A 57,671-nucleotide genomic window follows, 5' to 3' on the forward strand; every position below is an offset into this window, starting at 1 on the left:
CTGAACAAGTGTGACCAGTTGCTGGAAGATGAGCAGCAGGCCGTACTGGATGACGTGGTCGAGCGCCTGGAGTGGGAAGGTCCGGTCTTCGTCATCTCTGCTTCTGAGCGTCAGGGTACGGCTGAGCTTGCCAAGGCGGTAATGAATTGGCTGGACGAGCGTCAGCGTCTGATTGAGGATGATGAGGAGTACGCTGCCGAGGTGGCTGCGCTGGATCAGCAGATTGAAGATGAGGCGCGAGCGCATATTCAAGCGCTGGATGATCGTCGCGCGCTGCGCAAGCAGGGCATTGCTGTTGATGGCGATGAGGGCGACGATGATGAAGAAGACGATGAAGATGGTCCGGAGATTTTCTACGTCCACTGATTCGGTTGAGTGGTAATGCGGTAAGCCCGGTGCGCGCTGCGCTGGGTCAGGCATGAACTTGGGCAATCTGTTGATGGAATCAGCATGCGCGAAAAGGTAAGCGGAGCCCGCCGTTGGGTGGTCAAGATTGGTAGCGCCCTGTTGACGGGTGATGGGCGTGGGTTGGATCGCGCGGCGATGGCGGTGTGGGTCGAGCAATTGGCTGCGCTGCGTGCCAGTGGTGCCGAGCTGGTGCTGGTGTCATCGGGTGCTGTTGCTGCCGGCATGAGTCGTCTGGGCTGGACTGAGCGCCCGAAAACCACCCATGACATGCAAGCCGCCGCCGCTATTGGTCAGATGGGGTTGGTGCAGGCCTGGGAGTCGAGCTTCCAGCAGCATGGCCTGTCTACCGCCCAGGTGTTACTCACCCATGACGACCTTTCTGACCGCAAGCGCTATCTGAACGCGCGCAGTACATTGCGAGCGTTGTTGGATCTCAATGTGATCCCGGTGATCAATGAAAACGACACTGTGGTGACTGATGAAATTCGCTTTGGTGATAACGATACCTTGGGAGCTCTGGTAACCAATCTGGTTGAGGCTGATTTGTTGGTGATTCTCACTGACAAGGATGGCCTCTATACCGCTGATCCCCGCCACAATCCGCAGGCCGAGCTGATCTCCGACGCTATGGCCGATGATCCCAAGCTGGACGCTATGGCTGGCGGCAGTGCGGGTGCTCTCGGGCGCGGCGGTATGCAGACCAAGTTGCGTGCGGCGCGACTGGCAGCGCGCTCCGGTGCGGCTACGGTAATCGTGGGTGGGCGCATAGAGCGTGTGGTCGCTCGCCTGCATCAGGGTGAGGCGTTGGGTACTTTGCTGTTGCCTGAGCGCGGGATGTTGGCGGCGCGTAAACAGTGGCTGGCCGGTCATCTGCAAACGCGCGGGCGCTTGTTGCTCGATGAGGGGGCGGTAAAGGCGCTTACCACGGGTAAACACAGTTTGTTGCCGGTCGGTGTTTCGGCAATAGAGGGCGGTTTCCGGCGCGGCGAAATGGTGGTGTGCGTGGCGCCGGACGGGCGAGAGGTTGCGCGCGGCCTGGTTAATTACGGTGCGCAGGATGCCGCGCGTATTCTGGGTAAGTCCACCGAGTCGATTGCGCGTATTCTCGGTTACATCGACGACCCTGAGTTGATACACAAAGATAATTTGGTGTTGATCTGAAGCGTGTGAGACGGCGCTTAGTGGTCTTTGTGGGTTGAGATGGTGCGCGACCTTCCTGTTGATGCGCAGGCAGCTTTATTTGCAGGGGAGGCTGGTCCGTCTCGTCCAGCGGCGTTGCGTTTGCTGCACATGGTCGAGATGGTGCTCCATCTTCCCGGGTAAACAACCAAATCAGGTGTTCCCTGGAGAGCTGTTAGGGTTTGGCTCGGCGAATGAGCTTGAGACTATATTCAAGGCAATAAAAAACCGGCTCAAGGCCGGTTTTTTATTGCAGCAAGAATCGCAGATCAGGCGGCTTCAGCCATGGCCTTGATGTGTGCGTTCAGGCGGCTCTTGTGGCGAGCGGCCTTGTTCTTGGCAATGATGCCCTTGTCAGCCATGCGGTCAATGACCGGGACAGCTGCAGTGTAGGCGGTCTTGGCCTGCTCGAGGTCTTTGGCGTCGATAGCCTTGACTACGTTCTTGATGTAGGTGCGGACCATGGAGCGCAGGCTTGCATTGTGATTGCGGCGCTTCTCGGCCTGCTTGGCGCGTTTCTTGGCTTGAGGTGAGTTGGCCACCGTCGTGCTCCTCAGAAAATCTGGATGAATTAGGTACAAATAAGGCCGCGTACTATGCAGCCGAGACAGGTTAATGTCAAGAGGGCTGAGGAAATCCGATGGGCGGCGCTGTTGCTTTGATGTGCTGCGCTGCCTGCGGTTTGTCGCGGTGCGCGGAGTATACAGAGAAAGCTGGTTGCACGCCTCTATTTAGTTGTGCTCTAACGGTACAGCGCACCTGACAAGGCGACGCGCAGGGCGCTATGATGGCCGCTTTTGCCGGCGCTCAAATACATGTCTCAGACTCCGTCCTCCGATAGCACGCCACCCAAGGCGCCCAGTTTGCTCCGTTCGGGGATGGTGGTCAGTGTCATGACCCTGCTGTCGCGTGTGCTGGGTATGGTGCGCGATGTGGTGGTGGCGGCGTATTTCGGCTCGCAGTCCGAGGCCGATGCTTTTTTCATCGCCTTCAAGATTCCCAACTTTTTGCGCCGGCTATTCGCCGAAGGCGCCTTCGCCCAGGCCTTCGTGCCGGTACTTTCCGAGTATCGCGCCAAGCGGGCGTTGGCTGATGTAAAGCAACTGGTCGATCGGGTAACGGGCACGCTGGGCCTGACGCTGGCAGCTATTACCGCCCTGGGTGTGGCCGGTGCGCCAGTGTTGATCATGCTGTTTGCGCCAGGCTTTCATGATGACGAGGCCAAGCTTGGCCTTGCTACCGACATGCTGCGCATTACCTTCCCTTATCTGTTTCTTATCTCGCTGACCGCGCTTTGTGGCTCAATTCTGAACAGTTACGGGCGCTTTGCGGTGCCGGCGTTCACGCCAGTGCTGTTGAATGTCAGCATGATCGGCGCAACGGTGTGTCTCACGCCGTATTTTGCGCAGCCCATCATGGCGTTGGCGTGGGGGGTTTTTATCGCTGGTGTTGCCCAGCTGCTGTTTCAGCTTCCCTTTCTGGCGCAGATAAAGTTGCTGCCGGTGCCCAGGCCTGATCGCAAGGATCCGGGCGTCAAGCGCATCATGACGCTGATGATCCCTGCCCTGTTTGGGGTGTCGGTGAGCCAGATCAATCTGCTGCTGGACACCGTGCTGGCGTCTTTCCTGCAAACCGGTAGTATTTCCTGGCTGTACTACGCCGACCGTTTGTCCGAGCTGCCGCTGGGTGCCTTTGGCATTGCCATCGGTACTGTGATTTTGCCAGCACTGTCGCGTCAGCACTCGGCGGAAGATCCGCGTGCCTTCGCCCGCACGCTGGATTGGGCTGTCCGCATGGTGCTGCTGGTGGGCGTGCCGGCGGCCATTGCCTTGCTGCTATTGGCTGAGCCGATGATCGCGGCGCTGTTCCACTATGGAGCAATGAATGATCAGGATGTGGTGCAGGCGGCTGCAGCGCTGCGCGCCTATTCCGTCGGGGTGATGACCTTTATGCTGATCAAGGTATTGGCGCCTGGTTACTTTGCCCGTCAGGACACCAAGACTCCGGTCAAGGTCGCCATTATTTGCATGATCGCCAACATGGGTATGAACCTGATCTTGATCTGGCCGTTGGCGCACGTGGGGCTGGCACTGGCCACCTCCTTGTCAGCGTTGCTCAATGCCGGTCTGCTTTGGTGGGGGTTGCGCAAGGCGGGCGTATTTCAGGCGCAGCCCGGCTGGTTGTTGTTCGCTCTGCGTCTGCTGGCTGCCTGCGTGGCCATGTCGTTGGTGCTATTTTGGCTGGCGGCGCCGACCCAGGCGTGGCTGGACTGGGGATGGCAGCGCAAGGCGTGGGAAATGTCGTTACTGGTCGCTGCCGGGATGGGGGCGTACTTGGTGGTGCTGCTGGCGGGCGGTTTACGCCTGCGTGATCTGCGCCACACCTAGTGGGCGAGCGACGGCGGGCATGACGCTGGTAGCAGCAAACCTGTATACTCCAGCGTTTCGACTGATCCACCACTAACGAGCATTATGGAACTGGTCCGCGGTCTACATAACCTGCGGCCCCGGCACCGGGGCTGTGTCGCAACAATTGGCAACTTCGACGGCGTGCATGCCGGCCACCAGGCGATTCTGGCCAGGCTGCGTGCGCATTCCGAGCGTCTTGGCCTGCCGGGTTGCGTGGTGATCTTCGAGCCACAGCCGCGTGAGTACTTTGCCCCCGACGCGGCGCCGCCGAGGCTGACCCGCCTGCGCGAAAAGCTCGCGTTGTTGCAGGCTCAGGGCGTTGACCGGGTGCTGTGTCTGGCCTTCAATCGTCGTTTACGCGAGCTTAGCGCCGAGCAGTTCGTACAGCAGGTGTTGATCGACGGCCTGGGTGTTAAGCACTTGGAGGTAGGCGACGACTTTCGTTTTGGTTGTGACCGTTCGGGTGATTTTGCCTTTCTGCAGAAAAGCGGCACGCGTCATGGCTTTACCGTCGAGGCAGCCAATACGGTAGCCGACAGCGGCGAGCGCATCAGCAGTACGCGCCTGCGTCAGGTACTGGCTGAGGGTGATTTTGCCCTGGCTGAGCGCTTGCTGGGTCGCCCGTTCAGTATCAGCGGCCGGGTGTTGCACGGCCAGCAACTGGGTCGCACCATCGGCGCGCCGACCGCCAATGTGCAGCTCAAGCGCGTCAATCCGCCCTTGCATGGCGTGTATCGAGTCAGCGTGATGCTCGGTGGTCAGCAGCGCAAGGGGGTTGCCAATATCGGCAAGCGACCGACGGTCGCGGGTGATGGCAAGGCCCACCTTGAGGTCCACTTGTTTGATTTTGCCGGTGACCTTTACGGTCGTCGGCTGGATGTGGTGTTTCATGAAAAACTGCGGGACGAACAACGCTTCGACTCGCTGGATGCATTGCAGGCGGCAATCAAGGCTGATTTTGCCGCGGCCAGGGCCCAATGGGGCCTGTGAACTTAAAAGAGCCTGAACCGAAATGACCGATTACAAAGCGACACTGAACCTGCCTGCCACGGACTTTCCGATGAAAGCCGGGCTGCCGAACCGCGAGCCGGAAACCCTCAAGCGTCTTGACGGGTTGTACCAGCGCATTCGCGAGGTCAGCCAGGGCCGCCCGCAGTTTATCCTGCACGATGGCCCGCCCTACGCCAACGGCGTCATTCATATCGGTCATGCATTGAACAAGATCATCAAGGATATGATCACCCGCTCCAAAACCCTATCGGGCTTTGATGCGCCCTATGTTCCGGGCTGGGATTGTCACGGTCTGCCGATCGAGCACAAGGTTGAAACCACCCACGGCAAGCATCTGCCGGCCGACAAGGTGCGTGAGCTTAGCCGCGCCTACGCCACCGAACAGGTTGCCCTGCAAAAAGCTGATTTTATCCGCCTGGGCGTGCTGGGAGATTGGGACAACCCTTATCTGACGATGAATTTTGCCAACGAAGCCGGTGAGATCCGCGCGCTTGGCAAGATGGTTGAGCAGGGTGTGGTGTTCAAGGGGCTCAAACCAGTCAACTGGTGTTTTGATTGCGGCTCGGCGCTGGCCGAGGCTGAAGTCGAGTATCAGGACAAGAAGTCCGATGCCATTGATGTTGCTTTTGCTATCGAGGACGCTGACAAACTGGCAGCGGCCTTTGGTCTGGGCGCGCTGCCCAAGCCAGCCGCCATCGTGATCTGGACAACCACTCCCTGGACCATTCCTGCCAACCAGGCGCTGAACGTACATCCTGAATTCAACTATGCGCTGGTCGATACCGGCGAGCGCTTGTTGGTGTTGGCCGAAGATCTGGTTGCTGACTGTTTAGCGCGTTACGGCCTGGAAGGAGAGGTGATTGCCACTGCACCCGGTGCCACGCTGGAGCTGATCAACTTCCGCCATCCGCTGTATGAGCGACTGTCGCCGGTCTACCTGGCGGAGTACGTCGAGCTGGACGCCGGTACCGGCGTTGTGCACTCCGCGCCCGCTTATGGTGAGGATGACTTCCGTACCTGCAAGCAATACGGCATGACCAACGACGATATTTTCAGTCCGGTGCAGAGCAACGGCGTTTATATCAATGATCTGCCGTTCTTTGGTGGTCAGTTTATCTGGAAGGCCAACCCAGCCATTGTGACCAAGCTGGAAGAAGTGGGCGCGTTGCTCAAGCATCACAGCATTCAACACAGTTACATGCATTGCTGGCGCCACAAGACACCGCTGATCTACCGCGCCACCGCGCAGTGGTTTGTTGGTATGGACCTACCGGTCAAAGGCGGGGATACCCTGCGTGAGCGCGCGCTCAATGCCATTGAGCAGACTGAATTCGTGCCCGCCTGGGGCAAGCAGCGCCTGCATAACATGATCGCCGGTCGGCCAGACTGGTGTATCTCGCGGCAGCGCAACTGGGGTGTGCCGATTCCCTTCTTCCTGCACAAGGAAAGTGGCGAGCTGCATCCGCGCACACCGGAGTTGATCGAGCAGGTCGCCCAGCGCGTTGAGCAGGGCGGTATTGATGCCTGGTTTGATATGGACGCCAGCGAATTGCTGGGCGACGAAGCCGCGTTGTACGACAAGATCACCGATACCCTGGATGTCTGGTTTGACTCTGGTACCACGCACTGGCACGTCATGCGCGGCTCGCACCCCATGGGGCATGCAGAGGGTCCGTTGGCGGATCTCTATCTGGAGGGCTCGGATCAGCACCGTGGCTGGTTCCACTCCTCGCTGCTGACCGGTAGCGCTATTGATGGTCACGCGCCGTATCGTGGTCTGCTGACGCACGGCTTCACTGTCGATGAGAACGGTCGCAAGATGTCCAAGTCGCTGGGTAACACCATCGCGCCGCAGAAGGTTAACGATACGCTGGGTGCCGACATTTTGCGCCTCTGGGTATCGTCTACCGATTATTCCGGTGAAATGGCGGTTTCTGATCAGATTCTGCAGCGCAGCGCCGATGCCTACCGTCGTATTCGTAACACCGCACGCTTCCTGCTGTCCAACCTGAACGGCTTTGATCCCAAGGTCGACGCCTTGCCGGCGGAACAGATGCTGGATCTGGATCGCTGGGCAGTGGATCGTGCGCGCTTGCTGCAGGCAGAAATTGTCGAGGCCTACGATACCTACAAGTTCTGGAACGTTTACCAGAAAGTGCACAACTTCTGCGTACAGGAGCTGGGTGGCTTCTACCTGGATATCATCAAGGATCGCCAGTACACCACTCAGGCCAACAGCGTAGCGCGTCGCTCCTGTCAGACCGCGCTCTACCATATTGCTGAGGCGCTGGTGCGCTGGATTGCGCCGGTATTGTCCTTCACCTCGGAAGAGTTGTGGCAGTACTTGCCGGGCGACCGCAATGAATCGGTCATGCTCAACACCTGGTACGAAGGGCTTGCCGAGTTGCCGGCTGATCAGGCACTAGGCCGGGCTTTCTGGGATACCGTTATGGGTGTCAAGGAAGCCGTTAACAAGGAGCTGGAGAACCTGCGTAACGCGAAAGCGATCCGCGGAAACCTCGAAGCTGAAGTAACGCTCTTTGTGGAGCCGGGTCTAAACGACGCGCTCGGCAAGTTGGGCGATGAGCTGCGGTTCGTGCTTATCACCTCGCAGGCAGCGTTGGCACCATTGGCTGAAGCGCCCGAGGAGGCTGTTGCAACCGAAGTGCCTGGCCTCAAGCTGCGCATTCTAAAGTCGGCAGAAACCAAGTGTGCTCGTTGCTGGCATTTCCGTGCCGACGTGGGCAGTCACGCCGGGCACCCCGACATCTGTGGCCGTTGCGTAGACAACATCGAAGGCGCTGGTGAGGTGCGTCATCATGCCTGAGGCCAAGGGGAGTCTGGCCTGGGTATGGCTTTCGGTACTGGTGATCGCGCTGGATCAACTGAGCAAGTGGATCGCGGTCTCCAGCCTCGAGATGTACCACCAGGTGCCGGTTATCGAAGGGCTGTTCAGTTTTACTTTGGCGTACAACACCGGAGCAGCGTTCAGCTTTCTGGCGGATGCCGCTGGCTGGCAGCGTTGGCTGTTTGCTGCGATCGCGGTGGTGGTCAGCGTAGTGCTCTGCGTCTGGCTGTCGCGGCTGGACCGCAGCAAGCGCATGGAGGCCATCGCGCTGGCACTGATTCTCGGCGGCGCGCTGGGCAACCTGTATGACCGCGTTGTGCTGGGCCATGTGGTTGATTTCATCCTGGTGCACTGGCAGCAGCGCTGGTTCTTTCCGGCGTTCAATATTGCCGACAGCGCCATTACCGTGGGCGCCGGTTTGCTTATTCTGGATATGTTTGTTGGCAAAAAGCAGACCGCGAGCTAAAAGCCGCAAGCAAGGCATCGCGTGGCAGCCTCTGTTCAGTTTGTCTGGGTAAGCAGGTCCTCTGGGAGGCTTGGTTCCCTTGCCATCAATGGTCATGGCGACGCTCTTGACCACGGTCGCCCAGCGACCTGGTTCTGAAGTGGTCGATTGTTTTAATTTCTTGCCAGTCTGCATAATCCTAGCGTCAAGCGATAACCCATTTGAGAGTCCGAAATGACTGATCTGCGTATAAACCATAACACTCAGGTAACCCTGCACTTTACGCTCAAGCTGCCCAGTGGCGAGGTGGTGGATACCACGCTGGACAAGCAGCCGGCGACCTTCAAGGTGGGTGACGGCAGTTTATTGCCGGGTTTTGAGCAGGCGTTGTTCGGTTTGCAGGGCGGAGACCGGCGTAGCTTCCAGATTGAGCCGGAGCGTGGCTTTGGGCCGGGCAATCCGCAGAACGTGCAAAGCATAGCGCGCGATCAGTTCGACGAGATGGAGTTGGAAGAAGGCCTGCTGGTGATTTTTCAGGACGCCGCCGGTGGCGAGCTGCCGGGCGTGGTCAAACGTATCCACGAGAAGGTGGTAGAGGTTGACTTCAATCACCCCTTGGCGGGTAAGGTCATCACCTTTGACGTAGAAATCGTAGCGGTTGAAGCAGCCTGACCGGCTTGTCGGGCGGCCATCGCAATCACCGCGGCGATGCTGGATAATTCGCCCATCAACAGACCAACTGCCCCCGAGGTAATCATGCAGATCAAACTGGCTAATCCGCGCGGCTTCTGTGCAGGCGTCGACCGCGCCATCGAGATCGTGAATCGGGCACTTGAAGTCTTTGGTCCGCCCATTTATGTGCGTCACGAAGTGGTGCACAACAAGTTCGTGGTAGAGGATCTGCGCAGTCGCGGTGCGGTCTTTGTTGAAGAAATTGACCAAGTGCCGGATGACGTCATTGTTATCTTCAGTGCCCATGGAGTTTCGCAGGCCGTGCGGCAGCAAGCTGCCGATCGAGGGCTCAAGGTGTTTGATGCTACCTGCCCGCTGGTGACCAAGGTGCACATGGAAGTTACCCGTTACAGTCGCGATGGCCGCGAATGTGTACTGATAGGCCACGCCGGCCACCCGGAGGTGGAAGGTACCATGGGGCAGTACGATGCCAGCCAGGGCGGCGCTATCTATCTGGTAGAGGATGAGGCCGATGTTGCGCAATTGCAGGTCCGCGACCCTGAGCGCTTGGCTTTTGTTACCCAGACCACGCTGTCGATGGATGATACCGCACGGGTGATCGACGCCCTGCGCGCGCGTTTCCCGGCGATTGACGGTCCGCGCAAGGACGATATCTGCTACGCCACTCAGAATCGCCAGGATGCGGTCAAACAACTGGCCAGTGAGTGTGATCTGGTTCTGGTAGTCGGCAGCCCGAACAGCTCCAATTCCAACCGCTTGCGCGAGTTGTCCGAGCGCATGGGTACGCCCGCTTATCTGATCGATGGCGCAGACGAGATCAAACCTGAATGGCTGGCGTCGGTCGGCAATATCGGTGTGACGGCGGGGGCTTCAGCGCCGGATGTACTCGTACGCCAAGTTATCGCGCATCTGCATGCGCAAGGCGCAACAGGGGCAGAGGAACTCGCCGGGCAGGAAGAGAATATCGTCTTCAGTATGCCCAAGGAATTGCGTGTGGTTGAAGTTCAGTAGGGCTTTACTCGTCGAGGGCTCAGTTGTCGCTTGGCCAGAAAGCACTTATGCCCGCGATACCCTGTGCACCAATGTTGAATGCCTGCGCGCATTGCGCTTGCTGTAGCCCGCCTAATAGATAGACAGGTAAATTGGCCTCAGTGATCAGCCGCTCGGTTTGCTCCCAACCCAAGGGTTCAGCGCCGGGGTGGCTGCGAGTAGCTTGCACGGGTGATAGCGTCACAAAGTCGGCACCCAGTGCCGCCGCCATTCCAAGCTCTTCTTCGCTATGGCAGGAAGCTGCCAGAAAGCCGTTGAACGGCTTTTGCAGAGAACATCCCTGGGTTGATGACTGTACCTGCCAAAATCGGCGTAGCTGCGCGCTGGTGAGGTGCCAGCCGCAGTTGGACAGCGCTGGTGGCGTGTCGCCTTTCAGTAGCCATTTAAAGTCACTGCCGTAGTGCTGGGTTAGGCGTTGCGCGAGCGCGTCATATTCCTGGGGATCGAGGTTGGTCTGGCGCAGCTGAACCAGTGTGATTCCTTTGGCTCTTGCCTGATCCAGGCCGCGCACCATTGTCTGTTCGTCGCAATCCGGGGTGATCAGATAGTGCTCAGGCAGCTGCGCTGCGGCCACGATGGGCTGATTGGCGGCAGGAAATTCGAACTGCTCGAGCTCGGCGCTCCGCACCCAGCGTGTAGGCTGACCCTCCGCACCGTGTGCGTTACCGCTGAATTCCTCTACTAGCCAGACATCGAGACGGACCGACTTGTCGGTATAGTCATGTCGGATATCGATAAGCGGCCGGGCTTTGAGTGTCTCAATGCCGAGCTCTTCCTGCAGCTCTCGGCGCAACGCTGCAAAGCGAGATTCACCTGACTCGAGTTTGCCGCCCGGAAATTCCCACAGGCCACCCTGGTGGGCGTTGTCGGGTCGTTTGGCGATCAGGATCTGCCCTTGTGGGTTTTTGATGACCGCCGCCATCACATGGATACGGCGCATCAGTGTGGCAGGTGTTGTGCGGCGCTGAGATTCATTGCTGCGGCAGGTCCTCGGAAAATACGTCTTGCTCGTGTTCGTTCCCGGGAATCACGTGCTCCTCTGAAGCCCAGGCACCCAGGTCGATGAGGCGGCAGCGGTGCGAGCAGAAAGGGCGATCTGGAAAGCTGGCATCCCAGGTGACCGGGGCCTTGCAGGTGGGACATTCGACGTTGATTGTCATATTTCTTTCTCCTGCAGCATAGCTAGATACTGTTGATGCAGAGCATCTACCTGTTGATGGAGGTGAGCCAGGTCGCGATCGTTGACAATCACATCGTGGGCCTGCCGCAGGCGGGCATCGCGCTGCGCCTGTACTTGCATAATGGCCCTAACCTGCTGCTCTGAAACTTGGTCACGTGTTGCGGTGCGCGTCAGTTGCAGTTCTTCAGGCACGTCTACCACAATGACACGACTGGTCAGCTTGTGTTGGCCGGACTCAACCAGTAGCGGTGAGACGAGAAGCGCATAGGGCGACGTGGCGCTATGCAAATCGCTGACGATCTCTTCTCGTATCAGGGGGTGCAGTAGCTGTTCAAGCCATACTCGCTGTTGCGGATCGCTGAATACTTGTGCACGCAAAGCTGCACGATCCAGGTTGCCGTCCTGCAGCAGGATGTCAGCACCGAAGCGATCAACTATATGTTGCAGTGCAGGCTTGCCGGGTTCAACCACTACGCGGGACTTGAGGTCTGCGTCCACCACGTGAATACCGTGAGCCGAGGCAAAATAATTAGCGGCGGCGGTCTTGCCGCTGCCAATGCCGCCGGTCAAACCTATGATCATACTCATAACAGGTAACACTGACTGTCCTGGGGGGATTAGCTAAAACGCCGCAGCGCGGCGCGCCGGTTCAGAAACCGGCGAACTTGAGATAACTGCCCGTGATTGTCTCACCCCAGATCAGGGCAATCCAGCCTGCGATAGCCAGGTAAGGGCCAAAGGGCAGGGGAGTGGCGTTGTCCTGGCCGCGGGACTTCAGGATGATGATGCCAAAAATAGCGCCGACCAGCGATGACAGCAGGATGGTCAATGGCAGTATTTGCCAGCCACCCCAGGCGCCGAGCATTGCCAGCAGCTTGAAGTCGCCGTAGCCCATGCCTTCCTTGCCGGTGACCAGCTTGAATAGCCAATAAAGCGACCACAGACTGAGATATCCAGCGACAGCGCCCCACAGTGCCTCATGCAGGGACGTATAAATACCAAAACTGTTGGCAATGAGGCCCAGCCATAACAGCGGCAGTACGAGAATGTCGGGCAGCAGTTGAGTGTCGGCATCTATCATGCTGAGGCTGATCAGCCCCCAGGTCAGCACCAGCATCCCGGCTGCGGGCCAGCCAAAGTCGTATTGCCAGGCGACCACCATCGAAAGCAGGGCAGTCAGCAACTCGACCAAAGGGTAACGCGCGCTGATGATCTTCTTGCACTGGCCGCAGCGGCCGCGCAGCAGCAGATAGCTCAAGATCGGCAGGTTCTGCCAAGCCTTGATTTCCGTGCTGCAATGAGGGCAGTGAGAGTGCGGCAGAATGAGGTTGTAAGTTGGCTGCTCAGCCTGCTCCTCACCGGGGTGCAGCATTTCACGGCTTTGCTGCAGCCACTGCATCTCCATCATCTTGGGCAGGCGATGAATTACCACGTTTAGAAAGCTGCCAATGATCAAGCCTAGCAGGCCTGCGAGCAAAATAAAGGCCAGCGCGTGGCTGGCCAGGTAATGTAATAGCTCCATGTGTTAGCCGACGACGTTCCCGAGCTGGAAGATCGGAAGGTACATGGCTACGATCAAGCCGCCGACCAGTACACCCAGCACGCACATAATCATAGGTTCGAGTAGTGTGGTCAGGTTGTCGACCTTGTTGTCTACTTCAGACTCGTAGTAATCCGCTACCTTCTCAAGCATTCCATCCAAGTTGCCCGATTCCTCACCAATGCCAGCCATTTGGGTTGCCAAAGAAGGGAATATTCCTGTTGAACGCATAGAAAAATTTAATTGCGAACCAGCAGATACATCCTCTTTGATTTTCATCACCGCGTCATAAAAAACCACATTGCCTGAAGCGCCGGCAACAGAATCCAGAGCTTCAACTAAAGGAACACCAGCAGCAAAAGTGGTAGAAAGAGTACGGGCGAACCGAGCCACTGCCGCCTCGTACACTATTTTGCCAATAACTGGCGCCTTGAGCAGCGCTCGATCTTCTGCATCACGCAGCCGCTTGGATTTCACGTGTGCTTTCCCGTAGGCATAACCTATTACTATGATGCCAATCAGGCCGAGAAACCACCATGCTTGCAGCCACTCAGACATGCCGATAACCATTAGAGTAAAGGCCGGCAGCTCCGCCCCAAAACCTTCAAACACTGATTGGAATTGCGGTACCACTTTTAACAGCATGATGGCTGTTACTATAATAGCCACTACCACAACCGAAATCGGATAAGTAAGCGCTTTTTTGATTTTTGCTTTGAGCGCTTCAGTTTTTTCCTTGTAGGTCGCTATGCGGTCCAACAATGACTCAAGACGGCCGGACTGTTCCCCGGAGTCTACTAGATTGCAGAAAAGGTCGTCGAAGTGCTCTGGATGCTTTGCCAAGGAGGAGGCCAAGGTGTTGCCCGCGGCTACATCTGTTTTGATCTCGTTGACCAATTGTGCCATTTTCGGGTTTTCAGCGCCTTCAGCAATAATGTCAAAGGCCTGAATGATAGGTACGCCCGACTCCATCATGGTGGCCAGCTGTCTGGTGAAGAAGGCGATGTCGAGCGGCTTTATTTTTTTTGCGCGTGCTCCAAACAGCTGAGACTGCTTGTTGATTTTGGTAACCAAGATGCCTTGTTTGCGTAGCTGATTCTTCGCGAGCGCAGAATTGGCTCCTCGAACTTCTCCTGTGACCTTGGTTCCACGTCTATCCTTGCCCTCATATTTGAAAGGGTAAAGTTTCTCTTCCTTGGCCTTTTTCTTGGCAGCTGCAGAGTTCTTTTTTAATGCTGCTTGTTGCGCCATGACTTAATCCTTGGTCACTCGGTTAACTTCCGCCAAGCTGGTAACCCCCTCTTCTGCCTTCATGAGGGCTGATTGGCGCAAGCTTCTAAAGCCCTCGCTCTGGGCTACTTCAGAAATCTGAATGGAATTGCCGTCTTCCATGATAATGCGCTGCATCGCAGGCGTGATTTTGACGACTTCATAAATACCAACACGTCCTTTATAACCATCTTTACAATTTTCGCAACCCACAGGCCCAAAAATTGTAAGCCCTGCGTCGATCCGTTCTGCCAGAAAGCCCTCCTCAATTAGCGTTTCACGCGGAATGTCCATAGGCTTCTTGCAGCTTTTACAGAGCCGGCGCGCCAAGCGCTGAGCGATGATCAGATTAACAGATGTGGCGATGTTGAATGAGGGAACCCCCATGTTGCGCAAGCGAGTCAAGGTTTCAGCTGCACTGTTTGTGTGGAGTGTGGACATCACCATGTGGCCTGTCTGTGCGGCCTTGATCGCTATCTCTGCCGTTTCTAGATCGCGGATCTCGCCGACCATAATGATATCAGGGTCCTGACGCAAAAAAGCGCGTAGCGCCTTGGCGAAATCTAGCCCTTGTTTGGGATTTACGTTGACCTGGTTGATGCCTTCCAGGTTAATCTCTACCGGGTCTTCTGCCGTGGAGATATTACGTTCCATGGTGTTGAGAATATTCAGCCCTGTATAGAGCGAAACCGTTTTGCCTGAGCCGGTCGGGCCGGTTACCAGAATCATGCCTTGCGGGCGTTCAAGGGCAGCCATGAACATCTTTTTCTGGTCGTCCTCATAGCCTAGGGCATCAATACCCATCTTGGCGCTTTCGGAGTCAAGAATACGCAGCACTACTTTTTCGCCCCAGAGGGTTGGAAGGGTGTTTACGCGAAAGTCGATGGCTTTGTTCTTGGATATCTTCATCTTGATACGGCCATCCTGCGGCTTGCGCCGCTCGGCCATATCCATGGAGGACATCACCTTCAGGCGCGCCGCTATGCGCACACCTAGTTGCTGCGGTGGCTTTGCCACTTCATGCAGGATGCCGTCGGTGCGAAAGCGCACGCGATAAGTCTTTTCATAGGGTTCGAAATGGAGGTCCGAAGACCCCATACGAACTGCATCTAGCAGCATTTTGTTTACGAAGCGAACGATGGGCGCATCGTCTGCGTCTGAACCTGCTTCCTTTTGATCGTCGTCTCCAACCGCTTGGACATCTAGGTCGTCCAGGTCGGCGTCTGCCATGTCACCCAAGCCGCCGGTAGGGGTGTCGAGATACTTCTCTATGGCTGCATGAAGCTTGTCGTCCTCCACCATCACAGCGTCGGTCATCAAACCGGTGTTGAACTGAATGTCACTGAGCGCTTGTTGGTTGGTGGGATCAGAAATCGCTAGGTATAGACGAGAACCCCGCTTGAATAGCGGCATCACGTTGTGCTGACGTATGAGCTTTTCAGTTACCAGATCTGCAGGCTGTGCTTCCTTCTCCAATGCAGTGAGATCGAAATAGGGGTAGCCGAACTCTTCGGCGCACACCATTGCCAAGTCTTTAGCGCTGGCGAGCTTGCGTTGCACCAGGTGAGTGATGAACGGGATCTTGTCTTGGCTGGCCTGTTGGTTAGCCTTGCTAGCGGTGTCTGCATCCAGCAAGCCATCTTGTACGATTCGACGTGCCAGCCCTGATAAAGCGGGGGTATCCATAATCCGTTGGCGTCTCTGATTGCGAAGTGGCTTTTTATAGCAGAACTATAGTACATACGCTGCTTGTATTGCACCGCAAATAAAGCGTGTGGGTAAGGCGCGGTGGTTGGGGTGACGAAATTTGTCACCTTGTGACGCGGGAGGGAGAGCGACAAGTATATCGGTGTCAGGAATTCTGATGTTTAGCGCTGTTTAGCAGTGTCGGCGAAATTGGCCTGTTTTGTGCATTTGGTTTGGCAGCCTCTTGGCTATTTCACATCAAAGGAGTTCACTATGAAAGCTCAAAAGGGTTTTACCTTGATCGAACTGATGATCGTTGTTGCGATCATCGGTATTCTTGCCGCCATTGCGCTGCCGGCTTATCGCGATTACACCCAGCGCTCTGCTAACGGTGCTTGTCTGGCTGAAGCCAAGGCGTACATGGGTACTGCGGTTGCTGATGCTGCTGATAACCGTACACCTACTGCTTTCGAGCCGTCAGCCTGTGACTCAACCACTGCTGTTTCGATGACTATCGAAAACTACAACAATGATACCGCGCTGACGTTCACTGCGCAGGAACGCGGTAATGCTGATCTTGCGCAGGATACTGTGTGTCAGGCCGGTACTGGTTCTTGCGAGCTGGACGAGTAATCTCCCTCGCTTTGTTTGAACAAAAAGCGCCTTGCGGCGCTTTTTGTTTTTTCGATAACCGTTCATTGCTCGTTATTGTCCGCTGCGTTTCAGGAGTTTGATTTTTGACGTTTTCCGCCAGGTACTTTCTGTTTTTTTCTTTGGTGGTGGCGTTAGTAGCTGCTGCTGTTTTTATACCTGCGCTCGGCGGGGATTTTGTTTTGGATGATGGATTTAATATCCTGCAGAATCGACTGCTTTATGTGGAGGCTCTAGATGTACCTAATCTGAGGAATGCTGCGTTAAGCTTTCATGACGGTAACGGCGCGCGCCCGTTGCCCATGCTGAGCTTTGCTCTAGATTACTGGCGTGCTGGAGGCATGGATGCAACAGTATTTAAAACGACCAATCTGGTTATTCACAGTTTTACCGTTTTTTTCTTAGCGTTGTTTTTGCGCCGCTTGCTGCTTCTGGCTGACTGGACGTCATCTACGGCTGTGCTGGGTGCACTTCTGTTCGCCCTCGCTTGGGGGGTTCACCCAATGCAGGTGTCTTCAGTGATGTATGTTGTCCAGCGCATGCAGACTATGGAAACCCTGTTTCTGGTACTGGCCTTATGGGCTTACTTGAGCATGCGCCAGATCCAGATTGCCGGCACGGGGCGTGGGCGCGTTCAAGGCTTGGCAGTGCTCTTCTTCTGGTTGCTCGCCCTGGGCTGCAAAGAGGATGCGCCGCTGCTGTTCGCCTTCTGCTTGGCTCTGGAGCTGACTGTTTTGCGTTTTCGCGCAGCGCGGCAAGATGTCGCGAAGGGTTGGCGGCAAACCTATACCCTGCTGAGCGTGCTGGGTTTGCTTGTATATTTCTTTGTGGTTGTACCCCATTACTGGTCGTGGGATGCGTACGGAGGCAGAAACTTTTCCAGCCTTGAGCGCTTGATGACCCAGGCGCGGGTGTTGTGCCTTTACCTTTGGCAGATTGTTTTTCCTTTCCCTGACCACATGACGTTTATTTACGACGACCTTCCGGTCTCGCGCAGCCTCTGGTCGCCCTGGACGACGCTGCCGTCGCTGGTCGCGGTGATTGGCTTGCTGGTGTGGGCGTGGTGTTGGCGCAATGTACGCCCGGTATTTGCTCTTGGCGTGCTGCTTTTCTTCTCCGGTCACTTCATTACCAGCAATGTCATCGCGCTGGAGCTGGTATTCGAACATCGCAACCATTTTCCCCTTATTGGTGCGGTACTCGCTGTCGGTGACCTGTTGATGCTGATTTGGCAGCGCCTGCCGCTTGGTAAATCTGCTGCTGTTGCGTCACTCTGCGTAGGGCTGGCAGCCCTTGGTGTCGCGACGTTGTCGCATGCCTATACATGGGGTGACCCTGTTCGCCATGCGGAGAAGCTAGTGAAGTTGTTGCCAGGGTCAACTCGCGCCTGGACACAACTGGGTGGCGCGCACTTTGATATTTATAAAGCGACTGGCGAGAAGATTCATCTGGAACATGCTATCGATGCGAACGAGGCGGGGTTGCAGCAGGTGGAAGCCAGCCCTCTGGCATCCAATCTGGTCATTTACAAAACCCTGCTAGGAACGGTGGAGGACGATGACTGGCAGCGCTTCTTCACCGTGCTGCTAGAGGTGCCGCCCAGCTGGCAAGATAAATTTGTTGTCTGGACCATGATGAATAATGTGGATCGGGGGTTTGCCATTGATGCTGGCAAGGTGGTCCAGGCGATAGGCATTCTGGTAGATAAGGTGCCCCTGAGTAGCAATGAGTATTTGCGGGTGGCCGTATTTGTTTACAAGCACGGGCAACAGGATGAGGCGTTACCCTATTTTATTCACTTTGCGCAAAGATCCTCTTCATCCAGTGCAAGCTTCCAGCGAATGCTTGGCGAGCTTGAAGATGCCGGCCTTGCGGAATGGAGTGACATGATGCGCAGTGCACAAGCAGGAAATGCCCCATGAGCCTTAGTGTGGTTTTGCCCGCCAAAAATGAAGCAGCGACAATTGCAGACGTTATTAAAGGCGTACTCGAGTACTGCGCTCAGGCGCAAGTCGTGGTTGTGGACGATGGCTCAACCGACAATACTGCCGCGCTAGCTGCGGAGGCCGGCGCGATGGTTATCTCGCACCCCTATAGCAAGGGTAATGGTGCCGCTATCAAAACCGGTGCGCGGGCCGCGACCGGTGACGTAATTGTGTTTATGGACGGCGATGGGCAGCATGCTCCAAGCGATATACCACGGTTGCTTGCGCGTCTTGATGAGGGCTATGACCTGGTGGTTGGGGCGCGCCAGCAAGGGTCTCAAGCCAGCGTCGGACGTGGCCTGGCTAACGGTTTCTACAATCGGCTTGCTTCCTATATGACTGGGCACAGCGTCGAGGACCTGACATCGGGCTTTCGTGCGGTGCGAGCAGAGAAGTTTCGGGAGTTTTTATACCTCCTTCCCAACGGGTTTTCTTATCCGACTACGTCAACTATGGCTTTTTTTCGAGCGGGTTATTCGGTCGCTTACGAGCCGATCCATGCTGCTCAACGTATCGGCAAGAGCCATATCAAGCCCTTCAAAGATGGCGTGCGATTCTTGCTTATCATCTTCAAAATCGGAACACTTTATTCTCCGTTAAAACTTTTTGCGCCGATCGCTATGCTGGCCTTCCTTGTGGCTACAGGGTGGTATGGCTACACCCTTGGTGCATTTGGGCGTTTTACGAATATGAGTGCTCTGCTCTATACCGGCAGCGTCATGGTGTTTCTGATGGGGCTGATTTCGGAGCAGATTACCGCGTTAATGTATAGGGGTGGGCAGTAATGGTCTCGGCGAAAGTCGGGTTGATTAGATGAAGTCAGATTTGATTAAAGTTTGGCATGTCCTAACTCAAGAGGAGCGTAAAAAGTCCGTCTTGATGATGGTGCTTGTCGTGCTGATGGCCTTTGTGGAAACGATTGGTGTTGTATCCATTATGCCATTTCTGTCTGTGCTTTCTAGGCCAGATATCGTGCATGAAGTTGTACTCCTTAACTGGCTGTACGAGTCACTAAACCCTGAAAGTGAGCGCGAATTCATTGTGGTGCTGGGCGGTATTTCTATTGCCTTGGTGGTCGGATCGTCACTGTTTAAGACATTTACTCTTCACGCGATCAACCGGTTTGCTTATATGTTCCGCCACGGGATAAGCTCGCGCCTGCTTTCGCGGTATTTGGCTCAGCCATATGAGTTTTTTCTAATCCATAACTCTGCTGAGCTAGCGCGTAACGCTCTTTCCGAGATAGACCAGTTACTCGTTGGGCTGATCAAGCCGTTGTCCCAGTTAGTGGCACAGGGGGCTGTTGTCCTGGCGATGGTTATTGTCCTTCTTCTATATGATCCTTGGATCGCGGTAGCTACGGTTGCCGTAGTGCTAGTGTTATACGCTGTCATCTATGTGCTGGTGCGTAAGCGGCTGGTCGAAACTGGCAGGACGCGGCAGCTAGAGAATGGCGCACGTTTCAAGGCTTGTAACGAGGTGCTTGGGGGAATTAAAGACGTAAAAGTGACAAATGCTGCTGACGCGTACTTAGGCCGATTTACGTCAGCCTCGCGTGGGTACTCACGTCACCAAGCTAACGCGGAAACACTGAGCCAGTCGCCGCTATATATTGTAGAGGCTGTTGGTTACACCGGGCTGATTTGTCTATCACTGATCCTTATGGAGCGAAGTGAGGATATCGCTCAGGTACTGCCAGTGTTGGGGTTGTATGGTTTCGCAGCCTATCGAATTTTACCCTCTGTTCAGATTATGTATCGTGGCTTTGCCCAGCTGAAATTTTCCTCCGCCGCTCTTGATGTTATAGCCCAGCATCTGTCGCTACCTATGAACTCTGGCTTAAGAGCTGCAGGCAAGCTGCGTCCGCAGCGGGGTATTCGGCTGGAGAGTGTTACCTTCGCATACCCAGTTTCGCCTGATAAGCCTATCTTCTCTGGTTATAGTCTGGAAATCCATGCGAATAGATGCGTCGGTATTGTAGGCGCAAGCGGAGCCGGGAAAAGTACCTTGATGGACTTGCTATTGGGGCTGCTGGAGCCGCAAGCTGGGCGTTTGCTGATTGACGATACTGCAGTGGACAGCTCAAATGTAGCGAGTTGGCAAGGGTCCATAGGCTACGTGCCCCAGCATATTTATCTGGCGGACCTAACTGTTGCTGAGAATATCGCGTTTGGTGTACCGAGCAATCAAGTCGACATGAATGCAGTGCAGCGCGCAGCTCGAGTGGCCCAGATCCACGACTTTGTGACCGCAGAGCTGCCCTTGGGTTATCTCACTGTTATTGGCGAGCGTGGTGTGCGCTTATCGGGGGGGCAGCGGCAGCGAATAGGTATTGCTCGTGCACTTTATCGCGATCCGCCGGTTTTGCTCATGGATGAGGCTACTAGTGCGTTGGATGTGAATACAGAGCAGCGATTAAGTAGAGCTCTGCGCGAGCTGTCAAGCAGGAAAACTATCTTAATTGTTTCTCACAATGCAGAGTCGCTGCGCTATTGCGATGAAATCATCTCAATAGCGCCTGAGCCATAAGGGGGCATATATGATGGCTCGGCAGGTTAAGGATGGCCATTACCAGTTCGGACGCTACATGAGTCGTGGTAGATGGATGAGCGTTTGGCACCAAGTCTCAGAGCTGCTCGCTCTTGATCCGAAGGCGGTTCTGGAGGTGGGGCCTGGCCCTGGTGTACTCAAGTCTGTGATTAATGGCTTTGGGTGCCGGCTTGAAACGCTTGATATTGATGAGGCGCTGTGTCCGGACTATCTGGCTTCGGCAGAGGAGATGCCGTTCAATAACGGAAGCTTCGATGTCGTCTGTGCTTTCCAGGTACTTGAGCACATGCCGTTCGATGTTTCCTTGAGTGTGCTTAGAGAAATGTGGAGGGTTTGCTCTGGGGGCGTGGTTATTAGTCTTCCTGATGCAAGGCCCTGTTGGTCGTCTTCGGTGCGAATTCCTTATGTGCGGCCTTTAAATATCATGTTCGAGCGTCCATTTTTTCGGGGTGATGTACACGTGTTCGATGGCGAGCACTACTGGGAGATCAATAAGAAAGGTTATGCTCTCAGCGACGTATCTAGCCTGCTCCTTAACTGTGTGCCTGGTGCTGCAATGAGTACCTATCGAGTCCGGGAAAACCCATATCATCGCTTCTTTGTGTTCAAGAAGTAGCTCGGGTGTAGAGATACAATATGTCTGAACCGGTCGTTTCGATCGTCATTCCAACCTTTAGGCGTGCCGAATACTTAGGCCGGGCGATTAATAGCGCGTTGCGGTCCGCCGGCGATTATGAGGTGGAAGTTATAGTCGTCCCCAATGGGCCGGATGACTCTTGGCGTACGATAGCTTGTGATTTTGCGAGAGACGTTCGCGTAAAGTGGTTGCCGTTAACGATGGCTGGTGCGCCGCAGGCTAGGAACCATGGGTTGGTAAATGCTTCAGGGGTTTATGTCCGGTTCCTTGATGATGATGACTATTTATACCCTGTCAGTTGTATGAGGCAGCTAGTCAAGATTGTAGAGGAAAATCTTGACATATGCTCAGGTTCAATAGATGTCGTAAATTCTAAGCTGAACTGCGTAAAGAGGTTGTCTCCGCCCAATACAAGTGATCTCGTCGTTGCCGCGTTGGGGCCTGCTAGGATGACGGTGACCCATGCGCACCTCTACCGAAGAGAGGTGCTATCGACTGCCAGGTGGGATATTGATTTGCCCGTTGGGCAAGACGTTTTCTGGTTTATGAAGCTTTCTGTGAGCCCGGGTCTTCGCTGGGCATGCGTTGATGAAGCAGTTGGCGCTTGGGTCCAGCATACGGGTGCAAGGGTTTCTCGGGGCAGGGATCCTGGTCAGCAGGCTCTGTCTGCTAGAGCTGAACTCATACTGCAATTGGTCTGCTCGCTTCAGGTTGCAGGCGGGCTAAGCCATAATAGAAAAATTGCTGCTTCGGATGGTCTTTGGGCTTGTATACAGAAGGGGCTTCGGTATGACTATCAGTATTGGGTGAAAATGGCTCAAGCAGCCGATAATCTTGTTGTCGGTCGGCGCCCACCCTCCAGGATCCATTCTTTACCTTTGCTTAGAGACATCCCGCCTTTGTGGGTTGAGCGTGCTCTGATCCCTGTTCGCTGGTTGTATCATCCTGTTCGTTTGGTTCTCGATAAACTTGGCGTTGGTAGAGTGTGATGCACGAGAGCATGAACAAGCCCATCGTATCAGTGATTATGCCAGCCTATAACACTGCAGGTACTCTGATGCAGTCCATAAACTCTGTTCTATCGCAAAGTATGCGGGATTTGGAGCTTATAGTTTGTGACGATGCTTCATCTGATGCCACCGCCCAGGTGTTGGGTTCCATCGAGGATCCGCGATTCAGATATATTCGAAACCCAGTCAATGTGGGGCCTGGTGCGAGCCGCGACCGAGCAATAGCGCTAGCATACGCTCCCTGGGTTGCTTTTATTGATGCTGACGATATTTGGTTGCCTGAACGCTTGGAGCGCCTGCTATCTGTCGCGATCACTGTGCCGCGCCGTATGGTGTTCGACGATGTCATGACGTGTCATTCCTCTCCAGGAGGCCTAGTGCCTTGGCGTAGACTACATGGAGATATCGCTTTCGGTGGCTCTGGGCAGAGCCCCTACGACTTTGGACTTGAAGGCTACTTGGGATCGTCTCGATTGCTTATAAAACCACTGATTCCTATATCGGCAATTCGCGATGCAGGAGTGATGCATTCATCTCGGTCGTTTGGGGAGGACGCTGAGTATGTGATTCGTTTGGCGCATGCAGGGCTTGGATTTCGCTATCTTCCGGAGGCGCTATATCTGTATCGCGTGCGGCCTGGGTCGCTCACTGCGTTGGCAGGGCCGCAGGACATGCGCTTATGTATTGAATCTTGTGCCGCGCTAGAAGGGTGGCCAGACAATATAAGGGTGGCCTTTCACCGCAAGATCATCTCATTGAAACGAAATGAGGCTTTGTACGCGTTGGCCGATGCTCTAAAAGGTTGGCACTTTTTCAAGGCTGCGACGCTTGTTTTGGCTGACCCCGGGGTACTGCTTGCTCTCCCCAAGCGAGCACTAATTTACCTTAGCTACCAGTTTCACCGCAGGCGTCATCGCGGTGCCAGTCGTGCGGATTAGTGGTGGTGCCTTTGATGACTAGATCAGTGTCTACGGTGCTGACATTTGGAACCTTTGACGTCTTTCATGTCGGGCACTTGCGTATCCTGGAGCGCGCTGCGGAATTAGGCGACCGTTTGGTGGTTGGCGTGTCAAGTGATGCGTTGAATGTCAGCAAGAAGGGGAGGGCCCCTGTGTTTTGCCAGGATGAGCGCTTGAGGCTGGTTGCCGCCCTCCGCTGTGTAGACGGGGTTTTTTTAGAGGAGTCCTTGGAGTTGAAAAGGCACTACTTGAAGCATCACGGTGCGAAGGTCCTGGCAATGGGGGATGATTGGAAGGGGCGCTTTGACGAGTTCAATGATATTTGCCGCGTAGTTTATTTCGATAGAACCCCGGCTATTTCAACTACAGCGATTATTGAAAAAATTCGATTCTAGGTTGAGCAGGCTCTTGCCAGCTGGGCCAAGCAGCGCTGCGTCGCTTGGCCATCTGCCCATTCTTCATAGATTGTCGTTTTCACTTCCTGGTGTTTCTCTGAATGGCTTCGCCAGTAGTGGTCGGGACTCTGCATCGCGCAGACTAGCGCCTCAGTCAACGCCGGCATGCTATCCACTATAGGGCCAAACCGGAACTCGGGGCCTAGTGAAAACCCTTTTCGAAACGGAGGGGGGACATCCAGGAAAATGGTCGGTCTATCCAGTAGTAAGAAGTCAAACGCAATAGATGACCAGTCGCAGATGAGGATGTCGCTGACCTGAAGGATGCTCTCTGTGTCGGGCCAGTCGCTGCTTGGCACCCGCTTTATATTGGGGTACTCCTGCTCTGCGCTTGCGCCGCTATTGAGATGAGTGCGCAATATCACTGTCGCATCATGCTGTTCAGCGATAGAGGAAAGTGCGGCTAGAAAGTTTGCCTCTGAGTAGCCGAAGGGGTAAAGGCTTCGGCCGGCTGCATCCTGTGACCATGTTGGAGCAAATAATACAACTACACCGGTTTCCGGTAGTCCAAGCTCTTTTCGTATGTCTAAGTTGCATGCCTGTTGCTCGACAAGGGCATCGGTGCGTGCGTATCCGGTAACTACGACTCGGTCGGGCTCGAAGCCAAAGCGCTCTATATAAAGCTTTCGAACCAGGGGAGATGCAACCCAGGTGGCATCATATCGATGCTGTAAGCGAAAGTCGTCTGCATCAAAGCCTTTGAAAGGAATGCCGTGCCACACGTCGAAGCATCTAAGTCCGGTTTTCTGATAGCAGGTTAAAATTAGCTCCAAGCTATGTAGACCATGGTCGCTAATGAGCGCCTTGGAGCGGGCTAGTAATAGCGCTGCTCCGATGCCACAAGCCCATTGCGCCCGTATGCCTTGTGCGTGCAAAGAGCGGCAGTAGGCTAGATCCATACTGAGGAATGTAGACTCATCACAGCTCTGGTAAAGCGCAAACAGGTTGCCGTTTAGCTTGTGTCCGTAGAGAGTTATGGCTGACCTTTCTGTCACTAGACGTAGTATAAGCCCCAGTGTCGCCTGGCATGTAAACGCAAGGAGGTAAAGCCAATGGGATGGGCGTGATTTGTTGATTTTCATTAGGCTGCGTTGTTTTGAGTGGTTGTTCGGTGTTAAAGCTTTTTAGCTCTAGCTTTTAGTGTGAATTGAGCTCAGTTTTATAGCCTCTCTGGTTTTTCCGTAAAGCCTGTACTTGGAGTCTTTTTTAGAATGTAGATTAGTGTGGGGATTGCTGGCTTAAAGATGTTCAGTAGCCAATCGGGAGTGTTGCATATTAGCGTTGTGAGGAGGGAGTCTGGTTGCTCTATCACAAAGGTCGCCTTCGCTGCACGGACGCTGACATTTTCATAAAAAAAACCTGATTGCTTCAGGAAGCTCTCGGTTTCTGCCAGTTGCAGCGGCTTGCAATCATAGAATTCGCCCTTTCCGCTCCATCGTAGGTATGGTGTGCGCCAACTTCGGGGAAGCCAGCTTAAAAAGAGAAGCTTGTAGTGAGGCTCTGTGATCATCCAACGGTTCGGTACTGCAAAGTAGCAGGTACCCGTCGGAGCCATCACGCGTTGTATTTCGCGCAAATGCTCGAGCTGGGCTTTTGTTTCTCCGACATGCTCGATGACGTGGTTGGTGATGACAACGTCGAAGGAGGAGTCGGGGAACGGAAGCTCTACGCTGCTTACTTTAAAGAACTTATATCCATCCCTTACCTTGCGATTGTCATTTACATCTACGCCGACGACCTCGCAATTAAGGGATTTATGCGTTGCAAAATAATGGGTGATTCCTCCTGACCCGCAGCCTACCTCTAGCATGCGAATATTTTGCTGTGAAAATCGCTCTCTTATATTCAGTAAAATCTCAATTTTTTTTGCTTTTGGTATTCGCGATGCGAGGTCTACAGAGGCGTGAGCTTTCCGAGCACCGGTTGCAAGGGGCTTGACTGTCAAAGATTGCCAGACGGCACTACCAAATATCGACCATTCAAATCGCCTCGCATACTTGGTACTGGTGTCCGGTTTAGGGTTGGTAATAATTGAGACTATTTTTCTGCTAAATTGCGGGTAATTATTGATCTCTGCGAGTTCTCCGGATTCCCCGCTCTTGACTGCATCGGTCACTCCCCCCGTTGCAAACGCCACCGTCGGTAAGCCGTGTGCAGCAGCTTCAATAGCTACCATCCCAAAGCCCTCAGGGTCATCCGGGATGTGGCGGACAGGGAATACATGCACATCAGCCGCTTCATAAGCCGTGGCCAGCTCGGTTGGGTCGGTAATAACACCAAGGAAAATAATATTTTCACCAACGCCGGTTTTGGCCGCGGCCGCTTGGATGCTTTCGACTGTCTGAATGCCCGCACCCAGTGAGTTTTTGGGAGCCTCCCCAACCACCACCAGTATTGCATCCGGCTGAGCCTGCACAATGCTGGGCAGGCTCAGCTTAACAAATTCGCGCAGGCCTTTTCTCGTGGTTAGGCGGCCAACTGAGAGCAGGATTTTTTTTTCCGTCAGGCCGTGCTTTTCTCGGAACGCGGCTAGGCGCTCGATCGGCTGTGGGGCGGCAGGAAGACTGACGCCCGGGAAAACGATACTCAGCTGTGCTTCGTTCACCCCTGCATCTAATGCCAATTGCTTTGTCGGTGTGCTGTTGACGATAACGTGATCGAGCCGCTTAAACGTCGGATGCCATAGCTTGCGGTAGACAGCGTGATTCACGCTGATGTCAAAACCATGCAAATAGGCCGCAGATCTCGCGCCGCACAGCTTGCTTAGCAGCCATGCGATGGGGGCGGTAAGGCCGCTGCCAGCTAGGATGACTTGTGGGCGCCAGTTGATGGCGGTCCAGAGCCCCCTGAGGAAGGCGACCGCCAGGAACAGTGGCAGCGGCTTTAGAGGTGCCGCTGCCACTGAAACGTCTTGTGGTTTTTGAGCCGCAGCCCCCCTAGGGCCGACAACACGAACCTGTGCGTACCTGGACAGTTCATCGGCCATGTGCCAGTTGAGCCGCTCCATGCCTCCGACCAGAGGGGGCAGGTTGCGGGTAATGATCAGGATTTTGGGCTTTTCGTTATTCTTCATTCTGGCTGCGGCTTAGCGGGCGGCGGACTGTTTCGTTGTTGGGTGTGGCGCTGATGGCCTGTTGCAGCTTCTCGCGAAGAGTCGCTTGCAGGCTGGCCGCAAAGGTTGCAGTCAGGTGTTCATTGTCACGGTAGACAAATACTCCCTTCATGCGAGCACGGCACACACCCTCTGGGCAAACCTGGTCATTCAGGTCGATCAGGGTGGTTGCTGATGTCATCTGCGCGGCGCGGCTCAACCCGCTGATGGCGCCTGCTCGGCTCTGGTTCTCGGCTGCGGTAGTGCAGGCCGTTGCACTGGGTGGCGATGAGGTGGCGGGGTCGTGCTGTTCCAGGCAGGTGATACCGTTGAAGCCAAGAGAAAAGGTTGGCGCAATGAGCACTTTGTGCTGTGCGGTGCTGACATGTTCGTTGAGTATGCGCTGCATACCTTGTGCCCATTGCGCGCTATCCAATGCGTAACTTCCTGAAGAGCCGATGATAAGTAACTCTGGGTTCAGGAGTTGGATGTATTCAGACGCGCTGGCTCGCCAGTCGCTGCATTCCGTATAGAGCCGACCGAGTCGCTCGTAAAATAGCGGTTGGTCCACGATTGGACAAGCGGCTTTGGTCAGGACTGTGATCTTCCATTCGCCTGCATCCAGGTCGAGCGCACGCTTCAACGCAGGAAGCCACTGCGCGCCAATGCTGTCGCCCCAGAGCACAGCATGTCTGGGGGCCGTGTTATTGCCAAACTCGCAGGGTTTAACCTGCGCCGACAGGTACCATTCGTCACAGCCCAACTGATAGGTTTCTGGAAGGTCTATTCGGGCGAGGGCATAGGGCGATGGGGGCTGGGCTTTGATCTCCCTGGTCGCGCTGTTGTGCCACTTGATCAATTCCACGTTGCTCAGGGCAACAGCAACAAGGCATGCGAGCAACTGCCACTTTGCCGGGAAGCGGGTGCTGTTGTACCTGCGGATCGGGTTCTCAACCAGTCGGTATGACAGATGTGCCAGTACAAAGGATATGGCGAGTAGTACCAGTTGAGAGTACAGCGTTGTTTCCAGTAGTAGATGTTGACCTACGACCAGCACCGGCCAGTGCCAAAGGTAAAGTGAGTAGGATATGTCGCCGATGTATTTGAACGGCCCCCAGCCGAGCAGGGATGCTGGCATCTTTTCGCTGGTTTGCATGTGTAGCGCCAGCAGGCATGATGCCGCCCCCAATGTTGGGAGCAGGCTGATCCAGTCGGGGTAGCGTGTTGACCTGTCAATCCAGAGCGCGGCGCCCACTATGGCCAGCAACCCTGCTAGTAGCAAAAAGCACCCGCCAGTTAACGAGCGTGAGGCATATCGGCTGGCAACCAGCCAGACAATCGCGCCAATACTGAATTGCCAGATCCGGGCTGGCATAAGATAGAACGCTAGCGTGGGGTTTTCGTGGGTAAGCCAGAGGCACCAGGTGAAACTCGCCAGCGCAATGCAGACGAGTAAGGGAAGACGCAGGTTGTCGGTGGTTCTGTAAATCACCAGGATCAACAGCGGCCATAGCAGGTAAAACTGTTCTTCAACACCGAGTGACCACGTATGCAGAAAAGCGTTGGCAAGGGTCGTGCTCTCAAAATAGCTTTGTTCCGTCAGGATGAAATGGATATTGCTTATCCACAGCGCGGCGCTGGCGGCTGCCGAGGCTTGCGCTGGGTGTTCCGGCAGGGGAATAAAGGCCGCGATTGCAAATGCTGTTCCGCACAGCATTAGCAGCAAAGCGGGTAGCAGACGTTTCAGGCGACGGGCATAGAACTGCAACAGATCCAGTTTGCCCTTATTGTTGATCTCCGTTACCAGCAGGCCGGTGATCAGGTAGCCCGAGATGACAAAAAAGACATCGACACCAATAAGACCGCCGTACAGCTTGGGCACCCCTGCGTGCGCGGCCAGCACCAGCAGAACGGCGATAGCCCGCAGTCCCTGAATAGCTGGCTGGTAGCGTAATTGCGATGTGGGTTCCAAGACTAATCCTTGTTGTGACGCGGCTTTATCCGTGGTGAAAGGCTAACGATTTCTGTCAGCGTAGACGGTCGTGGCAGCAGGGCGAGCTGCCCGTCACGCATCTACCACATTGCCACCCTGCACGCGCCCTCGGGTGTCCACGATGACCTGCGCGTGCTCTATCAGCGCTGCATAATCAAACCCATCGTGATCAGTCGCCAGCACCAGGCAGTCGTAGCTGGCGATGTTGTGGGCTGTCAGCTCGGCGGACTGCAGGTCAAAGTGATAGTCACGCTTCTGCGGAAAACTTGGTACATGCGGATCCGAGTAAGCGACATCGGCCCCCTTGTCCTGTAGTAGTGACATGATCTCGACGGCGGGCGACTCGCGGGTGTCGTCGATGTTCTTTTTGTAGGCCAGGCCCAGTACTAGAATGCGACTGTCCTTGACGGCCTTGCCGTGTTCGTTGAGTGCGTCGGCAACCTTCTGCACCACCCAGTGCGGCATGTAGTGGTTGATCTCGCCGGCCAGCTCAATGAAGCGTGTGTTGATGCCGTATTCCTTCGCTTTCCACGTGAGATAGAAAGGGTCGATGGGGATGCAGTGGCCACCCAGGCCGGGACCGGGTGTGTAGGGTACGAAGCCGAAGGGTTTGGTGGCGGCGGCCTTGATTACCTCGTGAATATTGATGTCCATCTTGTCGGCAACGATCTTCATCTCGTTGACCAGTCCGATGTTGACCGCGCGGTGGATATTTTCCAGCAGCTTGGTCATCTCGGCCACACGGGTATTGCTGACCGGGACCATGGTTTCAATGGCGGTGGCGTAAAGGGCGCTGCCGAGCTCCAGGCATTGGGCTGTCATGCCGCCAATGACCTTGGGGATCTGCGCCGTGCTGAAATGAGCGTTGCCGGGATCTTCTCGCTCGGGGGAATACACGAGCGCGCAATTGATGCCGGGCGTGAAGCCTCGCTCTTTCAGACGCGGAGCCAGCAGCTCTTCGGTGGTGCCGGGCCAGGTTGTGCTTTCCAGGCTCAACAATTGGCCGGCTTTGAAAAACGGCAGGAGGCTGTCAACGGTATCTGTGACGTAGCTAAGATCGGGTTGATGATGGCTGTCCAGCGGGGTGGGGACGCAGATGATCTGGGCATCCACTTCAGCGGTACGGCTGAAGTCGGCAGTCGCCTCAAAGCCGCTTTCGAGGGCCTTGTTGATTGCCTTGCTGGTAATGCGCTCAATGTAGCTGCCGCCGCTGTTGAGAGTGCCGACTTTATTCGCGTCAATATCAAAACCGATCACCTTGATGCCCATGTCGGTAAAGCGTAATGCGAGGGGTAAGCCAACGTAACCCAAGCCGTAGATGCCGACTACGCATTGTTTCGACTCAATTCTTTGGGACAGCACCTGTAGGGAGGTCTCAGGCTTATTATTTTCGAGCGCGGTGAGGGGCATAGGTTGAACGTCCATCTTCCTTGGCGTGGTCAGACGGTCGATGATTGCAAATGCCCGGTAGGTGGGCAAGCCACATATGCAGCTAAATCGCCGGCGTGAGCAAGTTACCTCGAAGCAGCTTCTCATCCGCGTGCCACACGCGCCATTCGCCGCGCTGACAGAGCGTCCAGTGCTCGTTGTTGGTCAGTGGGGCGGTGGTGATGATGGTGACTATGTCGGCGTTGGTAGTGTGTTCGCTGAAGTCGATACTGACCTCCACGTCGCTGAGGTGCGCTGCCGTGAACGGGGCTCGGCGGGTGATCCAATGGAACTTGCTGGTGCAGAGGGTTGAAAAGTCAGTCGCCATTACTGAGCATGATGTTGCAGACGCCTTTTTCCAGCAGGGGCTGGCAAGCCTGGCTGAGCGTTTCAATCAGGTCCGAGGTCGTCGGTGGCAGCTCATAGTGTTTGCTCAGAGTATTGAGCAAGTGACAGAAGAGGGCTTCGCCGTCAGTATCAACGACTGGCCGGAACGGCCCCTTCGTCGCGTCAAAGTTGGCCAGCTGCCCGTTGTGAGCAAAGGCCCAGTATTGGCCCCAGAGTTCGCGGGTAAAGGGATGGGTGCTAGCGAGACTGATGGCGCCGACGTTGGCCTGGTGAATATGGCAGATGATGTTCTCTGACTTGATGGGGTAAGACTCGACCAGTTTGGCGATGGCCGAGTCGTGGCACGGATTGGAGTGCTGAAAGCTGCGCACGCCCTTGCCTTCATAGAAGGCGACGCCCCATCGATCGCGATGGGGGCCGCTGCCGCCGCCGCGACGCATAAGTCCTGAGAAGCTAAAACAGATTCTGTAGGTACGTTGGCGCTCATGCCCAATAGCTCACGCATTCCTCGCCCCGCATTTTGCCGCTGTTCGAAGACCGAGTTAACTCAGTTTGACTCGTTGCTGTAAAGCACTGGCCGGCGAAGGCTCCACGCAGGATCGAGCTCGTTGCGGGCGATGCTTGCTGCCCCCTTTCTAATAGCCAAGATCACCAATGAACACCAGATTGCTGTGAGTGATAATCGTGGCGACCCGAATGGCCTGTTTCGTCTGTCCTGCCTTAACAAGCGAACGATGCGCAATAGCGCGTTTTTGTTGCCCTCCATGGGGTAAATGCGCGCACTAAAATGGCGCATTGCTCCGTGGCGAGACTTGATCAATTTCAAAATGTGTCGCTAATCCTCTATCTGCCAAAGGCTCTGGATCAAGGTCAAAATGATCTTTCTTTGTGAGCTATCCCCAGTATTGATAACGCTGTGACCAATTGGTCACAAAATTGCATTATCCTATTCAGCCTCAAATTACGTCGTTTTAAGGAGATGGCTGTTTTTTGGTGCGTTTTACATTTCTGGCTTAACTGCTTGACTTGAATCAAGGCCTGTTGATCGCAAGACGGCGATGCTTGGCGATGAATCGAATACACCTTACCCGGTACGAGGACTTCTACAATGAAACAGCTCACCCCGATGGACTCTCACTTCTTCTACTTTGAGGCGCCCAATCAGCCGATGATGATTGGCAGTCTCTGGCTCTGTGATCAGAGCAGTGCGCCGGGGGGGGTAGTGCGACACAAGGAGATACTGCAGTACATCTCGGATCGACTGAACACCACCTCCTTCTTTCGTCGTCGGCTGGAGCAGGCGCCTTTTCAGCTGGATGATCCGTACTGGCTGGATGATGAGAACTTTGACCTCGAATACCACGTGCGCCACGTCGGCTTGCCGCAACCCGGAGACTGGCGTCAGCTGTGTATCTTCACCGCGCGCACTATGTCGCGCAGCATTGATATGGAGCGCGCGCCCTGGGAGATCTACATCATCGAGGGGGTCAACAATGTCGAGGGTATGCCGCCCAACAGCTTCGCGGTACTGATCCGCTTCCATCACGCCTACGTCGACGGTAAGGCCAGCCTGGAGCTGACCACGGCTATGATGGAAGACACGGCGGAGCACGAGTACGGTCGCCGTGACCGGGTAGAAGTAGCTGAGCGCGCGCCAACGCGATTGGAAATGTGGGCGCGAACCACGCCGCGCATGATGGGGCAGACCTTGCGTAGCATGAAAGCCGGTTGGACGGTGGGTCGCAAGGGGATCGAACTGGCCCGTCGCCTGCGTGATGAGGCCAAGCCCGAGCAGACACGCGTGCCCAAGAGCATCTTTAACACCCAGATCTCACCGCATCGCTCCTATGGCGCCTTTACCTGGCAGATTTCCGAGCTCAAGCGCATGCGCCAGCTGTGCCCCGGCTCGACGTTAAATGATGTGGTGATTGCCATTATTGGTGGTGGCATGCGGCGTTACCTGTCGCATCACAACGCGTTGCCCAGCACGGGTTCACTGGTGTCCATGTGCCCGGTCTCGATTCGGCCAAGCGAAGCCAGCAAGGACTGCGGCAACCTCATTTCGGCCATGTTTATCGGCATTGGTACCGACGTACCCAATGCGGTAGACCGCCTGCATGCCGTGCAGCGCAGAACTGCCAAAGGGGTACCGCTGGCCAAGGAGGTTCTCTGTGATCTGAGCAACGCGTTTGGCGATATGATCCCGCCCTATATGCGCGCGCTGGGTGCCTGGACGCAGAACCGCATACGTTCAGTGAGTCGCGTCCCCATGATCAACACAGTGATTACCAATGTGCCGGGGATACCCGGGATGCAGCCGCGCTATTTCGCCGGTGCCAAGATCGTCAACGTATTTCCGTTGGTACCGATTTCCGACGGTATGGGTATCAGTCACGGTATGACGGGTATCTACGACGAGTTGAACCTGGGCGTAGTGGCTGATCGCAAGATCGTTGGTGATATGGATACTTATATCGCTTGTATGGAAGCCTCCACCCAAGAGTATCAGGCGCTGATGAAGGCGTTTGAAGCGAGCCAGCAGGAAGAGCAAGCAATAGCCACAGTGGTGCCCGAGGCCGCCGGTCGCAGTACCAGCAGTAAACCTAGTGAGGCAGCCGTGGTGCAGGAGAGCAAGGCGGCACCGGCAGCGCGCAAGCGCAAGGCCGATAAGATTGCCGCAGCAGAACCCGAACCCAGAGCGTCTGAAGTGCAGCCGGCAAGATCGGCGAGCAACGCACGCTAGTTTTTCGATACAGGCAACCGGCGCCATCGTGGCGCCAGAGGTACGACTATGGGCTTGAAACTGTTTCAGCGCGCGCGCAGCAAATCTTTGTTGCAAGCGATGGAAAACGCAGAAACCTATGATAACTGGGCCGAACTGGCTGCCGAATATGACCACGAGCACGGGCTGGATGACTGGAAGCAGGATGATGCCTGCGAAAGTTACGACTATCGCTCATTGCGTCAGCGGCTGGATGTGCTGCGTGATTTGCGCTTTCGTGGTGACTTTCACCAACTGCTTTTTGCCCTGAACGAAGGCGTACACGGTAATCTGGGTGGCATGGGCAAGCCGTCGCTCTACAACAAGGCACGGCTGGGCACCAAAACCCTGATTACCCGTTACATTGACGAACTGTGTGGGGCGCTCAAGGACCTCAATGAGGTCTCGGACGATGTCATTCCCCTGCAGGAGAAACAGGACTTCTTCCTGCGTGCCAGCCATTGCAACGGGCGCTCTGCGCTGATGCTCAGCGGTGGGGCGGTGCTTGGTTTTTTCCACGCCGGGGTTCTCAAGGCGCTGTTCGAGCAGGGCCTGCTGCCGGAGATCATATCCGGCTCCAGTGCCGGCTCGATTCTGGCGGCCACCGCCTGTACGCATCACGACGACGAGCTGCGTCACCGCTTGAGTCTGGATAACCTGCATCACGATGTCGAGGAAACCACGGCCATCCGGCCGACGCTGTCGCTGCTGGGTAACAATCGGCCGGCAATGGATGCGGATAACCTGCGCGACTATCTGGCGAAAATCATCCCCGACATGACCTTTCAGGAAGCCTTTGAGCTGACGGGGCGAAAGCTGAATATCACGGTAACGGGCCTGTCGACGCAGCAGGCACCGCGTCTGCTCAATGCCATCACTTCGCCCAACGTGCTGATTCGTTCGGCGGTGATGGCGTCCTGTGCGATTTACGGCGTTTATCCACCGGTCACCTTGATGTGCCGTAATGCGGCGGGCGAAACGGTACCGTATTTGCCGGGCATGAAGTGGATCGACGGTTCTTTTGCGGATGACCTGCCGGCCAAGCGGCTGGCGCGTCTGTATGGCGTAAACCACTTTATCTCCAGCATGACCAACCCGGCCGCACTGGCGATAACGCCGGACCCGGATGTGCCGCGCACCCGGTTGCGCTCACTGGTGAACTTCCAGGCCAACTTCATCAAGATGGGGGCGGCCGAAGCCATGCGCTTCAGCCGCGATAACATTCGCATCAAGTCGCCGGTGATCAGCCTGATGCAGCATCTTACCTACGGCGTGCTGGCGCAGGACTATACAGCCGATATCAATATATTCCTGCGTAACCGCTGGGACCATCCGTTGCGCCTGTTGGCGCCACCTACCCGGGAAGCCATGCATCGCTTGATCCATGAAGGTGAGCGCTCTACCTGGGAGAAGGTAGAAATGGTGCGTAACTGCACGGCGGTCAGCCGCACTCTGGATAACATTCTGCATAGCCGTGGCTGGGAAAAATAGCCAGGACGCTTCCGCCGCGTAGGCACGGCGAGGCTCAGCCTGTCTCCCGGCCTGTGCGGCTAGAGCCTGAACGTTTGGTCGAGCTGGAGCTCGACCTGCCCAGGCGGGGGGAGGAGTCCCGGCGCTAGTTCGGTTCGGGTTATCGTGAGCTTTGCGCTTTTCAAGCGCGCGCGAGCTGCGCACAATGCGTCTATCCGACTGATTGAGACCCATCGCCATGAGCACTGAAGATCTGCCACTGTCCGGGCGCCGCATCGCGCTGCCGGAAAGCCGTGAACTCGACCTGTTTGCCGACATGCTGATCAAGCGTGGAGCACAGGTGTTGCGCTGCCCGCTGGTGTCCATTCATGACGCTCCTGATCCGGCTCCCGTACGTCGATGGATGCAGACGCTGATTCAACAACCCTTTGACCAAGTGATTTTGCTGACCGGCGAAGGACTGCGCCGCATGGTATCGCTCGCCGAGCGCGATGGCGGCAGCCTGCGTGATGACTTTGTGGCCGCGCTGGCCCCCATCAGCAAGCTCACGCGCGGCCCTAAGCCCGGCGCAGCGTTGCGCAAGCTGGGTCTGAAGGCTGACCGCGTGGCGGTTGCACCTACCACCGAGGGCGTGATTGAAACGCTCAACGGCGAGGATCTGCAGGGCCAACGTATCGGTGTGCAGCTGTATGGCAGTGACCCGAATGTGCGGCTGATCGAGTTTCTGCAGGGCGCTGGTGCCGAGGTCAGTACGGTTTCGCCCTATGTCTACGCTGATGATGTGGAAGACACCCAAGTAGACCAGCTGATTGATGCGCTATTGGCTGCCGAGGTCGATGCCATCGCCTTCACCAGCGCCACCCAGGTACGCCGCCTGTTTCAGATCGCGCGGCGGCGGGAGGCGGGAGAGTCGCAATTGTTGTCTGCCCTGTCACGCCTGACAGTGGCGGCCGTCGGGCCGGTAGTCGGCGACGAGCTGGTGGCCTATGGGGTGAAGGTGGATCTGATGCCCGAAAGCAGTTTTTTCATGAAGCCACTGGTGCGTGAACTAGTGCGTGAGCTGGGTAATCCGGCCTGCACCAGCGCAATCGAAGACTGATTGGTGTGACTGCCTTGCTCCCCGCAGCAGGTCGAGACTTGTCAGCGGGCGTCCGGCAGCGCAACAATGCCGCATTGCCCTCCCTGTATGCCAAGGATGCTGGATGACCACTGATTCCGCTGCGCTAGAACAGAACCTCCGTCTCAAGCCTGAACAACTGACTGTCCCTATCGACCTCGCCAATATGGGGTTCACCACCACCGATGACTTGGAGCCGTTTCGCGGCATCCTCGGCCAGGAGCGGGCGGTTGAGGCGCTGCAATTCGGCGTGGCGATGCACCGCCCTGGCTACAACGTGTTTGTCATGGGCGACCCCGGCACCGGCCGTTTCTCTTACGTGTTGCGCTATCTGCGAGCGGAGGCCAAACGGCAGATCACCCCGCAGGACTGTGTATACGTCAACAACTTCGATGAGCCGCGTGAACCCTGGGTGATCAGCCTGGCCCCCGGCACCGCCGGTGAGCTGATCACGACCATTGAACAGTTTATCGACAACCTGCTGGCAACCTTCCCGGCCGTATTCGAACACCCGGCCTACCAGCAGAAAAAGAGTGCTATCGACCGTGCCTTCAATCAGCGTTACGACCGTGCCATTGATTCGGTAGAGCGGCGCGCATTGGAAAAGAGTATTGCCATCTACCGCGACGCGCAGAACATCGCTTTTACGCCGATGAAAGAGGGCAAGGCGCTGGACGAGGCGGAGTTTTCGCAGTTGCCGGAGGACGAGCGCGACCGTTTTCACGAGGATATTTCGACGCTGGAAGAAGTGCTCAACGAAGCCCTGTCGAGTCTGCCGCAATGGAAACGTGAGTCGAGCAATCAACTGCGTGAGTTGAACGAAGAAACCATCACCGAGGCGCTGCAACCGCTATTGGAGCCGCTGCTGGAAGCCTATTGCGGCAACCAGGCTGTGTGTGAGTATCTGCAGGCCATGCGGCAGAATCTGCTGAAAACCGTGATTGACCAACTGGTTGAAGAGCGCGTGCTTGAGGCCAAGCCGGATGCTTACAAGAAGCAGATGCTGGTTGAGCAATACAGTCCCAGTTTGATCGTTGGCCACCATGGCAGCGGCGGCGCGCCGGTAGTGCACGAGCCCCACCCGTCTTACGACAACCTGTTTGGCCGGGTTGAGTACAGCCCGGAGCAGGGCGGTCTGGTTACCAGCTATCGCCACATTCGCCCCGGCGCGCTGCACCGGGCCAACGGCGGCTACCTGGTGTTGGAAGCCGAAAAGCTGTTGGGCGAGCCTTTTGTCTGGGATGCGCTCAAGCGAGCCTTGCACTCACGGCTGCTGAAAATGGAATCGCCTTGGGCCGACATGGGCCGTTTGGCGACGGTAACACTGACGCCGCAGGTCATCCCGCTGAACCTCAAGGTAGTGATAATCGGTTCACGTCAGGTCTACTACGCCCTGCAAGACCTGGACCCGGACTTTCAGGAGATGTTTCGCGTGCTGGTGGATTTTGACGAGGATCTGCCGCGCACCACCGACAGCATCGAGGGCATGGCGCAACTGCTGAAAACGCGCACCTCGGAAGAGGGGTTGGCACCGCTCACGGCCGCGGCAGTAGCCCGCGTGTTGACCTACAGCGCGCGGCTGGCGGAACACCAGACCCGGCTCTCGGCACGTATCAGTGACATCTTTCAGCTGGTTGCCGAGGCCGACTTTGTTCGGCAGCTCGCCAGCGACCCATTGACCGACACGGCGCACATCGAGCGCGCTCTGCGTGCCAAGGAAACGCGCACGGGGCGAGTGAGCGCGCGTATCCGTGAAGACATGGTATCGGGCGTTATCCTGATCGACACCCAGGGCGCAGCTGTAGGCAAGTGCAACGGTCTTACGGTGCTGGAGGTCGGCGATTCGGTATTCGGCGTTCCCGCGCGTATCAGTGCGACCGTGTACCCGGGTGGCAGCGGCATTGTCGACATCGAGCGCGAGGTCAACCTGGGCCAGCCGATCCACTCCAAAGGCGTGATGATTCTCACCGGTTACCTGGGCAGCCGCTACGCGCAGAACTACCCACTGGAGATTTCTGCCAGCATCGCGCTGGAGCAGTCCTACGGTTATGTGGATGGCGATAGCGCATCGCTGGGTGAGGTCTGCACGCTCATCTCCGCGCTGTCACGCACACCCTTGCAGCAGTGCTATGCCATTACCGGTTCGATCAACCAGTTTGGCGAGGTACAGGCGGTCGGCGGGGTCAACGAGAAAATCGAAGGCTTCTTCCGGCTATGTGAGGCGCGCGGCCTGACCGGCAAGCAAGGAGCAATTATTCCGCGTTCCAATGTGCCCAACCTGATGCTCGACGAAGCCGTACTGGAAGCGGTGCGGGCCGGTCAATTCGCCATTTACGCAGTGGCGCATGTCGATGAGGCGTTGTCGCTGCTGGCTGGAGAGCCGGCGGGTGAGATGGGCAGCGACGGCGAATTTACCGAAGGCAGCATTAACGCACGGGTGGTCGCGCGCCTGGCTGAAATTGCTGAGCGCGATCGGGAAGATGAAGCGGAGGAGCCCGAGGGCGACGCAGCAGGGCCAGGCAAGGGCAACTGAAGCCAGTCGCAGCAGCGCACCAGGGTACTTTTGCAGATATTGTCTACAGACTTATCCACAGCGTGACGCCGGATAGGGATAGATAATGTTAAGCGCATTCAGCAAAAGGGGGCTTGACCCCGGCTGTTGATTGTGAATCCAGGTCGGCGGTCAACTTTCTGCAGCCGGCGTGGCACTAGGCCTGCAGCGGGTCGGTGCCGGCGGGCGGCATGTCGATACCGATTGGCTGTTTTTTGAACGGCTGCGTGTAGCACCAGTGTTTTCAGGGTACAGCCTAGTTATCTGCGTTTTGCACACAGTGTTATCCACAGATACTGTGCACAACTGCGCTGGTATTATGCAGACCAGCTTATTGATTTCTTTTTGAGTTGAGGTAATGGCGGTAATGGAGCGTTTACTGGAAAACATGATGTATTCGGCGCGCTGGATTTTGGCCCCGATCTACTTTGGCCTGTCATTCGCGCTGCTGGCGCTGGCGGTCAAGTTTTTTCAGGAGTTGGCGCATCTGGCGCCGCACCTACTGGAAATCGCCGAGGCCGACCTGATTCTGGTCGTACTCTCGCTGGTCGACATGGCGCTGGTGGGCGGCTTGCTGGTGATGGTGATGATTTCCGGTTACGAGAACTTCGTTTCCCAGCTGGATATTGAAGATGGCCGCGAGAAGCTCAGCTGGCTGGGCAAGATGGATTCGGGCTCACTGAAGATGAAGGTCGCCGCTTCTATTGTGGCGATTTCATCCATCCACCTGCTGAAGGTATTCATGAATGCGCAGAACATCCCCAACGACAAGCTCATGTGGTACGTGATCATTCACATGACCTTTGTGGTCTCGGCCTTTGGCATGGGCGTGCTCGACAAGCTGGCCAAGAACGAGAAGGGCGCCGCAGGTCTGCCTGACTGATCAGCAGGCCTGCAGCACTACAAACTTGCTGGACGCCGCCAGCTGAGTTACCTCGTTGAAATGCTGACGCAGCTTGACGTGATAGCCCAGGTGGCGATTGCCGACCACCACCAGTTTTCCGCCTGCCCTCAGAGCGCGGCGGCTCTGGTTAAACAGGCGCAGGGCAATCTCGTCTCCAATCACTTGCTGCTGATGAAAGGGCGGGTTGCACAGCACCAAGTCCAGGCTCTGTTCGGCAACGTCGAGCAAACCATCATTGACGCGGAACTCGGCCTGACGCCCGGCAAAGGCGCTGGCAAAGTTGTGCCTGGCACTGGCCACTGCCGCGTAGGATTCATCACAGAACAGCAGCTCAGCCCGCGGATTATGCAAGGCCGCCATCAGCCCCAGCGCACCATTGCCGCAGCCTAGGTCGGCGATGCGCTCGGCTTGGTCAGCCAAGGTGCCAACCAGGGGCAACAGCAGGCGAGTACCGATATCCAGTCGTTCACGGGAAAAGACGCCGGGCAGGTTGCGCAGCGTCAGTGCTGTGTTCTCCAGCGGGTAATGGCTGCTCAGCTCCGTTTGAGGCGGGCTCAGCTCGCTATCCAGCGTTGCACTCAGCAGCCGCGCCTTCTTCCAGCCCAGGGAAGCTTGATATGGCCCTATATAGGTGGCCAACAGGTCGCCGGCGCGCGGTGGCAGATGCTTGATCATGGCGCCAGCCATGACGGCAGCCCCTGGCAGAAGCAACGGTCGCAGGCGCTGCAGCTGATCTTCCAGCAGCGTCAGACTCTTGGGTGAGCGCAGCAGTACCCGTTGGTAGCGGCCGGCGGGTGTGGCGTCGCCGGGGACAAAATCGACTGCATCGGCGGGCAGGTCGTTGGCGGCAAGATTGTCGCTCAAGGCTTGCTTGCTCAGCCAGGAGTCACCCCAGCTGCAGGGGTTCTCTGCGCTCAGCGCGCAGGCCAGCGCGCCGAATTGATCGTTGACGATCAGTAGCGGGCCGTCTTCGGTATTGGCACTCAGCTGATTCAGCAGATACTGATCCGCAGCATCAAACGCCTGCAGGGTGGGGTTGCGGGTCGGCGGATAACGGGTGAGCGTCAGATCGCCGTAGGGGGAATTGAAAGCGTGCATGGGCGGGCCGTTGCGGATCAGGCCAGCCAGTATAACTCAGGATGCTGGGGGCGGTAACGCCGCCCCCGGCGAGGCTAGCTATTCTGCTGTTTCAGCAGGTCGCGAATCTCGCTCAGCAGTACTTCTTCCTTGCTCGGTGCCGGCGGCGCCGCTGGAGCGGCCTCTTCCTTGCGCTTGAGGCTGTTCATTACGCGCACGGCAACGAAGATGGCAGCGGCAATGATCAGGAAGTCGACGACGCTTTGGATAAAGAGCCCGTAGCCCAGCGTAACCGCTGGCAACTCGCCTTGTGCTTCTTTCAATACGATGGCCAGGTCGGCAAAGTCGACGCCACCAATCATCAGCCCCAGGGGTGGCATGACCACATTGGTGACAAAGGAAGACACCACTTTGCCAAATGCGGCACCGATAATGATGCCAACGGCCATGTCGACCACGTTGCCGCGCAGGGCGAAGGTCTTGAATTCTTGCAACATACTCATACGCACTTCCTCGCTGGCGCCGACGCGGCGCGTGAGCGTTGATAATGCGCAGGCCTCAACTTTGTTTCAATCGTTTTTGCAGGGTCTCGCAGACAATGCGCAACGCCTGAATGCGCGCGTAGCGTTTGTCCGTCGAGGGGATAATGTGCCACGGCGCTTCGGCGGTGGCGGTGTTTTCGACCATGTCGTTCATGGCTTTGACGTAATCATCCCACTTGTCGCGGTTGCGCCAGTCCTCATCGGTCAACTTGTATCGTTTGGTGGGGGCCTTTTCGCGGTCTTCGAAGCGAGCCAACTGCTCATCCGGGGTGATGGCCAGCCAGAATTTGACGACCTGCGTGCCGGCGCGGTGCAGCTGCGCTTCAAAATCATTGATTTCGGCATAGGCCTGTTGCCACCTGCTTTCGGAACAAAAGCCCTCCACCCGCTCTACCAGAACCCGTCCGTAGTAGCTGCGATCGAATACCACTACCCGACCGGGTGCCGGGATACGGCGCCAGAACCGCAGCATATAAGGTTGGCTACGCTCCTCGTCGGTGGGCGCGCGCGTGCCATGGACGCGCAGCATGCGCGGGTCCAGGCATTGGGTGATACGGCGAATGGTGCCGCCCTTGCCGGCGGCATCAGCCCCTTCGAATACCAGTAACAGGCTGCCCTTGGCGAACGAGGGGTGACGAATCAGGTCGCGCAACTGTTGTTGGTAGTGGGCGAGTTCGCGTTTGTAGACGTCCTTTTTCAAATGCTTGTCGTAATCAAGTTCGGCCAGTCTGTCATGTGTGCTGGCTTGCCAGTCACGCTGGTCGGGATGCAGGCCCTTGTCCTGCAGTTGGTGTTCCATGGCTTGCAGAAGCAGGCGGCCAACGTGCAGATCACGTTGATCGGGATCGCTGCTGGGCACGCGGATCCACGGCGCGATGGCGCTGGAGGTGAGTTCGCTCATGCGTTCGGCGGCCTGGCGTACTTGCGTGTATTCGGTCGTGCTGAACTCGCCCCATTCGCGCATTGCGAGGCTGTCGTATTGCTGTTGCTGGTCACGCGGTGGGTATTCCTGAGCGTGGTCGTCATCCAGGTGCAGCCACAGTTTGAGCAAGCTGACACCCTCGGCAACCAGTTGTGTTTCAAATCGCGTGATCTGCTCCATGGCCTCGGTGAAGCTTTTTTCCGACATGCGCCCGCGGCTCAGCTGAATCAATGGCTGGTGATACCAGGAGCCCAGGTAGAAGCCCAGCGTGCCAGCGGGTGGCAGGCTGCGCCAGTAGCGCCAGAGCCGTGGCATCCTGCGCTCTATGCCCTGTGGCAGGGTGAAGGCACGGGTGTTGAGGTAGCGGTTATCCAGCCATTCATAAAAGGTGTAGATAAGCTCGGCCTTGCCCGCCAGGTCGTTGCCGCTGACCAGCAGCAGTACCGGTCCGAGATTGGCCTTTTGTAGCTCGAACTGGGCTTCCAGCAGATCTTCACAGAGAGCTTCGCGCTGTTTCTTCAGACTTTTTTCTTTGCTCATGTACGGGCCTTATTTGAAGCTGCCGGCAGAAATGCGCGCCATGCGGCAGGCAAGGGTTGTTTGTTGCTCGTCAGCTCGACAACAATAGCCGTTTTGCGTCCGAACCTGGTGCAGTATAGGCCGAGCCTCGTAGGCCGAGCCGCTCAGGCCTAGCCGGACGTCATTCCTGTGGAGGATGCATGGCGAAAACCAAACGCGTATACGGTTGCACCGAGTGCGGCGCGACCTTTTCCAAATGGGCCGGGCAGTGCTCGGAATGTCAGGCCTGGAATACGCTGGTAGAAACCGTGCTGGACACCACGCCCACCGGGGGTAGCCCCGCGCGCAACAGCAACTGGGCTGGCCAGCAGGCGCAGGTGAAAACGCTGGCAGAGGTATCTACCGAAGAGATGCCCCGTCAGCCCAGTGGTTCGTCTGAGCTGGACCGCGTGCTTGGCGGCGGTCTGGTGGGCGGCTCGGTGGTGCTGATTGGCGGCGATCCCGGTATCGGCAAGTCAACCATTCTGCTGCAGACGCTGTGTCGCCTAGCACAGGCCATGCCGGCGCTGTACGTGACGGGGGAGGAGTCGCAGCAGCAGGTAGCCATGCGTGCGCGGCGCCTGGGTTTGCCGGAAGACAAGCTCAAGGTAATGACCGAAACCTGCATTGAGAGCATCGTGGCGACCGCACGGCAGGAGCAGCCGAAGGTGATGGTAGTGGATTCAATTCAGACCATTTTTACCGAGCAGCTGCAGTCTGCGCCGGGTGGTGTGGCGCAGGTGCGTGAAAGTGCTGCCTTGCTGGTGCGCTACGCCAAGCAGAGCGGCACAGCAATCTTTCTGGTTGGCCACGTGACCAAGGAAGGCTCGTTGGCTGGCCCCCGTGTGCTGGAGCACATGGTGGATACCGTGCTGTATTTTGAAGGCGAGGCGGATGGCCGCTACCGTATGCTGCGGGCGGTGAAGAACCGCTTTGGCGCGGTCAACGAGCTAGGGGTGTTCGCGATGACGGACAAGGGCCTGAAGGAAGTGGCCAACCCATCAGCGATTTTCCTCTCCCGTTACGATGCGCCGATCCCGGGCAGTGTGGTGATGGCCACCTGGGAGGGCTCGCGGCCGATGCTGGTAGAAGTGCAGGCGCTGGTCGACACCAGTCATCTGGGTAACCCTCGGCGGGTAACGCTGGGGCTGGATCAGAACCGGCTGGCGATGCTGCTGGCCGTACTGCATCGCCACGGCGGCGTTGCCACCTATGACCAGGATGTCTTTGTTAACGTGGTCGGTGGGGTCAAGGTGTTGGAAACGGCAGCCGATCTGGCGCTGCTTGCCGCAGTCATGTCGAGCTTGCGCAACCGGCCGTTGCCGATGGATCTAATGGTATTTGGTGAGTTGGGGCTGTCGGGTGAAATCCGCCCGGTGCCAAGCGGACAGGAACGCTTGAAAGAAGCCGCCAAACACGGCTTCACCCGCGCCATCGTGCCTAAGGCTAATGCGCCCAAAGAGGCGCCCAAGGGAATGCAGGTGATCGCCGTGACCCGGCTGGATCAGGCGCTGGCGGCGATATTTGAGTAGCAGCGGTCGGCGCGGCCTTGCCGTGCCGGGCTCAAAGCTTGAGGCCAGAAGTTTTAAGCAGTCCGAGGGCTTGGTGGAGAAGGGGGGCAAATTCCGCCAGCCGTGAAAGTAGCGGTGTGCTGATAAGGGACGCGACATGTCGCGTCCCTATAGTCGGGTGTAGTCCGGGGCATTTCAGGTACGGTTTTTTATCTGTTTGACCCGGTTTGTTCAAAGTTCATTCTGATGATGCTTCCAGCTTCCAGCTTCCAGCTTCCAGCTTCCAGCTTCCAGCGCCGCGATGGCGCGGCAGGTCATAGCAAGGCCGCCAACTCCCGCTCCAGCATCGCTTCGTCACCCAGATTCAGGGCAACCAGCCGACGCAGGTGGCTGATTGAGTCCAGGTCAATATGTTCGCACTGAAAGCCGAGCAGGTTTTCCTCGGCGTGAGCGAGGGTGACTTCCATGCGGATCTGGCTGCCTTCGGACAACTCGATGATCGCAATAAAAGGTGCCTGCGCATGCGTGGGGTCCCAGCTGTCTGGCTGCATGACCAGCAGGCCACGTAGGGATATGTCGACTAATTGTGCAGCGACGCACCAGCCGTCCTGTTGCAGCATGGTCTGGGCATCGAATGGAATGCGGCTGAAGCGCCGTCTGTCATCGTGCATCCGATGGCTCCTGGGTGTTGTGGTCATCGATGCCCTCACTATAGCGCTTTTTGTTGCTTACACCACGCCCTGGGCCAGCATTGCGTCGGCGACCTTGACGAAGCCGGCGATGTTGGCGCCCTTGACGTAGTTGATGTGGCCATCTTCTTCTCTGCCATAACGCTCACAGGCGGCGTGAATGGATTGCATGATGCAATGCAGCTTCTCGTCGACCTCGCCAGCGCTCCAGTGCAGGCGCATGGCGTTCTGGCTCATTTCCAGACCGCTTACGGCAACGCCACCCGCGTTGGCGGCTTTGCCCGGCGCAAACAGAATTCGATGCTCCTGAAACAGGTCTACCGCTTCTAGGGTGCACGGCATGTTGGCGCCCTCGGCGACCGCAATACAGCCGTTGTCGATTAACTGGCGAGCATCCTCGGCGTCCAGCTCGTTCTGGGTTGCGCAGGGCAGTGCAATGTCGCAGGACAAATGCCAAGGGCGCTGACCGACGATGAATTCGCAACCATCGCCATGCAACGATTCCAGGCGTCCACGCTGCTCGTTCTTCAAGGCCATCAGTGCGTCCCACTGGGCCTGAGTCATGCCGTCTGGATAGTACAGGGTGCCCCCGGAGTCGGAGACAGAGACAACCCGTCCGCCTAGCTCCAGAACTTTCTGTGCGGCGTACTGAGCGACGTTCCCCGAGCCGGAAATGGCCACCCGCTTGCCGTCAATTTGTTGGTCACGCTGCTTGAGCATCTGTTCGGCAAAGTACACGCAGCCATACCCGGTGGCCTCGGGACGGATCAGGCTGCCGCCATAACTGATGCCCTTGCCGGTCAGCACCGAGGTGAACTCGTTGCGCAAGCGCTTGTACTGGCCATACAGGTAACCGATCTCACGGGCACCGACGCCAATGTCGCCAGCAGGGATATCCAGGTCGGCGCCAATATGCCGTGACAACTCGGTCATGAACGACTGGCAGAAGCGCATGGTCTCGCCGTCGCTCTTGCCTTTGGGGTCGAAGTCGGCGCCGCCCTTGCCGCCGCCCATTGGCAGTGAGGTCAGAGCGTTCTTGAATACCTGCTCGAACGCCAGGAATTTGAGTACGCCAAGGTTGACCGAGGGATGAAAGCGCAGGCCGCCCTTGTAAGGGCCAATTGCACTGTTCATCTGGATGCGGTAGCCACGATTGACGCGTACCTGGCCGTGATCGTCGACCCAAGGTACGCGGAACATGATGACGCGCTCAGGCTCAATCAGTCGCTCGATGATGCCGTTGTTCAGGTATTTTGGGTTGGCCTCAAGGAAGGGCCATAGACTGCCAAGTACCTCTTCGGCGGCTTGATGGAATTCCGGCTGGTCCGGATCGCGGCGCTTGAGGTGGGCGAGGCAATTGTCGAGGGTATCGGTCATCGGTGCGAGCTATCCTTGAAATCGAGCGAAAGGCGTCGAATCTAGCAAAGCGCGCTTTGCACATAAATGATGCATTGCGTCATTTTGGTGCAATGTGTAACAAGGCGTAAAAAATAGGCGCAAAAAAAAGCGGCCCGAGGGCCGCCTTTCCTGCTGCCTGGTATCAGGCCAGCTTTTTGTAGCGCACGCGGTGCGGCTGCGCAGCGGCTTCGCCAAGGCGTTTCTTGCGGTCGGCTTCGTACTCGGTGTAGTTGCCGTCGAAGAATACCACCTGGGAATCGTCCTCATAGGCGAGGATATGCGTAGCGATGCGGTCAAGGAACCAGCGATCGTGCGAGATGACGATCGCTGAGCCGGGGAAGTCCAGCAGCGCTTCTTCCAGTGCGCGCAAGGTTTCCACGTCCAGGTCGTTGGAAGGTTCGTCGAGCAGCAGCACGTTGGCGCCGCGCTTCAGAGTCAAGGCCAGGTGCAGACGGCCGCGCTCACCACCGGACAGGTCCTTGACGAACTTCTGTTGATCAGAGCCCTTGAAATTGAAGCGCCCCACGTAACCACGGGACGGCACTTCATAGTTACCGACCTTGATCATGTCGAAGCCGTCGGATACCTGCTCCCACACGGTCTTGCTACCGTCCAGATCGTCGCGGCTCTGATCAACGCTGGCGATTTCGACGGTTTCGCCGATGTCGATAGCACCGCTGTCGGGCTGCTCCTTGCCGGTAATCATGCGGAACAGCGTGGACTTACCCGCACCGTTACCCCCGATCACGCCGACAATTGCGCCCTTGGGTACGCTGAAGGACAGGTTGTCGATCAGTACGCGGTCACCGTAACCTTTGCTTACGCCATTGAATTCGATGACCTTGTCGCCCAGGCGTGGACCAGCCGGGATGTAGATCTCATTGGTTTCGCTGCGTTTCTGGAATTCCTGCGACTGCAGTTCTTCAAAGCGCTGCAGACGAGCCTTGGACTTGGCCTGACGGCCCTTGGCGCCCTGGCGTACCCACTCCAGCTCGGCTTTCATAGCCTTGGCGTGGGAGGCTTCCTGTTTGGCTTCGGTACTCAGGCGAGCGGCCTTGGATTCGAGCCACTGCGAGTAGTTGCCTTCAAAGGGAATACCCTGGCCACGGTCGAGCTCGAGGATCCAGCCAGCCACGTTGTCGAGGAAATAGCGGTCGTGGGTAATGGCCACTACGGTCCCGGGGAAGTTGTGCAAGAACTGCTCCAGCCAGGCAACGGAGTCCGCGTCCAAATGGTTGGTGGGTTCGTCTAGCAGCAGCATGTCGGGTGCGGAAAGAAGCAGACGGCACAGGGCTACGCGGCGCTTCTCGCCGCCGGAAAGGTGCTCGATCTTGGCATCCCAAGGTGGCAGACGCAGTGCGTCCGCGGCCACTTCCAGTTGCCGCTCCAGGTTGTGGCCGTCAGCGGCCTGCAGAATGGCTTCCAGTTTGCCCTGTTCGGCAGCCAGCGCGTCGAAGTCGGCGTCGGGCTCGGCGTAGGCAGCATAAACCTCGTCCAAGCGCGCCTGCGCAGCCTTGATTTCGCCTACGGCCTCTTCAACGATGTCTCTGACGCTCTTGTCGGCGTCAAGTTGTGGCTCCTGCGGCAGATAACCTACCTTGATACCGGGCATCGGACGGGCTTCACCCTCGATCTCGGTATCAACACCGGCCATGATGCGCAGCAAGGTGGATTTACCTGCACCGTTGAGGCCGAGTACGCCGATCTTGGCGCCGGGGAAAAAGGACAGGGAGATATCTTTCAGAATCTGACGCTTCGGGGGGACGACTTTCCCAACCCGATGCATGCTATAAACATATTGAGCCATGGGGGCAGAACCTGTTGAATGGGGAGTAGAAAACGCTTCGTCGCGCAACAGCTGGCTGCGGCGGCGAAATTGCAGGCAAGGCTAGCCCAACTGGCCTTCAAGGGCAAACACCGGCCGATGGTGGTCGGGGCTGACGGCGTATTGGGGAATACCGGCAGCCAGGCTCAAGGGAATTGAGGTGATAAACCGCTTTATATCCTGACTTTAAGACAAGTGATCATATTGAATAATAATAACAGTGAATCGCAATGGCCCGCCGAGAACGCTACCGCCGGCTCCGCCCAATCCCAATCGGTGCGAATAGGCTATTTCCTGATCGCCGCTGCAGGCGTATTGGTGCTGGCGCTGCTGGGCTGGCAGTCCTGGGCTGACTATCTGGCACTCAAACGGCAACATCAAATTCAAGTAGAGGAAAGCGTCTGGCTGACCGCGGACCAGATGGCGCTTAATCTGGTCGTTACCTCCACCGCCCTGCGGCGCGTACTCGATTATCAATCCCCTGAACCGGGCACCGGCTCACTGCAGGTAGTGCAGGACCTGTTGCCGGGAGTACTTGATGTGCGTGCGTTGCATTTGGACGGCCCTGGCACGCAGGCGATTTCGCCCTGGCAGCAAACCGCTCGTCGTCTGGCGCTTGGGGGCGAGTCTTTCGGGCTTGATTCTGACCTTGAAAAAAACCAGTTGTTCTGGACGCTCGCCAGTGCAACCCCGGGGCGCTATTGGGTGCTGACGCTGGACGGACGCGCACTCGCGTCGTTAGTGTCTTCACGCGGCGCCTTGGGTTACGTTTGGTTATTGGAAGATGCCGGGCGCAGTCGCGTGCTTGCGCGGCGCCTGGAAGACCGCCTGGTGTACTCAGGCAATGCGCCGATGTCGGCGCAGGAGCGGGAGCGGGTAGTGGTCAGTGCGCCGGTACCGGGTACGCTCTGGCAGGTGCGCGGTCTGGTAGACGCGGATTATTACCACCGTCAGTTGGGGCACCTGTTGCTCAAACGCATGCTGCTGTTGTTCGGCTCACTGCTGGTGCTGCTGTTGGTGCTTTGGCTGCTGTTGCGACAACGGCGCTCCAACCAGCAGTTGCGGGCGCGTACGGCTCAGTCGTTCCGCCACATGCAGGACAGTGAACGGCGCTATCTGGACGTATTCCGCGGCGTCGATATGGCTCTGTGCCTGGCGGATCTCTCGGGGCTGAAATCCTTCATCATGCGCAATGGGCTGCATGACAAGGCGGCGTTGGACAACTGGCTGGCGGATAACCCGCAGCGTCATGGCGAGCTACTGTCGACCATCAATCTGCTTGAGGCCAACCAAGTTACCCTCGACCTGTTGCAGGTGGCGTCGCTGGAACGGCTCATCACCCTGTTGCGCGGCGAGCAATACGTGCGGCCGGGCGGCGCGCGATACCGTCTGATTCTGGCGCTGGTCAATTCGGATACGCGTGTGGAGCTGGAAACGCCGGTACAGGGCGCGGACGGCGAACTGCGCTACTTATGGATGGTTATGCGCCTACCGCGTGAAATTGACGAGTTGCACGCGGTGACGCTCAGTATCACCGACCTGACAGAGCGCCGGCGAATCGAGCTGGCCATGCGCGAGCGCGAGCAGTTCTGGGCCTCGGTGGTGCGCTCTCTGCCGGACTTGGTCTACATCCGCGATATTCACAAGATGGGCGCTGATCAGTTTTTCTTCAGTAACCGCTCCCTCGCTACGCTTTTGGGTTATAGCGCAGAGGAAGAGGAAGCCATGGGCGACAATTACCGGACGCGCCTGCTGCATCCGGACGATCTGGAGTACATGGAGGTAAACCGGCGCCTGCAGCTGGTGTTGTCCGACAATCGCGTACTGGAGTGGCGTGTGCGCTGGCGCCACAAGGATACCGGTTGGCGCTGGTTCAGCATTCGTTCACGGGTGTTCAAGCGCGCTGCCGATGGCAGCGTCGAACAGGTCATCGGGTTTGTGCGTGATGCCCATGCTCAAACGCTGGCGCGGCAGGATATCCAGCGCTCCGAAGCGCGTTACCGGCTGATGGCTGAAAATATCAGTGACATCATCTGGTCAACTGATAGTGAGTTTAATACCGATTTCATCAGCCCCTCGGCGCAACACGTGCTGGGTTACAGCGCGGATTATCTGCTACAGCATGGCTCGGACGAGATCATTGTCGGTGACCGTTACGTCGAGTTCATGCGTGATATAGCGCGGGAACTGAGATCCCAGGTGTACAGCGCGGAAAAAGCCAAGGTCCTGCGCAAGCGCGGCTTTCACCGGCAGATCGTCTCGGATGCGATCAAGGCCGATGGGCGTAAGTGCCCGCTGGAAACCCGCGTCTCGCTGATGTGGAACGAACAGGGACGTTTCCTCGGGTTACTGGGCGTTGCCCGCGATATCACCGAGCAGCGCCGTACCGAGAACCGTTTGCGCATGGCGGCGACGGTCTTCGAGAACACCACCGGCGCGGTGCTGGTAACCGATCCGGCGGGTTACATCGTACAGGTGAACGAGAACTTTACTCGCATCACCGGGTACCGCAGCGATGAAATTATCGATCAACGGCCTACCGTGTTGACTGCCCGGCTGCACGAAGCAACCTTTTATCAGGAAGTCATGGCGTCCCTTGAGCAGCAGGGCCGCTGGGAAGGCGAAATCTGGCAGCAGCGCAAGGACGGCGAGGCGTTTCCCAGCTGGGCCGGCATTACTGCGGTGCAGGATAGCGACGGTGATCTGGTCAGTTACGTCTGCTTCTTCGTCGATATCAGTGAGCGCAAGGCTTCCGAAGCGCGGATTCAAAGTTTGGCCTATTACGATGTGCTGACCGGACTGCCCAACCGCACGCTGTTTCAGGATCGCCTGCAGGCGGCGTTGCAGCTGGCGACCAGGCGTGGCGAGTGGGTTGCCGTGCTGTTTCTGGATCTGGATCGCTTTAAACCGATCAACGACAGCCTTGGCCACGCCGCCGGTGATAGTGTCTTGAAAGACGTTGCGCGGCGACTGCGTCGCTGTGTGCGCGAGAGCGATACGGTCGCGCGCATGGGGGGCGATGAGTTTACCGTCCTGCTGACCAGTCTCAGCGATCACGATGCCGCACTATCAGCGTGTATGCATGTGGCCGAGAAGGTCTTGCTGGCGCTTGGCCCCGCCTTTGTGCTGCAGGAGCGCGAGTTCTTTGTCAGTGCCAGTATTGGTATTGCGTTGTCACCGCAGGATGGCGAAGAAAGCAGTTTGCTGCTGAAGAATGCCGATACCGCCATGTATCACGCCAAGGCCATGGGCAAGGACACCTTCCAGTTCTATCAGAGTGAAATGAACGCCCGGGCGCTGGAGCGCCTGGGCTTGGAAAACGACCTGCGCCGGGCGGTCCATGAACGGGCCTTTCATCTGGTGTATCAGCCGCAATTCAGCTGTCGCAATGGTCGCCTGACCGGCGCTGAGGTTCTGCTGCGTTGGGACGACCCCGAGCGTGGCGCGGTGTCACCGGCTGACTTTATTCCGATCGCCGAAGAGCTGGGCCTGATTCGAGTGCTCGGTGAATGGGTGCTGGATCAAGCCTGCCAGCAGCTTGCCCAGTGGCGCATGAGTGGTTTCACCATGCCCCGAATGGCGGTCAACTTGTCTGCCATGCAGTTTGATGACGGGCAGTTGGTGGAGCAGATATCCGGAACGCTGGAGCGTTACGGGCTGCCGCCACAGGTGTTGGAGCTGGAACTCACCGAAAGCATCCTCTTGCGCAATCTGGAGCAGACCATGAGCACTCTGAACCGATTGAAGGATAAGGGGGTGCATATTGCCATTGATGACTTCGGCACCGGTTATTCGGCTCTCAATTATCTCAAGGACTTCCCGATTGATACGCTCAAAATTGATCGTGGTTTTATTCACGCCATGAAGCCCGATACCCGGGATGCGCGGCTGGCCGAAGCTATTATAGCGATGGGCCGCAGTCTACAGCTGCGGGTGATTGCCGAGGGAATCGAAACCGAGGAGCAGTATCGTTTGGTGGGCAGGTTTGGTTGCGATGAAGTGCAAGGCTTCCATTTGGGGCGCCCGGTGGAGGCTGGCGTGTTCGAGCGGCACTGGCTGCGGCCAATTGAATGAGCGCTTTTTGCCGTCGCCTGAATGCTTTTCAAGTGCCAGTTGGCGTTGCTTGCGTTAAAATGCGCGCCTCTTTTGTTTCTGAACGACCTAGCAGGGGGCCGTTACATGTTTAGCCGTTCCAACGATATAGCCACATACGATGCCGACCTTTGGGCAGCCATGCAGCAGGAAGCCGTGCGTCAGGAAGAGCACATTGAACTGATTGCTTCGGAAAACTACACCAGCCCCGCGGTAATGCAGGCGCAGGGCTCGGTACTGACCAACAAGTACGCTGAAGGTTACCCGGGCAAGCGCTACTACGGCGGTTGTGAGTACGTTGACGTGGCGGAACAGCTGGCCATCGACCGAGCCAAGGCGCTGTTTGGTGCCGATTACGCCAACGTGCAGCCGCATGCCGGCTCGCAGGCAAACAGTGCCGTGTTTCAGGCGCTGCTTACCCCGGGCGACACCGTGCTGGGCATGAGTCTGGCGCACGGCGGTCACCTGACCCACGGCGCCACCGTCAACTTCTCCGGCAAGCATTACAATGCCGTGCAGTACGGCATCAACACCGACACCGGTTTGATCGATTACGACGAAGTTGAAGCGTTGGCGCTTGAGCACAAGCCGAAGATGATCATCGCTGGCTTCTCGGCCTACTCTCAGGTACTGGATTTCGCTCGTTTCCGGGCGATTGCCGACAAGGTCGGGGCATACCTGTTTGTCGACATGGCTCACGTGGCCGGTCTGGTTGCTGCAGGCGTTTACCCGAACCCGGTGCCCTTTGCCGATGTGGTTACCACTACAACCCACAAGACCCTGCGCGGACCGCGCGGCGGTCTGATTCTGGCGCGCGCCAACGAAGCGCTGGAGAAGAAGCTGAACTCTGCCGTGTTCCCCGGCGGTCAGGGTGGCCCGCTGATGCACGTGATCGCGGCCAAGGCGATCTGCTTCAAGGAAGCCATGAGCCCGGAGTTCAAGAGCTACCAGCAGCAGGTGGTGAAGAACGCCAAGGCGATGGCTGCGGTGTTTATCGAGCGCGGTTTTGACGTGGTGTCGGGCGGTACCGAGAACCACTTGTTTCTGCTGTCGCTGATCAAGCAAGACATCACCGGTAAGGATGCAGACGCGGCCCTGGGGCGCGCCTTTATTACCGTCAACAAGAACGCCGTGCCGAACGACCCGCGCTCTCCCTTTGTGACCTCTGGCCTGCGCATCGGCACGCCGGCTGTCACCACGCGTGGTTTCGTCGAGGCGGACTGCCAGGCATTGGCTGGCTGGATCTGCGATATTCTCGACAACATGGGTGATGAGTCGGTAATCGATCGGGTGCGTGACCAGGTCAAGCAGATCTGTGGACGTTTGCCGGTTTACGGTGACTGATACCACCGCTTGCTGAAAAAAGCCCTCCACGACCTGGGTCCGGAGGGCTTTTTTATGGGCTGTCGCCAACCACATGGTAACTGGTTTAATATTTGGCGTTGTTTTAATGACGTTTCTGCCATTGGCCGGCGGCAACGCATGACATGGAAAGGGCGTCGGTCTAGTCTGAGTAAAAAGACAATAGGAATGTATCGCATGAGGCTGCTGGCCTGCTTGATGACATCGTTGGCATTGCTGGCTGCCGACATGCCGTTGCTGCACGCGCAGGAAGCGGCGCAGGCTGAAGTGCAGTCCCAGAGGGTGACGCGCGACCCGTTGCAGGTCGCTATCATGCATTTCCCCGGCTACTCAGAGGTCAACGAGGCGGGTGAGGTCAGCGGCCGTACGGTAACCTTGCTCAAGAAGCTGATGGTTGAGGCTGGCGTCCCTTATGACGTGCGCATCCTGCCGGCAGCGCGTATCTGGAAGGGGCTGGAAGATGGCAGCGTGCACGTCTGGCCTGGCATCGTTAACAAGCCTGGTCTTGAGGCCTTCACGCTGCTTACACAGCGCCCCCTGGGGGTGGTTGGTATCAACCTGTATTACCCGCCCGGCAGCGCTGCACCACAGTGGCCGCAGGGTATCAAGGGCAAACGGGTAATCCTGATCACCAATTACACCTACACGGCGCAATTGATGCGTACCCTGGATGATCCTTCGCTGGATCTCACCTTCCACAGTGGTAGCTCGCACATTGGCGCGGTGCGCATGCTGTTGCGTGGTCGCGGCGACTATCTTCTGGATTACCGGGCGCAGGTTGAAGCCGTAACCAAGCAGTTGAATATCGAGATGTTGCCGCACCTGACGGTAGCGGAGCAGTCGATGCGCCTGGTGGTATCACGACGTACGCCGGGCGCAGCTGAGCTGGTGCAGCAGCTTGACCTCGCGTATGACCGTTTGCAGGCGCGCGGCGAAGAACTCGATATAACTCGGCAGTAATGCACAAAGTTGTTCGCAGAGGCTTGCGCGGATATCTGCTGCTTGATTGAATAGCGCAAATTTTGCGTATTGGCCTTTTGCTATTGGTCGGTGCGGCAGGAGTGTTTTCCAAGGGAAGGGATAGTGATGTCAGACAGTTTCAAAGTGGTCTTCAAGGGTGAGCTGGTGCCGGGCATGGAAGAACCGGCGGTGCGCGGCGAACTGCTGCGCTTGGGGTTTGATGAGCGGCAGGTGCAGTCGCTGCTGACAGGTCGTCAGGTTACCATCAAGAGCAATCTTGACGCGGCCAAGGCTGAGCGTTACCGCCAGCGTCTGCAGGCGGCAGGTTTGATCACCGAGGTGGTTGCGGAGAGCGAGACCGAGCAGGTGATGGCGGTTGCACCTTCGCGCCGTGAACCTGTTATCGCGGATACTGCTTCGTCTGCACCACCTTATGTGGGTAAAACTTCTGCTTCTGCTTCTGGTCGGCGGTCCTCGCGCATCCGTTTTACCGGTGATGGCGGCGAGTATTTCGGTATTTGGATCGTCAATATTCTGCTGCTGATCGTCACACTTGGCTTCTACGCGCCTTGGGCCAAGGTGCGCAACCTGCAGTATTTCTACGGCCACACGCTGTTGGAGGACACCAGTTTTCAGTATCTGGCGGATCCGTGGGTGATCTTCCGTGGTCGGTTGGTAGCGCTGGTTGCGTTGGTAATCTGGTCTGTGGCGTCCAGCTTCTTTCCGCTGGTCGCGATGGGCCTGTTGGTGCTTTTTGTCCCTTTGCTGCCTTGGATCATCGCGCGATCACTCAAGTTTCATGCGATCAACAGCGCCTATCGCAATATCCGCTTTGATTACACCGGCGGATACTGGCAGGCGGTGCAGGTGATCTACCTCTGGCCATTGCTCGCGATCCTCAGTCTGGGTCTGCTTATCCCGTTCTCCGCACAGCGCTGGTACCACTTTTTGGTTGGTAACATGCGTTTCGGTGCCAGTGAATTCAATCTCAATCTTTCCGTTGGTGCGGTGTACATGCTGTTTCTGCGGATGCTTGGCGTTTTGCTCGGATGTGCAGCGCTGGGAGCGCTATTGGGGGAAGTGGTGCATGAGGCACTGGCGTTCGTGTTGGCGATCGTGGGCTATCTGGCGCTCTTCGGGTACCTGCTGGCAGGCATCCACAACCTGGTGATGAATGCCACCACGCTGGAGTCCCATGGTTTCGAGTCGCAGTTGGGCAAGCGACGCATGCTCTGGATCTATCTCAGCAACAGCGCACTGATAATGCTCACTCTCGGCTTTTATACGCCTTGGGCCAAGGTGCGTATGGCGCGTTATCGTGCCCGCTGCACGCAGATGCTCATTCACGGGGATCTGGATGGCTTTGTGGCGGGGCAGGCGCAGCATGCCGGTGCCGTCGGTCTGGAGTTGGGTGACGTGTTTGACGTGGGTATATCCCTTGTCTGACCCGCGGGTTGCCGGGCGTTTTTTTGATGGGCAGTCCAGTGGCGGTCGTGCGGCTTGTGCCAGTGTAGTGGGCGACCAGTTGCACCTTGAAGTGTCAGGCGAGACACGCCGGTACAGCGCTGATCAGGTGCGTCTTGGCGTGCAGGTCGGCAAGGCCAGCAGCTATCTGCACTTGGCCGATGGTGCTGTGCTGGAGTCGCTGGATGTGCCGGGCTTGCAGGGCTTGTCCCTTGCGCTCAAGCGTTCCGGCAGCGCTAGCTGGCTGCAACGCTTGGAAGTCAGCCCCAGACTGATCGTCTGCAGTCTGGTGGCGGTATTGGTCTTCTCCTGGCTGGGTGTGGTTTACGGCGTTCCCTGGCTGTCGAACCAGATTGCCCATGCGTTGCCGGTGGAGTTGGAACGCCATCTGGGTGAGCAGTCGCTGGAGGCGCTGGACAGCTTTTGGACCGAACCCAGCGATCTGAGTGAGGGGCGCCAGCAGGAGGTCCTGACCGCGATGGCGCCTTATTTGCGCGCCATGCAGCAAGCCTACCCCAAGCATCCACTGCAATTGCACTTTCGCGCATCCGACGACCTGGGTGCCAATGCCTTTGCGCTGCCCGGTGGGCACCTGGTATTTACTGATGAGATGGTTGCGCTGGCCCAACATGATGAAGAGCTGGCTGCTGTACTGGCGCACGAGGTCGGGCACGTCATACACCGCCACGGTTTGCGCAACGTGGTGCAGAGCTCATTACTGGTGTTTGTGATGGTCTCGCTGACTGGGGATATCTCGGCGGCATCCGATATCACCGTGGGGCTACCCTCGTTGTTGGCGAATCTGAGTTATCAACGTGGTATGGAGACCGAAGCAGATGACTTTGCGCTGGCCTTTTTGCGGCAGCAGGGAATAGCGCCACAGCGCTTTGCGGACATCATGACGCGACTGGATCCGCCGGCGACGAAAGAAGAGGAGGGTGGCGCCGCGGCGAGCAGGTTAGACAGTTTCCTGTCTACCCACCCGCCGACGCCTGAACGCATTCAGCGTTTTCAGACTCCTGACTGACCCAAGCCCAGCGTGCTCAGGGTGCGGCTACGCACCCGCTTGAGCAGCTCCGCATCATCGATCAGCGACTGGCCATAGGAGGGTACCAGTTCCTTCATGCGTGCCTGCCACTCGGGGCTGGCAATGCGATCCTTGAAGCAGCGCTCGAGTACATCGATCATCGCCTGTACGGCAGTAGACGCGCCCGGCGATGCACCCAGCAGTGCGGCCAGAGTACCGTCCTTGGCCGCCACAATCTCGGTACCGAATTCCAGCTTGCCGTGACCCTTGGCGTCTTTCTTGATGATTTGTACGCGCATGCCCGCGTTCTGCAACTCCCAGTTCTTTTCCTGAGCATCGGGGAAGAAGTTGCGCAGCGACTCGACTCTGTCTTTGTGCGATTGGAACGACTCGGCAATCAGATACTTGGTCAGATCCATGTTGTCTCGTCCGACTGCCATCATCGGTGCCAGGTTGTAGGGTTTGACTGAGGAAAACAGATCAAACACCGAGCCTTTCTTCAGGAACTTGGTGGTGAAGCCAGCAAAAGGGCCAAACAGCAGTGCCGGCTGACCGTTGATGATGCGCGTATCCAGATGCGGAACCGACATCGGAGGAGCGCCGACCGGGGCCTTGCC

46 protein-coding genes and 1 pseudogene (2 of these 47 cut by a window edge) are annotated in these 57,671 nt (G+C 57.0%); 28 read left to right on the top strand and 19 right to left on the bottom strand.

Annotated features, from left to right (window positions below; translation table 11 throughout):
* Window positions 1-366, top strand: partial view of an Obg family GTPase CgtA gene (cgtA, locus tag V7747_RS08625; protein WP_335615635.1) — the end only. 843 nt of this gene lie to the left of the window's left edge; 366 of the gene's 1,209 nt are visible here — the last part of the coding sequence; the start codon falls outside the window, past its left edge; the stop codon is at window positions 364-366.
* A gap of 84 nt (window positions 367-450) precedes the next feature.
* Window positions 451-1,569: a glutamate 5-kinase gene (proB, locus tag V7747_RS08630; RefSeq protein WP_092285494.1), complete on the top strand. Its 1,119-nt coding sequence runs from the start codon at window positions 451-453 to the stop codon at window positions 1,567-1,569.
* 287 nt (window positions 1,570-1,856) lie between these two features.
* On the opposite strand, the gene rpsT is transcribed toward proB, so the two are convergent.
* The gene (gene rpsT, locus V7747_RS08635) at window positions 1,857-2,129 is read right to left on the bottom strand and encodes a 30S ribosomal protein S20 (protein ID WP_092285492.1); all 273 of its coding nucleotides are present in this window, start codon (window positions 2,127-2,129) and stop codon (window positions 1,857-1,859) included.
* A gap of 273 nt (window positions 2,130-2,402) precedes the next feature.
* Between rpsT and murJ the strand changes: the two genes are divergently transcribed.
* The 6 genes from murJ (at window position 2,403) to ispH (ending at window position 10,003) form a co-directional block, all read left to right on the top strand.
* Window positions 2,403-3,974 (top strand): murein biosynthesis integral membrane protein MurJ, encoded by a 1,572-nt coding sequence (gene murJ / locus V7747_RS08640; RefSeq protein ID WP_335615636.1) that lies wholly within the window; start codon window positions 2,403-2,405, stop codon window positions 3,972-3,974.
* Between the two features lie 84 nt (window positions 3,975-4,058).
* On the top strand, window positions 4,059-4,985 hold the full coding sequence (gene ribF / locus V7747_RS08645; RefSeq protein ID WP_335615637.1) for a bifunctional riboflavin kinase/FAD synthetase: 927 nt from the start codon (window positions 4,059-4,061) through the stop codon (window positions 4,983-4,985).
* A 22-nt stretch (window positions 4,986-5,007) separates the two neighbouring features.
* The gene (gene ileS / locus V7747_RS08650; RefSeq protein WP_335615638.1) at window positions 5,008-7,833 is read left to right on the top strand and encodes an isoleucine--tRNA ligase; all 2,826 of its coding nucleotides are present in this window, start codon (window positions 5,008-5,010) and stop codon (window positions 7,831-7,833) included.
* On the top strand, window positions 7,826-8,320 hold the full coding sequence (gene lspA, locus V7747_RS08655; RefSeq protein WP_335615639.1) for a signal peptidase II: 495 nt from the start codon (window positions 7,826-7,828) through the stop codon (window positions 8,318-8,320). The genes ileS and lspA overlap by 8 nt, the downstream gene beginning before the upstream one ends.
* 213 nt (window positions 8,321-8,533) lie before the next feature.
* Window positions 8,534-8,971, top strand: a complete 438-nt coding sequence (fkpB, locus tag V7747_RS08660) for an FKBP-type peptidyl-prolyl cis-trans isomerase (RefSeq protein WP_335615640.1) — start codon at window positions 8,534-8,536, stop codon at window positions 8,969-8,971.
* Between the two features lie 84 nt (window positions 8,972-9,055).
* Window positions 9,056-10,003: a 4-hydroxy-3-methylbut-2-enyl diphosphate reductase gene (gene ispH / locus V7747_RS08665; protein ID WP_335615641.1), complete on the top strand. Its 948-nt coding sequence runs from the start codon at window positions 9,056-9,058 to the stop codon at window positions 10,001-10,003.
* 19 nt (window positions 10,004-10,022) lie between these two features.
* On the opposite strand, the gene V7747_RS08670 is transcribed toward ispH, so the two are convergent.
* The 6 genes from V7747_RS08670 to pilB all read right to left on the bottom strand — a co-directional run bounded on the left by V7747_RS08670 (window position 10,023) and on the right by pilB (window position 15,720).
* Window positions 10,023-10,982 (bottom strand): Nudix family hydrolase, encoded by a 960-nt coding sequence (locus V7747_RS08670; RefSeq protein WP_335615642.1) that lies wholly within the window; start codon window positions 10,980-10,982, stop codon window positions 10,023-10,025.
* A 31-nt stretch (window positions 10,983-11,013) separates the two neighbouring features.
* Window positions 11,014-11,202: a DNA gyrase inhibitor YacG gene (gene yacG, locus V7747_RS08675; protein WP_335615643.1), complete on the bottom strand. Its 189-nt coding sequence runs from the start codon at window positions 11,200-11,202 to the stop codon at window positions 11,014-11,016.
* Complete coding sequence (coaE, locus tag V7747_RS08680; protein ID WP_335615644.1) at window positions 11,199-11,810, bottom strand: dephospho-CoA kinase; 612 nt, start codon at window positions 11,808-11,810, stop codon at window positions 11,199-11,201. The genes yacG and coaE overlap by 4 nt, the downstream gene beginning before the upstream one ends.
* A 61-nt stretch (window positions 11,811-11,871) precedes the next feature.
* Complete coding sequence (locus tag V7747_RS08685; protein ID WP_335615645.1) at window positions 11,872-12,744, bottom strand: prepilin peptidase; 873 nt, start codon at window positions 12,742-12,744, stop codon at window positions 11,872-11,874.
* A gap of 3 nt (window positions 12,745-12,747) precedes the next feature.
* A complete protein-coding gene (locus V7747_RS08690) occupies window positions 12,748-14,013 on the bottom strand; it encodes a type II secretion system F family protein (protein WP_335615646.1) in 1,266 nt (421 codons plus the stop codon).
* A 3-nt stretch (window positions 14,014-14,016) separates the two neighbouring features.
* A complete protein-coding gene (pilB, locus tag V7747_RS08695; RefSeq protein WP_335615813.1) occupies window positions 14,017-15,720 on the bottom strand; it encodes a type IV-A pilus assembly ATPase PilB in 1,704 nt (567 codons plus the stop codon).
* Between the two features lie 270 nt (window positions 15,721-15,990).
* On the opposite strand from pilB, the gene V7747_RS08700 reads away from it, so the two are divergent.
* From V7747_RS08700 to V7747_RS08730, 8 genes are all read left to right on the top strand, one after another.
* Window positions 15,991-16,350 carry a prepilin-type N-terminal cleavage/methylation domain-containing protein gene (locus V7747_RS08700; protein ID WP_335615647.1) on the top strand — a complete coding sequence of 120 codons (360 nt, stop codon included), beginning with the start codon at window positions 15,991-15,993 and terminating at the stop codon, window positions 16,348-16,350.
* 104 nt (window positions 16,351-16,454) lie between these two features.
* Complete coding sequence (locus V7747_RS08705; protein WP_335615648.1) at window positions 16,455-18,290, top strand: hypothetical protein; 1,836 nt, start codon at window positions 16,455-16,457, stop codon at window positions 18,288-18,290.
* On the top strand, window positions 18,287-19,138 hold the full coding sequence (locus V7747_RS08710; protein WP_335615649.1) for a glycosyltransferase family 2 protein: 852 nt from the start codon (window positions 18,287-18,289) through the stop codon (window positions 19,136-19,138). Before V7747_RS08705 ends, V7747_RS08710 begins: the two co-directional genes overlap by 4 nt.
* Window positions 19,139-19,166: 28 nt before the next feature.
* Window positions 19,167-20,882: an ABC transporter ATP-binding protein gene (locus tag V7747_RS08715; RefSeq protein WP_335615650.1), complete on the top strand. Its 1,716-nt coding sequence runs from the start codon at window positions 19,167-19,169 to the stop codon at window positions 20,880-20,882.
* 10 nt (window positions 20,883-20,892) lie between these two features.
* On the top strand, window positions 20,893-21,519 hold the full coding sequence (locus tag V7747_RS08720) for a class I SAM-dependent methyltransferase (RefSeq protein WP_335615651.1): 627 nt from the start codon (window positions 20,893-20,895) through the stop codon (window positions 21,517-21,519).
* 20 nt (window positions 21,520-21,539) lie between these two features.
* Window positions 21,540-22,529, top strand: coding sequence for a glycosyltransferase family 2 protein (locus V7747_RS18610; RefSeq protein WP_442909211.1), 990 nt, complete (start codon window positions 21,540-21,542; stop codon window positions 22,527-22,529).
* 11 nt (window positions 22,530-22,540) lie between these two features.
* A complete protein-coding gene (locus V7747_RS08725; RefSeq protein ID WP_335615652.1) occupies window positions 22,541-23,488 on the top strand; it encodes a glycosyltransferase family 2 protein in 948 nt (315 codons plus the stop codon).
* Window positions 23,489-23,514: 26 nt separating this feature from the next.
* Window positions 23,515-23,904, top strand: a complete 390-nt coding sequence (locus V7747_RS08730) for an adenylyltransferase/cytidyltransferase family protein (RefSeq protein WP_335615653.1) — start codon at window positions 23,515-23,517, stop codon at window positions 23,902-23,904.
* Here the strand turns inward: V7747_RS08730 and V7747_RS08735 are convergent.
* The 5 genes and pseudogenes from V7747_RS08735 to V7747_RS08755 all read right to left on the bottom strand — a co-directional run bounded on the left by V7747_RS08735 (window position 23,901) and on the right by V7747_RS08755 (window position 31,329).
* Window positions 23,901-25,046 carry a CDP-glycerol glycerophosphotransferase family protein gene (locus tag V7747_RS08735; protein ID WP_335615654.1) on the bottom strand — a complete coding sequence of 382 codons (1,146 nt, stop codon included), beginning with the start codon at window positions 25,044-25,046 and terminating at the stop codon, window positions 23,901-23,903. The two genes, V7747_RS08730 and V7747_RS08735, sit on opposite strands and share 4 nt — an antisense overlap.
* A 77-nt stretch (window positions 25,047-25,123) precedes the next feature.
* Window positions 25,124-27,037 carry a glycosyltransferase gene (locus V7747_RS08740; protein ID WP_335615655.1) on the bottom strand — a complete coding sequence of 638 codons (1,914 nt, stop codon included), beginning with the start codon at window positions 27,035-27,037 and terminating at the stop codon, window positions 25,124-25,126.
* Complete coding sequence (locus V7747_RS08745; protein WP_335615656.1) at window positions 27,027-29,027, bottom strand: acyltransferase family protein; 2,001 nt, start codon at window positions 29,025-29,027, stop codon at window positions 27,027-27,029. The genes V7747_RS08740 and V7747_RS08745 overlap by 11 nt, the downstream gene beginning before the upstream one ends.
* 93 nt (window positions 29,028-29,120) lie before the next feature.
* Entirely contained in the window at window positions 29,121-30,458 is a 1,338-nt protein-coding gene (locus tag V7747_RS08750) for a nucleotide sugar dehydrogenase (RefSeq protein WP_335615657.1), read from the bottom strand.
* Between the two features lie 82 nt (window positions 30,459-30,540).
* Window positions 30,541-31,329, bottom strand: a pseudogene (locus V7747_RS08755) (class II glutamine amidotransferase).
* A 603-nt stretch (window positions 31,330-31,932) separates the two neighbouring features.
* On the opposite strand from V7747_RS08755, the gene V7747_RS08760 reads away from it, so the two are divergent.
* From V7747_RS08760 to V7747_RS08780, 5 genes are all read left to right on the top strand, one after another.
* Window positions 31,933-33,567 carry a wax ester/triacylglycerol synthase family O-acyltransferase gene (locus V7747_RS08760; RefSeq protein ID WP_335615658.1) on the top strand — a complete coding sequence of 545 codons (1,635 nt, stop codon included), beginning with the start codon at window positions 31,933-31,935 and terminating at the stop codon, window positions 33,565-33,567.
* A 48-nt stretch (window positions 33,568-33,615) separates the two neighbouring features.
* Complete coding sequence (locus tag V7747_RS08765) at window positions 33,616-35,076, top strand: DUF3336 domain-containing protein (RefSeq protein WP_335615659.1); 1,461 nt, start codon at window positions 33,616-33,618, stop codon at window positions 35,074-35,076.
* Between the two features lie 217 nt (window positions 35,077-35,293).
* Complete coding sequence (locus V7747_RS08770; protein ID WP_335615660.1) at window positions 35,294-36,154, top strand: uroporphyrinogen-III synthase; 861 nt, start codon at window positions 35,294-35,296, stop codon at window positions 36,152-36,154.
* Between the two features lie 103 nt (window positions 36,155-36,257).
* On the top strand, window positions 36,258-38,705 hold the full coding sequence (locus V7747_RS08775; protein WP_335615661.1) for a Lon protease family protein: 2,448 nt from the start codon (window positions 36,258-36,260) through the stop codon (window positions 38,703-38,705).
* A 385-nt stretch (window positions 38,706-39,090) separates the two neighbouring features.
* Window positions 39,091-39,606: a TIGR00645 family protein gene (locus tag V7747_RS08780; RefSeq protein ID WP_335615662.1), complete on the top strand. Its 516-nt coding sequence runs from the start codon at window positions 39,091-39,093 to the stop codon at window positions 39,604-39,606.
* Here the strand turns inward: V7747_RS08780 and V7747_RS08785 are convergent, their stop codons facing one another.
* The 3 genes from V7747_RS08785 to pap form a co-directional block, all read right to left on the bottom strand.
* The gene (locus V7747_RS08785) at window positions 39,607-40,725 is read right to left on the bottom strand and encodes a methyltransferase (protein WP_335615663.1); all 1,119 of its coding nucleotides are present in this window, start codon (window positions 40,723-40,725) and stop codon (window positions 39,607-39,609) included.
* A 74-nt stretch (window positions 40,726-40,799) separates the two neighbouring features.
* Entirely contained in the window at window positions 40,800-41,207 is a 408-nt protein-coding gene (gene mscL / locus V7747_RS08790; RefSeq protein WP_335615664.1) for a large-conductance mechanosensitive channel protein MscL, read from the bottom strand.
* A 55-nt stretch (window positions 41,208-41,262) separates the two neighbouring features.
* Window positions 41,263-42,708 carry a polyphosphate:AMP phosphotransferase gene (gene pap / locus V7747_RS08795; RefSeq protein WP_335615665.1) on the bottom strand — a complete coding sequence of 482 codons (1,446 nt, stop codon included), beginning with the start codon at window positions 42,706-42,708 and terminating at the stop codon, window positions 41,263-41,265.
* Window positions 42,709-42,887: 179 nt separating this feature from the next.
* On the opposite strand from pap, the gene radA reads away from it, so the two are divergent.
* A complete protein-coding gene (gene radA / locus V7747_RS08800) occupies window positions 42,888-44,258 on the top strand; it encodes a DNA repair protein RadA (RefSeq protein WP_335615666.1) in 1,371 nt (456 codons plus the stop codon).
* Window positions 44,259-44,551: 293 nt separating this feature from the next.
* On the opposite strand, the gene V7747_RS08805 is transcribed toward radA, so the two are convergent.
* The 3 genes from V7747_RS08805 to ettA form a co-directional block, all read right to left on the bottom strand.
* Window positions 44,552-44,908 (bottom strand): PilZ domain-containing protein, encoded by a 357-nt coding sequence (locus V7747_RS08805; protein WP_335615667.1) that lies wholly within the window; start codon window positions 44,906-44,908, stop codon window positions 44,552-44,554.
* 57 nt (window positions 44,909-44,965) lie between these two features.
* Window positions 44,966-46,303, bottom strand: a complete 1,338-nt coding sequence (gene gdhA / locus V7747_RS08810) for an NADP-specific glutamate dehydrogenase (protein WP_335615668.1) — start codon at window positions 46,301-46,303, stop codon at window positions 44,966-44,968.
* A gap of 163 nt (window positions 46,304-46,466) precedes the next feature.
* On the bottom strand, window positions 46,467-48,131 hold the full coding sequence (gene ettA / locus V7747_RS08815; protein WP_335615669.1) for an energy-dependent translational throttle protein EttA: 1,665 nt from the start codon (window positions 48,129-48,131) through the stop codon (window positions 46,467-46,469).
* Window positions 48,132-48,149: 18 nt separating this feature from the next.
* Here ettA and V7747_RS08820 point away from each other — a divergent pair, with 18 nt between their 5' ends.
* The 6 genes from V7747_RS08820 to V7747_RS08845 all read left to right on the top strand — a co-directional run bounded on the left by V7747_RS08820 (window position 48,150) and on the right by V7747_RS08845 (window position 57,054).
* The gene (locus V7747_RS08820) at window positions 48,150-48,308 is read left to right on the top strand and encodes a hypothetical protein (protein WP_335615670.1); all 159 of its coding nucleotides are present in this window, start codon (window positions 48,150-48,152) and stop codon (window positions 48,306-48,308) included.
* A gap of 45 nt (window positions 48,309-48,353) precedes the next feature.
* Window positions 48,354-52,223, top strand: a complete 3,870-nt coding sequence (locus tag V7747_RS08825) for a sensor domain-containing protein (RefSeq protein WP_335615671.1) — start codon at window positions 48,354-48,356, stop codon at window positions 52,221-52,223.
* Between the two features lie 105 nt (window positions 52,224-52,328).
* Window positions 52,329-53,585, top strand: coding sequence for a serine hydroxymethyltransferase (glyA, locus tag V7747_RS08830; RefSeq protein ID WP_335615672.1), 1,257 nt, complete (start codon window positions 52,329-52,331; stop codon window positions 53,583-53,585).
* Window positions 53,586-53,780: 195 nt separating this feature from the next.
* Entirely contained in the window at window positions 53,781-54,563 is a 783-nt protein-coding gene (locus V7747_RS08835; RefSeq protein WP_335615673.1) for a substrate-binding periplasmic protein, read from the top strand.
* Between the two features lie 126 nt (window positions 54,564-54,689).
* On the top strand, window positions 54,690-56,009 hold the full coding sequence (locus V7747_RS08840) for a YjgN family protein (protein ID WP_335615674.1): 1,320 nt from the start codon (window positions 54,690-54,692) through the stop codon (window positions 56,007-56,009).
* Window positions 55,984-57,054 (top strand): M48 family metallopeptidase, encoded by a 1,071-nt coding sequence (locus V7747_RS08845; RefSeq protein ID WP_335615675.1) that lies wholly within the window; start codon window positions 55,984-55,986, stop codon window positions 57,052-57,054. Before V7747_RS08840 ends, V7747_RS08845 begins: the two co-directional genes overlap by 26 nt.
* Here V7747_RS08845 and mqo read toward each other — a convergent pair.
* On the bottom strand, window positions 57,039-57,671 hold the 3' end of the coding sequence (mqo, locus tag V7747_RS08850; protein ID WP_335615676.1) for a malate dehydrogenase (quinone). It continues 861 nt past the right edge of the window; only the last 633 of its 1,494 coding nucleotides appear in the window; the start codon falls outside the window, past its right edge — the gene reads right to left on this strand; the stop codon is at window positions 57,039-57,041. The genes V7747_RS08845 and mqo overlap by 16 nt on opposite strands.

This window comes from Halopseudomonas sp., assembly GCF_036960865.1.
Classification (GTDB): Bacteria; Pseudomonadota; Gammaproteobacteria; order Pseudomonadales; family Pseudomonadaceae; genus Halopseudomonas.

Coding starts and splice junctions, on each gene's coding strand:
- V7747_RS08775 (WP_335615661.1), top strand. CDS start 36,258: ATGACCACTGATTCCGCTGCGCTAGAACAGAACCTCCGTCTCAAGCCT.
- V7747_RS08720 (WP_335615651.1), top strand. CDS start 20,893: ATGATGGCTCGGCAGGTTAAGGATGGCCATTACCAGTTCGGACGCTAC.
- V7747_RS08770 (WP_335615660.1), top strand. CDS start 35,294: ATGAGCACTGAAGATCTGCCACTGTCCGGGCGCCGCATCGCGCTGCCG.
- lspA (WP_335615639.1), top strand. CDS start 7,826: ATGCCTGAGGCCAAGGGGAGTCTGGCCTGGGTATGGCTTTCGGTACTG.
- V7747_RS08670 (WP_335615642.1), bottom strand. CDS start 10,982: ATGCGCCGTATCCATGTGATGGCGGCGGTCATCAAAAACCCACAAGGG.
- gdhA (WP_335615668.1), bottom strand. CDS start 46,303: ATGACCGATACCCTCGACAATTGCCTCGCCCACCTCAAGCGCCGCGAT.
- V7747_RS08700 (WP_335615647.1), top strand. CDS start 15,991: ATGAAAGCTCAAAAGGGTTTTACCTTGATCGAACTGATGATCGTTGTT.
- glyA (WP_335615672.1), top strand. CDS start 52,329: ATGTTTAGCCGTTCCAACGATATAGCCACATACGATGCCGACCTTTGG.
- V7747_RS08780 (WP_335615662.1), top strand. CDS start 39,091: ATGGAGCGTTTACTGGAAAACATGATGTATTCGGCGCGCTGGATTTTG.
- V7747_RS08820 (WP_335615670.1), top strand. CDS start 48,150: ATGGGGAGTAGAAAACGCTTCGTCGCGCAACAGCTGGCTGCGGCGGCG.
- ettA (WP_335615669.1), bottom strand. CDS start 48,131: ATGGCTCAATATGTTTATAGCATGCATCGGGTTGGGAAAGTCGTCCCC.
- V7747_RS08750 (WP_335615657.1), bottom strand. CDS start 30,458: ATGCCCCTCACCGCGCTCGAAAATAATAAGCCTGAGACCTCCCTACAG.
- mscL (WP_335615664.1), bottom strand. CDS start 41,207: ATGAGTATGTTGCAAGAATTCAAGACCTTCGCCCTGCGCGGCAACGTG.
- V7747_RS08835 (WP_335615673.1), top strand. CDS start 53,781: ATGAGGCTGCTGGCCTGCTTGATGACATCGTTGGCATTGCTGGCTGCC.
- V7747_RS08685 (WP_335615645.1), bottom strand. CDS start 12,744: ATGGAGCTATTACATTACCTGGCCAGCCACGCGCTGGCCTTTATTTTG.
- V7747_RS08690 (WP_335615646.1), bottom strand. CDS start 14,013: ATGGCGCAACAAGCAGCATTAAAAAAGAACTCTGCAGCTGCCAAGAAA.
- V7747_RS08760 (WP_335615658.1), top strand. CDS start 31,933: ATGAAACAGCTCACCCCGATGGACTCTCACTTCTTCTACTTTGAGGCG.
- radA (WP_335615666.1), top strand. CDS start 42,888: ATGGCGAAAACCAAACGCGTATACGGTTGCACCGAGTGCGGCGCGACC.
- V7747_RS08710 (WP_335615649.1), top strand. CDS start 18,287: ATGAGCCTTAGTGTGGTTTTGCCCGCCAAAAATGAAGCAGCGACAATT.
- pap (WP_335615665.1), bottom strand. CDS start 42,708: ATGAGCAAAGAAAAAAGTCTGAAGAAACAGCGCGAAGCTCTCTGTGAA.
- V7747_RS08735 (WP_335615654.1), bottom strand. CDS start 25,046: ATGAAAATCAACAAATCACGCCCATCCCATTGGCTTTACCTCCTTGCG.
- yacG (WP_335615643.1), bottom strand. CDS start 11,202: ATGACAATCAACGTCGAATGTCCCACCTGCAAGGCCCCGGTCACCTGG.
- V7747_RS08715 (WP_335615650.1), top strand. CDS start 19,167: ATGAAGTCAGATTTGATTAAAGTTTGGCATGTCCTAACTCAAGAGGAG.
- V7747_RS08840 (WP_335615674.1), top strand. CDS start 54,690: ATGTCAGACAGTTTCAAAGTGGTCTTCAAGGGTGAGCTGGTGCCGGGC.
- V7747_RS08740 (WP_335615655.1), bottom strand. CDS start 27,037: ATGAAGAATAACGAAAAGCCCAAAATCCTGATCATTACCCGCAACCTG.
- V7747_RS08725 (WP_335615652.1), top strand. CDS start 22,541: ATGAACAAGCCCATCGTATCAGTGATTATGCCAGCCTATAACACTGCA.
- V7747_RS08765 (WP_335615659.1), top strand. CDS start 33,616: ATGGGCTTGAAACTGTTTCAGCGCGCGCGCAGCAAATCTTTGTTGCAA.
- coaE (WP_335615644.1), bottom strand. CDS start 11,810: ATGAGTATGATCATAGGTTTGACCGGCGGCATTGGCAGCGGCAAGACC.
- fkpB (WP_335615640.1), top strand. CDS start 8,534: ATGACTGATCTGCGTATAAACCATAACACTCAGGTAACCCTGCACTTT.
- V7747_RS18610 (WP_442909211.1), top strand. CDS start 21,540: ATGTCTGAACCGGTCGTTTCGATCGTCATTCCAACCTTTAGGCGTGCC.
- ispH (WP_335615641.1), top strand. CDS start 9,056: ATGCAGATCAAACTGGCTAATCCGCGCGGCTTCTGTGCAGGCGTCGAC.
- ribF (WP_335615637.1), top strand. CDS start 4,059: ATGGAACTGGTCCGCGGTCTACATAACCTGCGGCCCCGGCACCGGGGC.
- ileS (WP_335615638.1), top strand. CDS start 5,008: ATGACCGATTACAAAGCGACACTGAACCTGCCTGCCACGGACTTTCCG.
- V7747_RS08785 (WP_335615663.1), bottom strand. CDS start 40,725: ATGCACGCTTTCAATTCCCCCTACGGCGATCTGACGCTCACCCGTTAT.
- murJ (WP_335615636.1), top strand. CDS start 2,403: ATGTCTCAGACTCCGTCCTCCGATAGCACGCCACCCAAGGCGCCCAGT.
- V7747_RS08805 (WP_335615667.1), bottom strand. CDS start 44,908: ATGCACGATGACAGACGGCGCTTCAGCCGCATTCCATTCGATGCCCAG.
- proB (WP_092285494.1), top strand. CDS start 451: ATGCGCGAAAAGGTAAGCGGAGCCCGCCGTTGGGTGGTCAAGATTGGT.